A 41,304-nucleotide genomic window follows, 5' to 3' on the forward strand; every position below is an offset into this window, starting at 1 on the left:
GCATCTGACGAACAATCTGAATCACGGGGCTGTGTCGTGGCCACAGCCAGAGCCTCCCATCACCCCATGATCCAGATCTAGCCCTGTAGTACTAGTACTCGTCCTCGTCCGGCCCCTTCTTCCCGCCGCCCCGGCCGGTCTCGTCGCCCCGGTCGATCGTCCGGGTCGGCCGGGTGCGGCCGGGCTCGGGAAGTTCACCCAGGTGGCTGCGGAGGTAGAGGACGTCGCCGACGAACAGGTCGTAGAGGAAGATGCCGACCAGGCCCCCGATCAGCGGGCCGACGATGGGAATCCACCAGTAGCCGCTGAACTGGCCCGGCACGCTGCCCGGGAAGGCGAGGCTCCCCCAGCCCGCCACCCAGGTGAACAGCCGGGGGCCGAAGTCACGGGCGGGGTTGATGGCGTAGCCCGCGTTCGCGCCGTAGGACATGCCGATCGCGGCGACCGCGAAGCCCACCATCAGCGGGGCCAGGTTCGCCTTCACCGCCTGGTTGCGCAGGTCCAGGATGGCGACCACGAACATCACCAGGAAGCCCGCGCCCACGATCTGGTCGATCAGCGGACCCCAGATGCCCCCGTGGAAGTACGGCGCGGGGAAGGTGGCGAAGATGGAGAACGAGGCCACGGTGTGGCCGTTGGTCTTGGGCCCCGACACCGCGGTGTCGTAGGCGTCGATCGCGTTGTGGTAGACGAGGTACACCAGCGCCGCCCCCGCGAACGCGCCCGCGACCTGGGCGAACCAGTACGGCAGCACCTTCAGCCAGGAGAAGCCCCGGCGGACGGCCATCGCGAGGGTGACCGCGGGGTTGAGGTGGGCGCCGCTGACCCCGCCGGCCACGTACACACCGAAGGTCACGGCCAGTGCCCAGCCCCAGGCGACCAGCAGCCAGTCACCGGCGGCGAGGAAGATCGTCGTGGTGGTGGCGGCGCGGCCCGAGCCCGGCAGCGCGGCGACCGCCATGGCGACCACACCGCAGCCGAACGAGATGAGGACGAAGGTCCCGATGAACTCCGCCATCAGCTCGCCCGCCAGACCGCCCCGGTGCCGGAGCCGGGCCGGCTTGATGAGCGGGGGAATATCGACAGCAGCCATTGAGGCCCCCTAGCGGAGAGGCAGTTAGGGCAAACATCCTCATGTTCACCCAGTCCGCTCCGTCCCGCAGGGCGGGAAACCCGTATGGCCTAAGGGCGGCCTAAGGGGCGTCAGGGCCGGGCGAGGCGTGCCGTCTGTGCCGCCGTCACCGTACGCACCATCAGGGCCCCCGCCACGGCCGCACCCGCCAGGGCCACGTCGGCGGCCGGCAGCGGCCGGATCCCGGAGTGGGCACGGGCGCTCGTGAACTCGCCGCTGCGCCGCGCACGTGCCGCGTCCACCGCAAGCCCCGCCGACAGGCCCGAGCACTGGGAAGGCGACTGATCATCGGCAAGGACGGCGAGTCCGCCGTCGGCCCGCTGGTCGAACGGTCCACCCGCCACGTGCTGCTCCCGCACCTGCCCGGCGACCATGGAGCCGAGGCCGCCCTTGGTGCCCTGACAGCCGCCGTCCAGACCCTGCCCGAAATACCTCAAGCGTCCGCGCCGGCGAAGGCGCTTGCCGCGGGGTGCCCCCGGCACGGGGGGGGGCGCCCCGCACTCCGTGTGGCGCGGCATCGCGGTCGTTCTCGGCGGGGGTGCGGGCCCGGAGGTTGCTGTTCCGGGCTGTCAGTACAGCGCCTTGTAGACGCCCCAGCCGGTGCCGATCTTCACGCGGGCGCCGAAACCGCCCTTGCCGCTGCCCGCCCAGCGGTACAGGTTGCCCGCGGTGTCGCGCGCGAGGAGGTCGTTGTGGCCGTCCTCGGTCAGGTCGCCGACACCGACGAGGGCGTTGTAGGCGTCGAAGCCCGAGGCGATCTTCACGGGTGCCCCGAAGCCGCCCTTTCCGTTGCCGAACCAGCGATGGAGTTTCCCGGCCCTGTCGCGGCCGAGAAGGTCTCCCGTTCTGTCGCCGTTGAGGTCGCCCACGCCGACCAGCGCCGCATAGCCGGACAGCCCGGTGGCGACGCGCACCCGGGCCTTGAACGTGCCCCTGCCGGTGCCGGCGTAGAACCACAGGGCTCCGGACCGGTCACGGGCGAGCAGGTCGGACCGGCCGTCACGGTCGAGGTCCCCGGACGACGTGAGCACGTCGTACGTGTTCCAGCCCTTGCCGATGACGGTGGACTTGTTGGACCCCGGGGCGAAGTACACCTGCCCGAAGCCCCAGTACGCGCGCAGTTCGCCGGTGGACGTGCGGACCAGCATGTCCGCGAACCCGTCGCCGTTGAGGTCGCCGGCCGGCACGAGGGTGGAGGAGGCCGGCCAGTACGCGGTTCGGCCGCGGTTGTAGAAGTACCCCTTGGGATGCCCCTCCCACGAGTTGGGATGCCCCTCCCACGAGTCGGTCCCGCCGTCCTTCCGGACCGCCACCATGTCCGGGAACCCGTCACAGTCGTAGACGTGGGTCGGCAGGGCGCCGCACAGCACGTCCAGGCCGCCGCTTCCCGTCGGCACCGCCACGGTCGAGCCGTTGAACCTCGCGGTCAGATGCCAGGTGTAGCGGCCGCTCCGGGCAAGAGCACCGTTGGACTCCCGTCCGTTCCACGAGGCCGGGATGTCGTCGAAACCGCGTTCGGCGCCACCGCGCACCACAGCCACCCGGCGCCCGGTCGCCCTCTGGACGATGCCGAGTTCCCAGGAGTCCACGGGACGGCTCACCCGGCCCCTTGTGCCGTAGACGCTAGCCGATCAAGGAAGTCCCGGTCCGGCCCGCCCGGATCACGATCGGGCAACCCGACGCGGCCCCACCGGGGCGGACAGGGAGCGACCGTGCGAAGACGCGGCCGGAGCCCGACCGCGTACTCCAGGAAGGGCCTCACCGTACGGGTGGATCTCGGCCCCGATGCGGCCGGCCACCTGCTCGACGGAGATCCTGGTCGGCCGCCCGGTCCGCGTCCCGGTTCCGCCTCTCCTGAACTTCGGTACGGCTCAGGCCTCCCTCGTCATCAATGGCTGGGGAAGCCGCCACCCCCCTCCAGCAGCACCCGCACCCCCGCCACGATCCCCTCCACCACCTCCGTCGGCGGGATCTCCGGGTTCGTCGGTCTCGGGTGGGTCGTGCGGGCCAGGATCGGGAGTTCGAGTTGGGCGCCGCCGTCGCGGGTCTGGTTGACCGGGTTGTCCGGGTGGAGGCCGCGTAGGGGTCGAGGGATGTCGGCCAGGGTGGTGATCGGTTCGAAGGCCGGGGCCCGGTGGGAGAGCGCGGTGGCGAGGATTCGGGCCGCGGGGCGGTTGCTGCCGCCCGCGTAGATCGTGCGGGGGGCCGTCCGGCGGCTGTGGCCGTGGAGGGAGATCGTGAGGGTGGCGTGGGAGAGGAAGGTGGTCAGGGGGGTGCAGGGGGGCATGCGGGTGGACGGGATGTGGGTCGGGGGGCCCTCCGGCTGGGTGAAGGTGAGGAGGGTGGCTCCGGTGCGGGTCGCCACCTCGCTCGCCAGTTCCGCAGTGCCGCCCTCCACGCCGCCGTGCAGGGCCAGCAGGCCGACGGGGCCTGCCAGGCGCAGGGTGGTCAGGAAGGTCGCGTCCTCGATCGTCACTCGTTCCGTGTGCATCAGCCCTCAGCGTGCCACCCGTAGCGTGCGGGTGACCGTCACCTGGTCCAGGTCGGAGATCCGTATCGTCACCTTCATGGTCCAGGTGCCGGGGATCGGGAGGTTGAAGGAGTTCGTGGCCCAGTAGCCGCCCCGGTCGGCGACCCCGGTGTCCAGGGGGCCCAGACGCTGGGCCGGGAGGGTCATGGTGACGCGGAGTTCGGGGACGGCCGCCAGGGCTCCGTTCGCGCCGTAGACCACCGCCTGGACGGAGTTGGAGCCCACCCGGCCGGGGTCGAAGGTGATCTGGACCTTGCCGCGGCCGGCCTTGCCCACCGTGAACGGGACCGTCGTGACCGAGGCCGCCGGGATGCCCGTCTCCGCCGTGGCCGCCTCCTCGGCAGCCCGGCCCGGCAGCGTGCTGGTCAGCAGGGTCGTCAGGACCAGGACCAGCACCCCCACGGCCGCCTCCGCCAGTACCGTGCGGCGCAGCCGGCGGACGGGGAGCGCGGGGTCGTCCGAGGGGGCGACGGGAGGCTCCGGGGGGCCTCCGGCCGGCTGCGGGACCTTCACCGGCGCGGCCGACAACCGGGCCGTCCAGCGGCGCGACAACGCCGCCGCCGCCAGCAGCACCACCACCGCCGCCAGCTTCGCCAGCAGCACGCGGCCGTACGTGCTGTCCGTGAGGGCCTGCCAGGTGCCGAGCCCGCGCCAGGACTGGTACACGCCCGTCACGACCAGGACGATCACCGAGGTCAGGGCGAGGCGGGAGAAACGGGTCACCACCCGCGGCGGGACGGCCGGCGCCCGCAGGGTGAGGAGCAGGGCCGCCAGGCCGCCCAGCCAGGCCGCCGTCGCCAGGAGGTGGAGCGTGGTGGAGGCGATGGCGAGGGGGACCTGGATGCCGGCCGAGGCGTGTTCGGCCGCCGACCAGGTGAGGGCCAGGGCCACGGCCAGGGTCGCGCCCGCCGTCAGGGCGGCGGGACGCGGTACGGGCCGGCGGCGCAGCCACAGCGCGCCGGCCACCGCCAGCAGCAGCAACGCCAGCCGGCCGAGGAGGAGTTCACCGGGACGCGTGGTCAGGGTGCGGCTCAGCGAGGTGAACGCCGGTGCGGTGCCCTCCTCGTACGGTCCCCGCAGCACGAGCAGGGCCAGCGTGGAACCGAGCAGGGTGGCGGTGCCGGCGACGAACAGCGGGCGCAGGAGGTCACGTCGAGGCGGACGGCAGTACGCGACGAACGTGGCCGCCCCCAGCAGCAGCGCCACCGCCAGATACGCCAGGTACCGGGCGATGTTGTAGAGGCTGGTGGTGGTGCCGTTCTCCGCCGTGCCGGGAGCCGTCGCCGTCGTCACCGAGCGCTCGCCCACCGAGAAGGTGAGCGCGCCGGACACCGGGTGGCTGTCGGCGGACACCACGCGCCACGCCACCACGTACGTGCCCTTGGCCATCCGCGCCGGCAGGGGCACGCGGATCGTGTCCGCCCGGCCGGGGGCGTGGTCGGCCTGGCCCGTGCGGAGGCGGTGGTTGTCGGGGTCGTAGATCCGGAACGAGTCGGTGAGCAGGCCCACCGACTCGGTGTACGTCAGGGTCAGCGCGCGCGGGGCGCGCTGGAGGATCGTTCCGTCCGCCGGGTCGGTGGCGCGCAGGGCCGCGTGCGCGGAGGCGGGGGAGGCGGTGCCGAGCAGGAGCAGGAGCAGGCCCGCGACCGCCGGCAGCACGCGCCTCAGCATTCGTTCACGGTCGCGCACTCGCCCCTGCCTCCGTCGTCCGTCCCCGCCCTGTCCCCCGCCTGTACGGATGTTCGCGGCGGAGCGCTCAAACGGTACCGGTGGCCTCCGGGAACACGGTCTCGCGGGTGAGGAAGGCGAGACGGGCGCGCTTCTGTGGCAGGTACACGTCCGGCAGGTCGATCTCGGGGAGGACGACCTCGGGGCCGGCGCTGAAGCCCTGGCGTTCGAAGCGGGTGATCGCCCTGGTGTTGCGTACGTCCGGGTCGACCACGACGCGGTGGCGGTCCAGCACGCGCAGGACGAAGTCCGCGACCACGGTCAGCAGGGCCGAGGTCCACCCGGGGCGGTGGGCGCCGGGGCCGGCGGGAGCGAGGAGCAGGTGGACGCCTATGTCTCCCGGGCGGACCTCGTAGCACTCGCCCACCCGGTCGGCGGCGGGGTCGTAGGTCTGGAGGAGGGCCGCCGGTTCGCCGTCCTTGGTGACGAGGTGGGCGTGGTGGGTGTCGAGGGTGGCCATGTGGGCGTAGATCCGCGCCACTTGGGCCTCGGTGAGGTCCGTCATGCCCCAGAAGGCGGCTCTTTCCTGGGTGACCCAGGTGTGGATCACCCGGGCGTCCGTCCCGGGGTCCAGGGGGCGGATGGCGACGTTGCCGTAGCCGGGGACGCGCTGTTCGTGGCGGGCGGTGTCAGGCATGTGGTTCCTCGGGGGTGTCGGTCTCGGTGTGTTCGAGGGTGAGCCGGGTCCAGTCGGTGACCACCCGGGCCAGATCTCCCGTGAGCCACAGGGGGAGTTGGTCACGGTGGTGGGGGCTGCCGGGTACGCCGTCGGCGCCGGAGGGGACGATCCAGCGGCTGTTCTCACGGTCGGCCAGGTCCCAGACGTAGCGGGCGGCGGGACCTCGGGCGGCGAGGTCGGTGATGCCGGGGACGGCAGTGGTGCAGTTGACGCAGTCGTGGTCGCCGGCCAAGCCCGGTTCCGGGATGGGGCCTTCGGGGAGAGCACGCCAGGGGGCCAGCCGGTGCGTGTCGGACCAGGGACCGGCGGGTGGTGCGGCCGCGGTCTCCTCCAGGGCCGCGCGTACGGTCCCGTGGCGGTCGATCCCGTACAACTCCTCCGCCTTCAGCAGGTGTTCGAGGGCGAAGCCGATGCGGGCCGGGAGGGACATCCAGGGCAGGAGGACCTCGGGGTAGGCGGGGGGTTCGGTGAGGGGGGCGAAGGCGGGGTGGGCGGCGAGGCGGCGGACGACAGCGGTGCGGAGGGCCGCGTACGCCGCCGCCTCGGTGCTGTCGGCGTCCATGTGGCGGTTCCAGGACAGCAGGCGCTCGCGGAGGCGGGTCGCTTCCGGGGTGAGGGTGCCGAGGCCGGCGAGGTGGTCCAGGAGGGGGGCGGCCGAGGCCAGGTGGGTGTCGGTGTGGAGGGCGGGGAGTTCGGTGGCGGACCAGGCGGGGCGCCGCTGGAGGAGGGCGCGGATGCGGGTGGCGCGGTGGGGTGGGGCGAACTCGACGCCGAGGGGGGAAGCGGGGCCGCGCTGGTTCGCCATCACGGCCATGCCGTCGTCCACGGTGGCGTACGGGGGTGTGTGCCAGCCCCGCCACTCGTGGCCCTTCTCCCAGGCGGGGACGAGGCGGAGGCTGTTGGTACGGGCGCGGACGGGGACGCGGCCGGCGACCCTGTGGAGTACCGCGCCCGTGGTGTCGGCGGCCTGGACGACGTTGACGGGCTCGGTCCAGGCGTCCAGGGCGGTGTCGATGTCGGCGACGGTGCGGGCCCTGAGGAGGGGGAGGAGGGCGCTGAAGCCGAGGTCTTCGGTCACGCGGGGCGGGTAGCGCAGGGCGAGGGCCGTGGCGGGGGTCTCCCCGGCTTCCCGCGTCCGGGCCGGGGCGGCCCCCGCTCCTTCCAGACCTCCCAGCCCCTCCGGGCCCCCCGCGATCACCGGCCCCCGCTCCGTCTCGATGACCTCGGCCTCCACCGCCGCCTCCCCCGCGACCTCGACCACCTCCACATGCCGGGCGGCCCGCGCCCAGACCCCCTCCGGGGACAGTGCCTCCACCCCCGCGCCCGTGCGGCGGAGGTGTTCTCGGTAGAGGTCCTGGTAGTCGGCCATGGCGTTGGTGACGGCCCAGGCGGCGGTGCCGGTGTGGGCGAAGTGGGCGATGCCGGGGACGCCGGGGACGGCGAGGCCGACGACGTCGAACTCGGGGCAGGAGAGGCGGACCTGCTGGTAGACCCCGGGCTCCTCCAGGAAGCGGTGCGGGTCGCCGGCGATCAGCGGCAGCCCGCTGGTGGTGCGGGCGCCGGCGAGGAGCCAGCCGTTGCTTCCGGCGGTGCCGGGCCCGTCCGTGGCGAACAGCCCGACCGCGTCCGGGCCCAGGTGCCGTACCGCCTCCTCGCGCCACAGCTTGGCCGGGAACCCGGCGAACAGGATGTGGGTGCCGAGCCAGACGCCGAGCGGGGTCCACGGCTCCCAGCGGCCGGCGGCGAGTCCCACCCGCGCGAACTCGGGGGTGCGCGCGGCCCCTTCGGGCAGCCCCGCGTTGACGCCGTCGACGTAGGCGCGGACCCAGTCCGCCGTCTCCGGGTCCCGTCTCTCCAGTGCGGCAAAGCAGCGTCTGGCGGTGTCGTCGAGGCGGGCGCGGCGGGCGAAGACGTCCCAGGGCAGGGCGGAGGCGCCGAGGAAGGACGCCGAGGTGCCCTGGGCGCGGTGGCGCTCGACCTCCAGTTGCCAGGCGCGGTCGAGGGCGGTCACCCTGCCCTGGGCGCGGGCGAGTTCACGGGCACTGGCGGCGCGCACGTGGGGGATGCCCCAGGCGTCGCGGTAGGTCTCGGTGGTCACCCTGGAGGACCCTTCCCTTTTAGGTTAGCCTTGCCTAACTTCACAGCCAAGTGGAGGAATCGTACGCGAGGGGCGGAGAGACGATGGGTCAGGGTCGGGGCTGGGAGGGCGCGGTACTCAGGCTGATGCGCGCGAAGGACTTCACGTTCACGGTGACCGGCGCCGAGGACGTCACGCCGCACTACCGGCGGCTGCGGATGACCGACGGCGGGCTGCTCGCCGCGACCGGGGTGCACCCCACCATGTGGGTCCGGCTGTGGTTCTCCGACGGCGGCCGCCCCCACCAGCGCGCCTACACCCTGGTCGACCCCGACCCGGAGACCGGCACCCTCACCCTGGAGTTCGCCCTGCACGAGGGCCGCGCCTCCGACTGGGCCCGCGCGGCCGAGGAGGGCGACACCGTCGAGGCGACCGTGCGGGGCACCGGCTTCCAGCGCCCCGAGCCCGACCCCTCGCACGTCCTGGTGGTCGGTGACACCGCCTCGCTGCCCGCGATCAACTCCCTGCTGGGGGAGTTGGGTTCGGCACCGGCGACCGTCTGGTTCGAGGGCGCCCTGGACGGACTTCCGTCCGGCGCCGACCCGGAGCGGCACGAGATCCGCGAGGTACCGCGCCAGGAGGCCGGCCGGCATCTGGTCGAGCGGGTCCGCGCCGAGCTGCCGGAGATCCTGTCCGGCACCGAGCACCCGTACGTGTGGATCGCCTGCGACACCGCGACGACCCGCGCGCTCGGCTCGTACGTCCGCAAGGAGCTGAACGTGCCCAGGCAGCGTGTGCACGCGCTGGGGTACTGGCGGGCGGAGTGACTCCGCACGCGGGATCATGGACGTATGGACGTCACCCTGCACCTCGCCCAGGACGCCGACGCCGACGCGCTGCTCGGCCGCAGCCCGCTCGCCGCGCTCACCGGGATGCTGCTGGACCAGCAGATCCCGATGGAGTGGGCGTTCAAGGGCCCGGAGACGATCGCACGCCGGATGGGCGCCGACGACCTGGACGCACACGACATCGCGGCCCGCGACCCGGAGGAGTTCGCGGCCCTGCTCTCCGAGAAGCCGGCCGTGCACCGCTACCCGGGGTCGATGGCGAAGCGGGTGCAGGCGCTGTGCCAGTACCTGGTCGAGACCTACGACGGTGACGCCTAGGCGGTGTGGCGGGACGCGGGCAGCGGGCCCGAGCTGCTGAAGCGGCTGGAGGCGCTGCCCGGGTTCGGCAGGCAGAAGGCGCAGATCTTCCTCGCCCTGCTCGGCAAGCAGCTCGGGGTGACGCCCGAGGGGTGGCGGGAGGCGGCCGGGGCGTACGGCGAGGCGGAGTCGTACCGCTCCGTCGCCGACATCACCGGGCCGGAGTCGCTGAGCAGGGTACGGGCGCACAAGCAGGAGACGAAGGCGGCGGCCAAGGCCGCCAAGGCCCGGCCGAAGCAGGGATAGCACCGGCCGGGTGCCTCCGAGTGGCGGAATGTCCCCGTCCGGTCCAAGCATGGAACATGACCGACCATCCCATCAGCGGCCCCGCACAGGGCAGCCCGTACGACCCGAATCCCGGCGCGGGCCAGGTCCCGCCCGGTACCCCTCCCGGCCCCGGCCCCGGCGCGGTCCGGACGGACAAGGACCGTGACCGCGCGGAACACCACGACCCCGAGGAGCAGTTCGAAGGTCCGCTGCACATGCTGTCCCAGGCGGCCTGGCAGGTGGTCCTGCTCACCGGCGTCGCCTCGCTCATCCTGGGCATCCTGGTGCTCGTCTGGCCGGACGCCACGCTGGTCGCGGTAGGCGTGCTGTTCGGCCTCTACCTCCTGGTCAGCGGCGTCTTCCAACTGGTCTCCGCGTTCGGCACGCACAAGAGGACCTCGCTGCGGGTGCTGGCCTTCGTCAGCGGCGGGCTGTCCATCCTGCTGGGCCTGCTCTGCTTCCGGGGACCGATGCAGTCGATCCTGCTGCTGGCCCTGTGGATCGGCATCGGCTGGCTGATCCGGGGCGTCACCCAGACCATGGCCGCCATCTCCGACAAGGGCATGCCCGCCCGCGGCTGGCACGTCTTCCTCGGCATCGTCACCTTCGTCGCCGGCATCGTCCTGATCGACTCCCCCTTCGAGTCGGTGGCCGTGCTGACCCTGGTCGGCGGCTGGTGGCTGATCGTCGTCGGCATCGTCGAGATCATCACCGGCATCCGGATCAAGGGCCGGGCCAAGGACATCCCGCGGACGGTCTGACCCCTCCTCACCCCCTCCTCACTCCCGGCTCCCCGCCGTCCGTCAACCTCCCGCCGCCGTCGTACGCCGAGCGAGCGGATCTGGGCGGCCGGAGGCGGAGCGGGGGGCGGCGGTGGGGAGATGACCTGGGTGAGCACCGCACGTCCTCGCGCCTCGCGCGTCCGGCTCTGGTTCCGGGCGCTCGTGCTGCTGCTCGCGCTGTCCGTGCCCGGCGGCCAGGTGGCGGTGGCCGGGGCGGACCCGGGGCCGGGGGCGGTCCAGGAGTGCGAGCACGACGTGCCCGCCACCGCGGCCCCGCCAGGCACCCGTGCCCGGCACCGCGCCGACACCCTCGACCGCACCGCTCCCCCGCCCGGCCCCGCGCCCGGCCGGCCCGGTGCGGCAGCGGACCCCGACCGGACGCGGCCCCCGCACACCGCACCCCTGCTGCGCACGGTCGTCCTGCGCTGCTGACGGAGCCGAGCAGTCGGCACCGCTCTGTCAGCACGACACAGGAGGACCACACCCATGCCCACCGACCCTTACGCGGTCCTGCGCGCCCTGCTGCGCGCCGAGGCCAGGCGCAACGCACCGCACCGGCCGGACAGTGAAGCGGCCCGGCAGCGGCCGCCGAAGGAGAAGCGCCGCTGAGCGCACCGGCGGGGGCGGGCTGCCCCGGGCTACCTCCCCCGCCGGGCCGTGCCGAACAGGGAACGGGTGATCTCCCGGCCCAGCTGGGTGCCGACCGAGCGGGCCAGCGACCTGAACACACCGCTGCCGACGACCTGTTCCACGAGCGAGGGGTCTTCGGCCGGAGCCTTCTCCCGCTCGGCCCTCGGTGCCTCCCGGGGAGTCTTCGGGGCCCCGGCGGGGGGCTGCGCCGCCGCCAGCCTCTCGTACGCCGACTCGCGGTCCACAGCCTGTGCATAACGTTCGTGGAGCGGGGACTCCCGTACCGCGCGGTCCAGCTCCGCCGCGTCCACCGGGCCCATCAGGGACTGCGGGGCGCGCAGCCGGGTGGCGGCGACCGGGGTCGGGGCGCCGTTCTCGCTCAGCACGGTGATCACCGCCTCGCCGGTGCCGAGCCCGGTGAGGAGTCCGTCCAGTTCGTACGGGGAGTCGGGGAAGGTCTTCACGGTCGCCCGCAGCGCCTTCCGGTCGTCCGGGGTGAAGGCGCGCAGGGCGTGCTGGACGCGGTTGCCGAGCTGCCCGAGGACGTCGGAGGGGACGTCCTTCGGGGTCTGGGTGACGAAGAAGACGCCGACGCCCTTGGACCGGATCAGCCGCACGGTCCGGGTGATGGCGTCCAGGAACGCGTCCGAGGCGTCGTGGAAGAGCAGATGCGCCTCGTCGAAGAAGAACACCAGCTTCGGCTTCTCCAGGTCCCCGGCCTCGGGCAGGTCGTGGAAGAGGTCGGCCAGCAGCCACATCAGGAAGGTGGAGAAGAGGGCCGGTCTGTCCTGCACGGCGGCCAGTTCCAGGACGGAGACGAGACCGCGCCCGTCCGGCGCCGTCCGCAGCAGCTCGGCGGTGTCGAACTCGGGCTCGCCGAAGAAGTCCGCCATGCCCTGCGCCTCGAACGCGGTCAGCGAACGCAGGATCACCCCGGCCGTGGCGGTGGACAGGCCACCGATGCCCTTGAGTTCGGGCCTGCCCTCGTCGGAGGTGAGGAAGGCGACCACCGCACGGAGGTCCTTGAGGTCGATCAGCTCCAGGCCCTTGGTGTCGGCGTAGTGGAAGATCAGGCCGAGGGACTGCTCCTGAGTGCGGTTCAGGCCCAGCACCTTGGACAGCAGCACCGGCCCGAAGCTGGTCACCGTGGCCCGCACCGGGATGCCGTGGCCGATCCCGCCGAGCGCCAGGAACTCCGCCGGGAAGCCCTCGGCCGACCAGCTCTGCCCGGTCTCCGCCGCCCGGGTACCCACCCGCTCGCCGCCCTCGCCCGGCCGGGCGATGCCGGAGAGGTCGCCCTTGACGTCCGCGAGGAACACCGGGACGCCCCGCGCGGAGAGTTGCTCGGCGATCAGCTGGAGCGTCTTGGTCTTGCCGGTGCCGGTGGCGCCCGCGACCAGCCCGTGCCGGTTCAGCATCGGCAGCGGCACCCGCACCTGGGCGTCCGGCCGGCACACCCCGTCCCACAGCAGGGCGCCGAGGTCCAGCGCGGGGCCGGTGAAGGCGTAGCCGGCCGCGATCTCACGGGCCGGGGCGGGCAGTTGTGCCGGGCCGGAGCCGTCCGGGGCGGGCGTGGTCGCGCTGTCGCTCATCTCAAGGCCCCTCGTCCCGGTGACCACCACTGCCGGTAGTCGCCGTAATGCCCGTTTTGCCGTGTCTTTTCAGCGTCGCACTCCGCCGCCATGGCTGCGCCCGGAACGTCTGGGCCGGTAGGCTTTCCGTGTGATCTTCAAGCGCATCGGAAACGGCCGGCCGTACCCCGACCACGGCCGGGAGAGCACCCGGCAGTGGGCGGACGTCGCGCCGCGCCCGGTCCGCCTCGATCAGCTCGTGACCACCAAGCAGCAGCTCGACCTGGAGACGCTGCTCGCGGAGGACTCCACGTTCTACGGCGACCTCTTCGCCCATGTCGTGAAGTGGCAGGGCGACCTCTATCTGGAGGACGGGCTGCACCGCGCGGTCCGCGCCGCGCTCCAGCAGCGCCAGGTGCTGCACGCCCGCGTCCTGGAACTGGGCTGACAGGCCCCTCCCGGCGGTCACGGCAAGCCCGACTGCCCCGTACGGCCCACCGGTTACCCCTTTCGGGTCCGGCTACGCCGGATGGACTGATCATCTGATAGGCATCACGGCCTCGGCGCACTACGCTGCGCTCATGAGCATGCTGACTCCCCCCGGCATGGGCGGCAAATACCGGATCACAGGGGACACCCACCCTCGGATGCGCCCGCCCAGGCGACGCGGCAGGCTCGCCGCCGCCGTCGTGGCCTCCGTGGCCGCGCTGGGCGTCGCCGGCTGGGGCACGCTGCAGCTCATCGACGTCTTCACCGGCGGCGACGGCTCGGTGTCCGGCCACGCGGCGGACTGCCGTACCAAGGTCGCCAAGGCGGCACCGGTCAGGGCCCTGCCCAAGCCCGGCACCATCACCGTGAACGTCTACAACGCCACCACGCGCTCCGGGCTCGCCAAGCAGACGGCGGACGAGCTGAAGAAGCGCGGCTTCAAGATCGGTGACGTGGGCAACGCGGACAAGCAGTTCGACAAGAAGGTCAAGGGGACCGGGATGCTCGTCGGTCCCGCCACCGCCCTCGACACCACGCTGCCGGTGCTGAGCACCCAGCTCACCGACGCCGAGCGCCGCACCGACGCCGCCCGCAAGGGCGCCGCCCTTGACCTGGTCATCGGGGACGCGTTCAAGAGCCTCACCCAGCGGCCCGCGGCCGACAGCGCGGTGACCAGGCTGACCGCGCCGGAGCAGGTGGCCGCGGTCACGACCACCAGGAAGAAGACCTGCTGAGGCAGCGGAGCAGGAGGGGGGCCGCCCAGCCGGGCGGCCCCCCTCTCTCCCCCGTTTTCTTCCGTGCCTACTCGGCCGCGCCGTACAGGCGGTCGCCCGCGTCGCCGAGGCCCGGCACGATGTAGCCCTGCTCGTTCAGCCGCTCGTCCACCGCGGCCGTGACCACGGTGACCGGGGCGCCGGCCAGCTCGCGCTCCAGAACCTCCACGCCCTCGGGAGAGGCCAGCAGGACCACTGCGGTCACGTCGTCGGCGCCCCGCGCGATCAGCTCGCGGATGGCCGCGACCAGCGTGCCGCCCGTGGCCAGCATCGGGTCGAGGACGTACACCTGGCGGCCGGAGAGGTCGTCCGGCATGCGGGAGGCGTAGGTCTCCGCCTGGAGCGTCTCCTCGTTGCGGACCATGCCCAGGAAGCCCACCTCGGCGGTCGGCAGCAGCCGGACCATGCCGTCCAGCATGCCGAGGCCGGCGCGCAGGATCGGCACCACCAGCGGGCGCGGGCGGGCGAGCTTGACGCCGGTGGTCCGGGCGACCGGTGTCTGGATGTCGACGGCCTCGGTGCGCACGTCCCGCGTGGCCTCGTAGGCGAGCAGGGTGACCAGCTCGTCGGCGAGACGGCGGAAGGTCGCGGAGTCGGTGCGCTGGTCGCGCAGCGTGGTGAGCTTGTGAGCGACCAGGGGGTGGTCGACGACGTGGAGACGCATGTCCTCAACAGTAACCGTGCCCGTCTCGCGCCTCGTATCGGCATCAAACCGCCCGTCCGGGGGAATGCGAAAGGGACCGACCGGGGTGGTGAAACCGTGCCTGACCAGTCAGACCTGCCGAACAACGGCCCGGCGACGACCGGACCGCTCGGGCCCTTCCGGCCCCCGGGACCCGAGACGGACGCCGAACGCAGGCGCAGGCGGGCCCAGTTCCTGCGCGACCTGGCCGAGGCCCGGCAACTGCGCGACCGGGTCCAGCCGCGCCGCGCCAAGGCGGCCCGGCTGCGCCACGCCATGCGCATGCGAACGTTCCGCTGGTAGCCCCCGCCGTCGTACGGTCCTGTCAGCAGGCGCCGGGGAATTCTCCCGGCGAGGATGATCGGGACTGACCGGCGCCCGTTCCGCGGCCGCGGTGACGGGCGTGCGCGGGCGCCCGCGAAGCCGCGTACGATCCGCAGGTGGCGGCAACGGGTGTGCTGGTGAGCCCTGTACGGACCCGCGGTCGGCCGTCTGGTGACGGACGGTCGAAACAGCCGGACACAGGGAGCGGAAGACGCCCCTTGAGCGACTTGTTTCTGCCACGATTCCCAGTGGGCGGACCCCGGAGCGCATCTGCTCCCCGCCCGGACCTCCGCCGGGGGGACCCCCCGACCGGCACACCTATGACCAGTGGGAGAGTCACGGTGTACTTCGCCGCACTGCTCGCGCGCACCGAAGACGGGTGGAAAGCGAGCGACACGGAACTCGACGATGTGGAGACCCTGTCCGATCTTGCCGACCTCGCCCGCGAGGCGTCGCCGGAGGAGGACACGGTGCTCGTCCTGATCGAGCAGGAGGACTCCTGGTTCGGGGTCGTCCGGGTGGACGGGGAGGAGGACCCCCGTATCTATGTCTCCGACGCGGCCGCCGCCGCCCGCAGCGCCTACGGGGAGCTGCTCCTCACCGATGAGCTGCTGGGCCGCGAGCCCGGCGGCGACGGGCCCGACCTGGACTCCCTGGACCTCGACGGCACCGAGGACGGCGAGTCCGACGAGGACGACGGCGAGGAGTCCCCGGACGCCGACGCCGTGCCGCACAGCCCGGTCGGCGACCGCGAGATCCTCGGCGATCTCGGGATCGGCGAGAAGGAGCTGCGCGCCCTGGACGCCGACGACGCCCTAGGCACGATCGCCGAGGTGCTGGGCGCCTCGGAGGTACTGGAGACCGTCCGCTGACCGCCCCGCACGAGACCCGAGGGACCGTGGACCCGGTACGCGACCCCTGGCGTCCCGCCATGCGGCTCGCCCTGGCCGAGGCCGGGCGGGCCGCGCTCGGCGGTGACGTCCCGGTGGGCGCCGTCGTGCTCGGCCCGGACGGCACCGCCGTGCTGGGCACCGGGCACAACGAACGCGAGGCCACCGGCGATCCGACCGCCCACGCCGAGGTGCTGGCGCTGCGCCGGGCCGCAGCACGGCTCGGCGAGTGGCGGCTGACCGGCTGCACGCTCGTGGTGACGCTGGAACCGTGCACGATGTGCGCGGGCGCCCTGGTGCAGTCCCGCGTCGAGCGGGTCGTCTACGGCGCCCGTGACGACAAGGCGGGCGCGGCCGGCTCGCTCTGGGACGTCGTGCGCGACCGGCGGCTGAACCACCGGCCCGAGGTGGTGGAGGGCGTGCTCGCCGAGGAGTGCGCCCGGCCGCTGACGGAGTTCTTCAGAGGGCGCTGAACGCCCTGCTGAGAGGGGTTTCGGACAGCGATTTCTACCGATGGGGCACCTTGCTGTAGGGTCTCCCTCGGTAGCGTGTCCGAGCGGCCGAAGGAGCTCGCCTCGAAAGCGAGTGTGGCGCAAGTCACCGAGGGTTCAAATCCCTCCGCTACCGCTTGAGAAGGGCCCCGTCCGAGGACGGGGCCCTTCGTGCGTCCCCGGGCCGGCCCAATTGGCGATCGTGCGCGTCCCGTTGGGTGCGCTCCGGCCCGTGACGGCTACACTCACCGCCGTCAGCAGGCCCGTGGGGACAGAGTCGCAGGGGAGGCCGCGGTGGCGGTGAACGCCAAGAAGATCGTCGTGTTCGCGCTCGTGGTCTTCGCCATGTACGTGATCATCACCGACCCGGCCAGGGCGGCCGACTACGTCCAGATAGCCTTCGAGGGCATATCGGACGCCGCCGGGGCCATCGGGGACTTCATGACCTGGGCCGTGGACGGCGGGAAGAGCTGACCCGGCCCGCGGAGCGAGCCCGAAGAGCGCGAGGTACACCGCATGATCCGGCATCTGGTCCTGTTCAGGCTGAATGAGGGTGTCGGGCGCGACGACCCGCGCGTCCGGCAGGGCGTGGCCGCCTTCCGCGCCCTCGGCGGGCAGGTCGACGAGCTGCGCTCCTGGGAGTGCGGCTGGAACGTCACCGACCGCCCCGTCGCCTACGACTTCGCCATCAACTCCTCCGTCGAGGACGCCGGCGCCCTCCAGCGCTATCTGGACCACCCCGCCCATCAGGCGGGCGTCGCCTTGTGGCGGGAGTTCGCCACGTGGGTGATCGCCGACTACGAGTTCTGAGCCGGACCGCACCCGGGACAGCGAGCCCTCCGCCACCACGGCGGGGGGCTTTTCCGCGTGTACCGATCCATCCATTGGCGTCGTTTGAGGTCCAACACGGCGTGATGCGGTGCTTGCACACAGTGCACATGTCTTGTGATGCTATGACCGCTTTTGACGGATGATTGACCGATGAAGAGGTGGCGTTGACCGTGTCGGCCAGTACTGCGCCGCCCCAGGCGGAGGTGCCCGCGACCCTCCCCGAGCCCTCCGCCGCACCCCCTCCCGAGAAGCGCCGGGGCGCCGACACCCGGGCCCTGACCCAGGTGCTCTTCGGCGAGCTGAAGAACCTGACGCCGGGCACCCCGGAGCACAACCGGGTCCGCGGGGCGCTCATCGAGGCCAACCTCCCGCTGGTGCGCTACGCCGCGGCCCGCTTCCGCTCCCGCAACGAGCCGATGGAGGACGTGGTCCAGGTCGGCACCATCGGGCTGATCAACGCCATCGACCGCTTCGACCCCGACCGGGGCGTGCAGTTCCCGACCTTCGCCATGCCGACCGTGGTCGGCGAGATCAAGCGGTACTTCCGGGACAACGTCCGCACCGTGCACGTACCGCGCCGGCTGCACGAGCTGTGGGTGCAGGTGAACGGGGCCACCGAGGACCTCACCACCGCGCTCGGGCGCTCCCCCTCCACCGCCGAGATCGCCGAGCGGCTCCGGATCAGCGAGGAGGAGGTGCTGTCCTGCATCGAGGCCGGACGCTCGTACCACGCCACCTCCCTGGAGGCCGCGCAGGAGGGCGACGGGCTGCCCGGACTGCTGGACCGGATCGGGTACGAGGACCCGGCGCTGGACGGCGTGGAACACCGCGACCTGGTCCGGCACCTGCTGGTCCAGCTCCCCGAGCGCGAGCAGCGCATCCTGCTGCTCCGCTACTACAGCAACCTGACCCAGTCGCAGATCAGCGCCGAACTCGGTGTCTCCCAGATGCACGTGTCCCGGCTGCTCGCCCGGAGCTTCCAACGGCTCAGATCGGCCAACCGGATCGAGGCATGACCGGCGCACGGGAGCACGGAACGGAAAAGAGCAGGTAGACGCCGTTCGCATGCGGGATCGAGTGATCACCGCCAGGAGCGAATCACGGCACGTCGCCAGTGTCGGCAATTGTGCGTCGAAACACCGTCAGACCCCGTTCTGCCAGGGGTTCTTGGCATCTCACGTGTCGACATGTCTCTACAGCGCGTTGCCGACATGTGACATTCTGCGGGAAGCGCGTTTGCCGAAGCTTCGGCTCCGGTATTCAGGTGAAGGCCGCGCTGTCCGATCAGGGCGGCGTGCCGCGACCGTCCCGCGACCCAAAGGGGGTGGCATGTCCGCAGAACAGGGCAGCTCGAAGGTGCTCACGAAGACCGTGGCAGCGCCGCAGAAGCTCGACGCTCTCGACGCTCTCGATGTCCTCGACGGCTTCGAGGGCGCTCCCGCCCTCGACGCCACGCCCGCCCCCGCCGCCCCGGCGCCGGTGCCCGACGCGGCACCGCCCGTGGCGGAGGCCGCGCAAGTGCCGGTGCGCTCGGGGGACATCGACACCCGCACACTGTCCCGTTCCCTGTTCCTGCGGCTCGCCGCGCTCAGCGAGGACAGTCCCGAGCGGGGCTACGTCCGGGACACCCTGATCGAGCTGAACCTCCCGCTGGTGCGGTACGCGGCGGCTCGGTTCCGCTCGCGCAACGAGCCGATGGAGGACATCGTCCAGGTCGGCACCATCGGGCTGATCAAGGCGATCGACCGCTTCGACTGCGAGCGGGGCGTGGAGTTCCCGACGTTCGCCATGCCGACGGTCGTGGGCGAGATCAAGCGCTTCTTCCGCGACACCTCGTGGTCGGTGCGCGTGCCGCGCCGGCTCCAGGAGCTGCGCCTGGCCCTGACCAAGGCGAGCGACGAGCTGTCCCAGCGGCTGGACCGCTCCCCGACCGTGCCGGAGCTGGCGGCAGCGCTCGGGGTCTCCGAGGAGGACGTGGTCGACGGTCTGGCGGTGGGCAACGCCTACACCGCCTCCTCGCTGGACTCCCCGGCCCCCGAGGACGACGGCGGCGAGGGCTCGCTGGCCGACCGCCTCGGCTACGAGGACACGGCGCTTGAGGGCGTGGAGTACCGGGAGTCCCTGAAGCCGCTGCTGGCCAAGCTGCCGCCGCGCGAGCGCCGGATCATCATGCTGCGCTTCTTCGCCAACATGACCCAGTCGCAGATCGGCGAGGAGGTCGGCATCTCGCAGATGCACGTCTCGCGACTGCTGACCCGCACGCTGTCCCAGCTGCGGGAGGGTCTCGTCTCGGACTGACGAGGACGAGGACTGACGGGGGACTGACGAGGACTGACGAGCGGCAGCCCTGCCCGGCCCGTGTCACGCGCTTCGGCGCGGACGCGGGCCGCGGCCGTTCGAGGGGGCTCCGCGAGGGAGCCGGGGGTCACTTCAGCGCGAGCCAGGCGACAGCGGCGACGACGGCCACGGCCACGATGACGCCGATGATCAGGCCGACGCGGGGACCCCGGGAAGGGGCCTCCTGCTGGCGAGCCGGGGGAGTCTCGTCGACGAACGCGCGGAACATCTGGGTGCTGCCTGCGGGGTCGTAATTGCCCTGGGGGCCCTGGGTGTTAGCCATGGGCCGAGACACTAGCGAATCCGGGTGCCCACCCCAAGTGCGGGGCCATGGGGACGGCTACGGGCAGACCACCCACCTTCACCTGCACATTTACGATCGCAATACTTGCCTTTGCCAAGTTTTTGCGCCACCGGACCCTGATTTATTTGCCTACAGCAACCAAGCAATCTTACGGTTGCCCAAAGCAACGAATACGGGAGGTGTGATGGCCGAGCAGGCGCAGTTCGAGGAGCTGGCACGTCAGCTCAGTGCCGTCGGCGCCGTGAAGCGTGACATCGGGCGGATCCTCCCGCCCGACTGCCCGGCCGGTACGGCCGCCGTGCTGACCCTGCTCGGCCGCGACGAGGAGATGCGCATGAGCAAGCTCGCCGAGCTGCTCGCCGTCGACATGTCGGTCACCAGCAGGCATGTCGCCCACGCGGCCGCGCGCGGCTGGATCGAGCGGTCGCCGGACCCGGCGGACAAGCGCTCACGCATCCTGCGCCTGACGCCGGTGGGCCACGACCAGCTCATGGAGCTGTCGCTGCGCACCAGCCGGCTGCTGGCCGAGCGGCTGAGCGACTGGACCGACGACGAGGTCGGACAGCTCATCGGGCTGATGACCCGGCTGCGCGCGTCGTTCGGCGACTGCCGCTCCGGTGTGCCGAGACCGGCCGCCCCCGTATCCGCAGAAACCCGTACACCCGCGATCACGTAAGTAAAGGAAGCTCATGGCAACGACCACACCATCCGGTGTGCGGGCTCACGCCAGGCACGGACACGGGGGTGGGACCGACGAGGCCCCGATGACCCACCGCCAGATCATGGAGGCCCTGTCCGGGCTGCTGCTCGGCATGTTCGTGGCGATCCTGTCGTCCACGATCGTCTCCAACGCCCTCCCGCACATCATCGGCGACCTCGGCGGCGGGCAGTCCGCCTACACCTGGGTCGTCACCGCCGCCCTGCTGTCGATGACGGCGGCCACCCCGCTGTGGGGCAAGCTCGCCGACCTGTACAGCAAGAAGGCGCTCGTCCAGATAGCCCTGGTCATCTACGTCGTCGGCTCGATGGCGGCCGGGCTGTCGCAGAACCCCGGCATGCTGATCGCCTGCCGTGTCGTGCAGGGCATCGGCGTCGGCGGTCTGTCCGCCCTGGCGCAGATCGTCATGGCGGCGATGATCTCCCCGCGTGAGCGCGGCCGTTACTCCGGCTATCTCGGCGCGACCTTCGCCGTCGCCACCGTCGGCGGCCCGCTGCTCGGCGGTGTCATCACCGACACCTCGTGGCTGGGCTGGCGCTGGTGCTTCTACGTCGGTGTCCCCTTCGCGGTCATCGCGCTGATCGTCCTCCAGAAGACGCTGCACCTGCCCGTGGTCAAGCGTGATGTCAAGGTCGACTGGGGCGGCGCGACCCTCATCGCCGCCGCCGTTTCCCTGCTGCTCGTCTGGGTCACCTTCGCCGGTGACAAGTACGACTGGGTCTCCTGGCAGACCTACGCGATGGTCGGTGGCTCGATCGTGCTCGGCGCCCTGTTCGTGCTCGTCGAGGCCAAGGCGAGCGAGCCGATCATCCCGCTGCGCCTGTTCAGGAACCGCACGATCACCCTGGCGTCGCTCGCCTCGCTGTTCGTCGGCGTGGCCATGTTCAGCGGCACCGTGTTCTTCAGCCAGTACTTCCAGCTCGCCCGCGACAAGTCGCCGACGATGTCCGGCCTCCTGACCATCCCGATGATCGGTGGTCTGTTCATCTCCTCGACCGTCTCGGGCCAGTTCATCACCCGGACCGGCCGCTGGAAGGCGTGGCTGGTCAGCGGTGGCGTCCTGGTCACCGCCGGACTGCTGCTGCTGGGCGGCATCCGGTACGACACGGACTACTGGAAGATGGCCATCTTCATGGCCCTGCTGGGTCTCGGCATCGGCATGATGATGCAGAACCTGGTGCTCGCCACGCAGAACCAGGTGGCGCCCTCCGATCTCGGCTCGGCCAGCTCCACGGTCACCTTCTTCCGCTCCCTCGGCGGCGCGGTGGGCGTCTCGGCGCTCGGCGCGGTGATGGCCCACCGGATCACGCACTACGTCACGGACGGCATCGGCTCGCTGAGCCCGAAGTACCAGGCCGCGATAGCCAAGTCCGGCTCGACCGACACCATCCCGGACATGAACAGCCTCCCGGGTCCCATCCGGAACCTGCTGGAGAGCGCCTACGGCCACGGGATCGCCGACGTCTTCATGATCGCGGGCTGCCTCGCCGCCCTCGCCTTCCTGATCACGCTGTTCATCAAGGAGGTCCCGCTGCGGACGAAGGGCGCGCTCGCGCAGTCCGCCGAGGCCGAGGCACCCGTCACCGGCCCGGCCGCCGCCCCCGCGGTCGCCGCGGCCCAGCAGGTCCCGGCCATGGCCTTCGCCACCACCGAGGGCGCCGCCCCGGCCGACGGCACGGCCACCGCGACGGCCACCGTCCCGCAGGTCACGGCGGTCGCCATGGCCGGCGAGAGCGGTCCGCCCGGCGGCACCCCGGTGTACGGCTTCGTGCGCGGCGCCGAGAGCGCCCCGGTCGCGGGCGCGGCGGTCACGCTGATCTCGCTGGCCGGCCGCCAGCTGGGCCGTGCGGTCGCGCGGGCCGACGGCTCCTACACGCTGGGCGCCCCCGGCACCGGCTCGTACGTGCTGATCGCCTCCGCCGACGGCTTCCAGCCGCAGGCGTCCACCGTCGTGGTGAGCGAGGAGCCGCTGTCGTACGACATCCTGCTCAGCGGCACCAGCGGGCTGACCGGTGTGGTCCGGGCGGCCGGGAACGCGCTGCCGGTGAAGGACGCGATGGTCGTCGTCACCGATGTGCGCGGTGATCTGCTGGCCGCCGCGCAGACCGGCGAGCAGGGCGAGTTCGGGTTCACCGAGCTGGTGCCCGGCACCGTGACGATCGCGGTCAACGCCGCCGGCTACCGGCCGCGCGCGCTGCTCGTGGAGGTCGCCACCACCGGGGTCACCCGCGTGGAGGTCGACCTGGACACCGGCGCGCTGCTCGGCGGTGTCGTCCGGGCCCCGCACGGTCCGCTGGCCGACGCCCGCGTCACCCTGGTCGACCAGGCGGGCAACGTGGTCGGCACCGCCACCACCGGTGCGGACGGCGCGTACGCCTTCACCGACCTGAACGGCGGCGAGTACACCGTGATAGCCACGGGTTACCCGCCGGTGGCCACCGCGCTGACCGTCGCCGGTACCGGCACGGACGGCCACGACATCGAACTCGCCCACCCCGGCGAGTAGTACCCCCGACCGGCCCGTGGCCCGCCCCCACCAGCGGGCCGCGGGCCGGTCCCCTGAGCTACGCGCGCTCAGCCGCGCAGGGAGAAGAACGCCATGGCACTGACCGCGAGAATCCGCACCCGTGACGGCTGGGCCGTCTCGCACGCGGTGGTCACGGTGGCCGACATGACCGGTACGCAGGTGCTGCGCGCCGGGGCCGACGCCGAGGGCGTGGTGCGCGACGACACCGTGCTGGCTCCGGGGGCGTACACGGTGATCGTGACCGCCGTCGGGTACGCGCCGGTCGCGTCCAGCGCGCTGGTCACCATGAGCGGCCGGGCCGAGGTCGGTTCGGTCACCCTGGCCCGCCAGGGCGGCAGCGAGCTGCCGCCGCCCGGCCCGTGGGCCATCGACCCCGTGCACTCCTCGGTCGGCGCGGTCGCGCAGCACCTGGGCATCTCCAGCGTGCGGGGCCGGTTCACCGAGTTCGGCGGGCGCATCGAGATCGCGCCCGCCGACATCACGAGGTCCCGCGTGGAGGCGGTCATCCGGGCCGCCTCCATCGACACGGGCAACGGGATGCGGGACACCCACCTGCGCTCGGCCGACTTCCTCGACGTGGAGAGGTACCCCGAGCTGACCTACCGCTCGGCCGGGCTGACCCAGGCCGGCCCGGACCGCTGGACCGTGCACGGCGAGCTGTCGATGCGCGGGATCGTGCGCGCCGTCGACCTGGAACTCGCCTACCTCGGCACCGGCGCCGACCCGTGGGGCGGCACCCGGGCCGCGTTCCGCGCGACGGCCGAGCTGCACCGGGACGACTTCGCCATGAACTACAACCAGGTCCTCCAGGCCGGCATCGCCGCCATCGGCACCACCCTGCGGATCGAGCTGGACATCCAGGCGGTCCAGGGCGACGCGCTGCCCGCCCTCTGACACGGGTACGGCCCAGGCTCGGCGCACGGCACCCCGTATCGCTACGAACACCGAAGTGACCCGGTGGCGACGGGCGGGTTCCCGGCGCGGCTCGCGTCCGGCTCGTGGGGCAGGACCCCGGTGGCCCGTGGCCGACCCCGTGACGGGTCAGCCACGGGCCACCATCGCTTCGATGCCCGCGATGAGCAGGTCCAGGGCGAAGACGAAGTCCCGGTCCAGCATCTCCTCGACCGTGTCCCCGCCACGCGCGGCCATCAGCGCGTACGACTCCTTCAGCGCCTCGGAGGTGCCGGCCACCCCGGAGGCGAGCGTCAGGGACTGCTGGAAGTACTCGTCTGCGCTCAGCCCGGTGTCCGCGATCCGGGCGTGGAAGTGGCCCTCGATGGTGCCGTAGCCGTACACGAACTGGAAGACGGCCGAGATCGCGCCGGACACGCCGTGCGCGGGCAGCCCGGCCCGGCCCACCACCTGCTGCACCACCCGGGAGAAGGCCAGGGAATGGGGGCCGATGTTGAGGAAGCGGCCCGCGATCGGGGACAGCCAGGGGTGGCGGACCATCATCGCCCGGTACTCGGTCGCCAGGGTGCGCAGTTGCCCGCGCCAGTCGGCCTCCGGGGCCTCCTGGTCGGGCAGCGAAAGCTCGCCGAAGGCCGCGTCCAGGGCCAGTTCGAGCAGGCCGTCCTTGGTGTCGACGTACCAGTACAGGGACATCGCGGTCACGTTCAGCTCGCCTGCCAGGCGGCGCATGGAGAAGCGGTCCAGGCCCCCGGCGTCCAGCAGGGCGACGGAGGCGGCGGTGATCCGGGCCCGGTCCAGGCCCGAGGGCTGGCCGCCCCGGCCGCGACGTTCCTTGCCGGTCAGCCAGACGCTGCCCCGGGCCGGGCGGTCTTCCTTCGGGCCGTCTTCCTTCACCACCGGGCCTCCCTCCGCGAGCCGTCACTCATCGCACACCTTGCCAGGTCCGGACCGCTCGACCACCCCCGGCTCAGGCGGCAACGCGCTGGGCCCGCCTGAGCAGCCCCGCCGCGACCAGGCCACCGGCCAGCACGGAGACGGCACCGACCAGCTGCCCGGCGCTGAGCCCGGCCGACAGGGTGCGCCCGGAGGCGAGGAAGGAGCTGAGCACCGCGCCGAGCACGGCCACCCCGAGCCCGTTGCCGAACTCGGCCAGCGTGCCGTTGACGCCGGCGCCCACCCCGGCCTTCTCCGGCGGGATCGCGCTCATGATGGCGTGCGCCATCGCCGGGTTGGCCAGCGCGCACCCGGCGCCGATCAGCACCAGACCGAGCAGCGTCCCGGTGTACCCGGAGGAGGCCAGCTCGGCGATGGAGACCAGGCCGCCCGCCATCAGCGCCATGCCCAGCGCGATGGCCACCGGGGTGCCCAGCCTGGCCGCCCACTTCGCGGAGAGCCCGCTGAAGTTGAGCAGGACCACGGTGAGCGCCAGCGGTGCGGTGCGCGCACCCGCCTCCAGCGGGCCGTAGCCGAGGACCAGTTGGAGGTGCTGGGTGAGCAGGAACAGCGCGCCGCCCATGCCGAAGGTGATGAGCACCGCGCCCGCGACCGCGCCGGTGAACCTGCGGTCCCGGAAGAACGCGAGGTCGAGCATCGGCTCCTCGACCCGGCTCTCCCAGTACGCGAACACCGCCAGCACAGCCACCGCGACGGCCGCCGGGCCGAGCACCCGGGCCGAGGTCCAGCCGTGGTGCGGGCCGGAGATGACCGCGAACACCAGGGCCGTCATGCCGATCGTGGAGAGCAGCGCGCCCAGCAGGTCGGGACGGGCGGGGAGGCCCGAGGCGCCGACGGCGCGCGTGGCCTTGGACTCGGGGACGAGGGCCACCACGGCGACCAGTCCGAGGGCCGCCACGGGCAGGTTGATCAGGAAGATCGCGCCCCACCAGAAGTGGTCGAGCACGAAACCGCCGATCAGCGGGCCGGCCGCGAAGCCGAGCGAGTTGACCGCGGCCCAGATGCCGATCGCCTTCGGCTGCTCCTCGGGCGCGAAGATCTGCATGGCGACCGCGAGGGTCGTGGTCAGCAGCAGGGCGCCGCCGATGCCCATGCCCGCGCGGGCGGCGATCAACTGGCCTGTGGTGGTGGAGAGTCCGGCCGCCAGCGAGCCGAGTCCGAACACGGCGAGGCCCGCGATCAGCATCTTCTTGCGGCCGTACCGGTCGGCGGCGCTGCCCGCGCTGAGCAGCAGGCCGGACTGGACCAGGGAGTACGCGTTGATCATCCACTGGATGTCGGAGGTGGCCGCGTGCAGCCGCTGGGTGAGCGAGGGGATCGCCACGTTCAGCACGGTGTTGTCGAGCAGCACGGTGAGCTGGGCGAGGCAGATGACGCCGAGGATCAGCCAGCGGCGCGGGTGGCCCTGGGGGGCCTTCGGAAGCGGTGGTGCCGAGATGTCGGGAGCGGACATGCTGTACACCGTATAGCGAGTCCACTGTACGGTGTACAGCACTTTCGGCCGAGGGTGCTTCCGGTCAGCCGGACTTGTGCCGGGTGAGGTCGTAGAAGGTGGCCGAACCGACCGTCACCTTCTTGAAGTTGGCCTCGACCCAGGTGCTGATGGCGGAGGCCGTGGCGCTGCCGCCGCCCGTGCCGCCGAAGCCGCCGCGGCCCTCGCCGGTGCGGCCCATGCCGCCGCCCATGCCGCCTCCGGAGATGTAGTAGTGGAGCCGGCCCTCGGCGACGTACCGCTTGAACTGGGCGAGGGTCGGGGACGGGTCGGTGCCGTTGAAGCCGCCGATCGCCATCACCGCCTTGTTGGTGGCGAGTTGGTAGCTGGCCGCGTTCTGCGAGCCGGTGGAGGCGGCGACCCAGGTGTAGGAGCCGGCGTCCGCCAGGAGGAGCTTCTTGGCCTGGGCGGAGACGTTCGCGCCGTTGAGCAGGCCGCCGGCGCCGCCCATGCGGCCGGACTCACCGGTGCCGGCGCCGCCGGGGAAGCCCTGCCCGCCGGGGAAGCCACCGCCGGGGAAGCCCTGGCCGCCGCCCGTACCGCCGGGCGGGGTCTGGCCCTGGCCGTTGCCCGGCCGGCTCTGTCCGCCCGGCATCCCGCCGGGGAAGCCGCCGCGCATGCCCTCGCCCCGGCCGCCCGGACGGCCGAAGCCCATCATGCTCGCCCCCGCCGGTCCGGCCGTGGGAATCGACCCGGTGTGGGCGGAGTTCACCGTGCTCAGCGTGTACGCCGTCGGGCCGGCCAGCGCGGCGACCAGGCCCAGCGCGGCCGCGCCGAGCGCCGGCCTCCGGGGCGCGCGGCCGAGGAACAGCAGGCCGAGCGCCGCGAGCAGCCCGCCGACCAGCACCAGCCACCTCAGCCAGGGCAGGTGGTCGGAGGTGCGGCCCAGCAGCACGTACCCCCAGGCGGCCGAGGCCACCGAGGCGGCGGCGAGCGCCCAGCCGGCCCATGTCTCCGTGCGGCGCTCCCACAGCAGCCCGGCGCCCATGCCGGTGACGGCGGCGAGGTACGGGGCGAGAGCGATCGTGTAGTACTGGTGGAAGATGCCCGCCATGTAGCTGAAGACCACCATGCTGATCAGCAGCGAGCCGCCCCAGACCAGGAACGACGCGCGGGTGACCGAGGTGCGGGACGTCTTCCGGGTGGCCCACAGTCCCGCGATCAGCAGGATGAGCGCGGCCGGGAGCAGCCAGGAGACCTGGCCGCCGACCTCGGCGCCGAACATCCGGTCCCAGCCGGTCGAGCCCCAGCGGCCACCGCCGCCGCCCATCCCGCCGCCTCCGCCTCCGCCTCCGACGCTGCCGGTCTCGTCGCCGTTGATCCGGCCGAGCCCGTTGTAGCCGAAGGTCAGCTCCAGGAAGCTGTTGTGCTGCGAGCCCCCGATGTACGGGCGGGAGGAGGCCGGCCACAGCTCGACCAGCGCGACCCACCAGCCGCCGGACACCACCAGCGCGAGCGTGGCCAGGCCCAGCTGGGCCAGCCGTCTGCCCAGCCGCACGGGCGCGCAGACCGCGTACACGAGCGCCAGCGGGGGCAGGATCAGGAACGCCTGGAGGGTCTTGGCGAGGAAGGCGAAGCCGATGGCGACGCCCGCCCAGAGAAGCCAGCGGGTCCGGCCGTCCTCCACCGCGCGGACGGTGAAGTAGCAGGCCAGCGCCATCAGCAGGGCCAGCATCGCGTCCGGGTTGTTGAAGCGGAACATCAGCGCCGCCACCGGGGTCAGCGCCAGCACCGCGCCCGCGACCAGTCCGGCCACCGCGCTGGACCGGCGCCGTACGGCCGCGTACACGACCGCCACCGAGCCGACGCCCATGAGGACCTGCGGGACCAGGACCGCCCAGGAGTTCAGGCCGAAGATCCGGACCGACAGCTCCATGGGCCACAGGAACGCCGAGGGCTTGTCGACGGTGATGGCGTTGCCGCCGTCCAGCGAGCCGAAGAAGAAGGCTTTCCAGGAGGTGCTGCCCGCCTGCACGGCCGCCGAGTAGAAGGAGTTGGCGAAGCCGGAGGCGCTCAGGTCGTACAGGTACAGCACGGAGGTCGCGGCGAGCAGCGCCCAGAACGCGGGGCGGGCCCAGCTCGGGTCCTCGGGGCGGCCGCGCCACGCACGGTGCGCGAAGGAGGCGCGCGGCGCGGGTGGCGCCCCGGCGGACTGCGGGGGCTGGTCGTACTGCGTGGTCATCGGGGGTCCCCCGTGGAGATGGTGGTGGGTTCGGCGCAGGTCTTTGCGGGTATGGGCGCGGGGTCGCGGCGGTCCGGGAAGACCCAGGCGCGGAAGAGGAGGAAGCGCAGCACGGTCGCGGCGAGGTTGGCGACGACGAGGACCGCGATCTCGGTGGTGTGCCCGGGGCTGGTGGTTGCCGCGTCGAGGGCGGCCAGGGAACCGCTGGTCAGGGTGAGGCCGATGGCGAAGACGACCAGGCCCCGCGCCTGGTGCCGTACCGCGCCGCCCCGGCCCCGCACCCCGAAGGTCAGGCGCCGGTTGGCGGCCGTGTTGGCGAGCGCGGAGAGCAGCAGGGCGAGCGCGTTGGCCGCCTGGGAGCCGCCGAACTGCCGGAAACCGCTGTAGAGCAGCAGGTAGAACAGAGTGGAGAGGCCGCCGACCACGCAGAACCCGACGAGCTGGCGGGCCAGCCCCTTGGGCACGTCGGTGATCTCGCGGTCGCGGGGGTCGTCGCCGAACGGCCTGGCCAGCCGGTCCAGGGGCAGTGAACCGGTGGTGAGCGCCCGTCCCACCCGCCACACCCCCTTGAGGTCGTCGGTCGCGGTCCGCACGATGTGCACCGTGGAGTCCGGGTCGTCGACCCAGTCGACCGGCACCTCGTGGATGCGCAGCCCGGCCCGCTCGGCCAGCACCAGCATTTCGGTGTCGAAGAACCAGCCGGTGTCCTCCACCAGCGGCAGCAGCACCTGGGCCACCTCGCGCCTGATCGCCTTGAAGCCGCACTGGGCGTCGGAGAACCGCGCCTGGAGCGAGCCGCGCAGGATCAGGTTGTAGGCCCGGCTGATGAACTCCCGCTTCGGCCCGCGCACCACCCGGGAGGTCCGGCTGAGCCGGGAGCCGATCGCCAGGTCGGAGTGGCCCGAGATCAGCGGGGCGACCAGCGGGAGCAGGGCGTTGAGGTCGGTGGAGAGGTCGACGTCCATGTACGCGAGGACCGGCGCGTCGGAGGCGGACCACACCGTGCGCAGGGCGCGTCCCCGGCCCTTGCGCTCCAGCCGGACACCGGCCACCTCCGGATACCGGGCCGCGAGTTCGGCCGCGATGAGCGGGGTGCCGTCGGTGGAGGCGTTGTCCGCGATGGTGACCCGGAAGGCGTAGGGGAAGGTGCGCGCCAGGTGCTCCCGCAGTCCGAGCACGCACCGGCGCAGGTCCTTCTCCTCGTTGTGGACGGGGATCACCACGTCCAGCACGGGGGTGCCGGCCGCCGTGGCCGGGAGGTGCTCCCGGGCCGGGAGGGTGCCGGGAGAAGAGTCGGTTCGCATGGGACCGACTCTTCTCAACTCCCCTGTCGCGCCCGTGTGGTGACGCTGTGGTCCGGCTGTGAGCGCGGCTCCGGCCCGGCCGCGGGCAGCGTCACGGTGAACACGGTCCGCCCCGGCCGGCTCTCCACCGCCACGGTGCCGCCGTGCGCGCTGACGACGGCCCGCACGATGGCGAGGCCGAGCCCGGTGGAGCCGGTGGCACGGGTACGGGCGGAGTCGCCGCGCGCGAACCGCTCGAAGACGTGGGGCAGCAGCGCGGCCGGGATGCCCGGCCCGTCGTCCTCGACCTGTACGCACATCCGGTCGCCCCGCCCGCGCACCCGCGCGGTCACCGTGGTGCCCGGCGGGGTGTGGCTGCGGGCGTTGCCCAGCAGGTTGACCAGGATCTGCTGGAGCCGGGCCGGGTCGGCGGTCACCGGCGCCGGTTCGTCGGGCAGGTCGAGCCGCCAGGTGTGGTCCAGGCCGGCCGCGCGGGCGTCGCTGACGGTGTCCACGACCAGCGGGACCAGGTCGGTGCGGCCGAACTGGAGCGGGCGGCCCGCGTCCAGCCGGGCCAGCAGCAGCAGGTCCTCCACCAGCAGGGTCATCCGGGCCGCCTCGGACTCGATCCGGCTCAGCGCGTGCCGGGTGTCCGGGCCGACCCGCTCCCCGCCCCGCCGGGTCAGCTCGGCGTAGCCGCGTATCGAGGCGAGCGGGGTGCGCAGCTCGTGGCTGGCGTCGGCGACGAAACGCCGGACCCGGGTCTCGCTCTCCTGGCGGGCGTGCAGGGCGCCGTGGACGTGGTCAAGCATCCGGTTCAGGGCGGCGCCGACCCGGCCGACCTCGGTGTGCGGGTCGCACTCGGAGTCGGGGACGCGCTCACTGAGGTTCACCTCGCCCGAGTGCAGGGGGAGTTCGGAGACCCGGGTGGCGGTGCGGGCGACCCGGCGCAGCGGGCGGGTGGCCACGCCGACGATGACCGTCCCGGCCAGCGAGGCCGCGATCAGCCCGGCCACGGTGACACAGACCTCGACCAGCACCAGGGTGTCGACGACGCCGTCCACGTCGGCGGTGGGCAGGGCGACGTAGTACCGGTCGGCGCTGTCCCGGCCCCCCGCGTACCGGACGAGGTAGTCGCCGAGGCCGGGCAGGTGCGCGGTGTGGGCGCCGTCGTCGCGCGGGACGGCGGTGAGGGCGTCGCTCTGGGCCCGGGTCAGCCGGGTGGCGCGCATCGGGGTGAAGACGCCGCGCCCGTCGTTCTGTTCCTCGGACACTGCGGCGGACACGATCGCGCCTCCCCTCACGTACGCGGCGACGGTCCGCTTCGGCGCGGGCCCCTTGGTGAGCAGCGCGGCGACCTTCTGGGCCGGGGTCGCGGTCTCCAGGGCCCCGGCCGCGCCGGTGTCGAGGCCGGGCGGTCCGGGAAGCAGACGCGGGTGGCCGGCGGCACGCCGGGCGACCTCGGTGACCTTGCCGTCGAGCTGCTCGTACAGGTGCGCGTGCAGGGCCAGCGTGGTGACCGTGCCGATCACCGCGCCCACCACGGCGATCAGTGCCACGGACGCGACGACGAGCCGGGCCCGCAGGGTGCGCGGCCGCCCGAGCAGGCGCGGGCGGCCACCGGGACGCCGTGCGGTCACGACACGGCGGGCTTGATCAGGTACCCCGCTCCCCGCCGGGTGTGGATCATCGGCTCGCGGCCCGCGTCGATCTTCCGGCGCAGATAGGAGATGTACAGCTCCACCACGTTCGCCTGCCCGCCGAAGTCGTACGACCAGACCCGGTCCAGTATCTGCGCCTTGCTCAGCACCCGGCGCGGGTTGCGCATCAGGAAGCGGAGCAGCTCGAACTCGGTGGCGGTCAGATGGATGGACTCCCCGCCCCGCCAGACCTCGTGGCTGTCCTCGTCCAGGCTGAGATCGCCGACGACCAGTACGGAGTCCGGGCGCTTGTCGGTGGCGCCGGAGCGCCGGATCAGCCCGCGCAGCCGGGCCACGACCTCCTCCAGGCTGAACGGCTTGGTCACATAGTCGTCCCCGCCCGCCGTGAGCCCGGCGATCCGGTCCTCCACCGCGTCCTTGGCGGTGAGGAACAGCACGGGCACGTCCGGCAGTTCACGGCGCAGCCGGCTCAGCACGGTCAGCCCGTCCATGTCCGGCAGCATCATGTCCAGGACCACGGCGTCGGGGCGGAACTCACGGGCCGAACGCAGCGCGCCCTGCCCGTCCCCCGCGCTCCTCAACTGCCAGCCCTCGTACCGGAGCGCCATGCTCAGCAGTTCGGTGATCGACAGCTCGTCGTCCACCACCAGCACCCGGACGGGGCTCCCGTCCGGCCTCAGCAGTTCGGTACGCCCCTGGGGCGAGGTCGTGGTCATGGTGAGACCTTGCCGCCACCCTCTGAGAGGAGACTTGCGGCAGTCTGTGATTTGGCTGAGAAACGGGCGGGGGTCAGAAGAGGCCGTCCTGCCGGGCGCCGAAGTCCTTCACGGGGACGGTGATTTCGCGCTCCGCCTGAATCGGGGTCAGCTCCCAGCCGGGGAGCAGACGGGTGTCGAGCACGAGTACCCCGGCGGGTCCGGCCAGGTGCAGATCGGGCCCGGCGGCGGCGACGAGTTCCCCGGCGACCCGCCCTCCGGGCACCAGCTCGGTCACGGCGCCGGTGGCGGGTCCGGCGTGCGGGAGATTGAAGTCGGCCATGTGGTCGGTCACTTGGCAGGTCTCCCGTTCGAGCGACCCAGGCCAGTTCCCCAGGTCGACGGCCCGCGCGTGCAACTCCCGCACCTCCGCCGCCCGCTCCTCGGGACCGGCAGGCAGAGAAGCCCGTACGGCGCGCTTCTCGGCGTACGGAATCCGGTCCGGGACGCCCAGCGCGGCCCGCAGCAGCTCCTCGGTGCGCCGGGCCGCCATCAGCGGTCCGGTGCCGAGCCAGCTGAAACAGACGGCACCCTGTTCCAGCAGCCGCGCCGACCCGCGCTCGACGCCGGTGATGCCGACCTTGACCAGACCGGGTCCGAACCACGCCAGGTAGACGCGGTACGGGCGGGGGTCGTCGGCGATCGTGTCGGCGGCGACCGAGTGCGCACGGTCCAGCCGGGCGCACTCCTCGCAACGGGCGCCGGTGCCGCGGGCGGGCACGGGGGTGCGGGTGGGGCAGGCGTGACCGCGCGCGCCGACGCAGCGCCGTGTTCCGGCGTCGAGGACACCGAAGGCGATCCGCTTCCCCCACGTCAACGCGCTGCGCCGCCCGCCGGACCACACCAGCGCGGGGCCCTCGGGGGACCAGCGCAGCCCCGTACATGTCCACATCTGTGCTGCCATCACTCGTGAGGGTAGGAGATGCCACTGACACCGCCTGTCCGGCTGTGGGGGCCGGTACGGTGCGTGAAGAGCCCGAAGCCGCATCCTCTGAGTGCGACTTCGGGCTCTGGCTGAGTCCGCGCGCCGAGCCGCTCCTCGCTGGAACCGCCGGCTGGAGGCGAGGCGGAGGGCGAGGCGGAAGCCGCCCCTCAGCCGCTCCGAGGCCACACGAGGCAAGCACCCACACCAGTCCGACGCCTCATCCCAGCCCCTCCCCCGAAGTCCAAGCACTGGGCCTGCGGACGTTCCCCCCCTTGGCGCCCCGGAGATCCTCACCCGCGCGAGTAGATGTGATCCAGCACACATCCACATCAGCGGTGACCTTGCTCCTCGCCGTCCGTCATACAGGCGACCACGACGAGGCGAGGAAGGCGGCGCCGCGAGGACCGACACACTCACCGCGCCCCGCCACGCCCCCTCCGCCACGCGGTGGCCCGTGGCCGGCACCTTCGGCGGCCAGCACTCACCTCTCGACCCGACCAAGCTCGTCACGACACGAAACGAGGCCACCATGACCGACTCCGTGAAGGGTCCTGCCAGTTACTTCCCCTCCATCGAGAAGAAGTACGGCCGTCCGATCGCCGACTGGAAGAACCTCATCCGCACCTCCCCGCTCACCAAGCACATGGAGCTGGTCAACTGGCTCAAGGCCGAGCACGCTCTCGGCCACGGCCACGCCAACGCCCTCGTCGCACACACCCTCGCCGAGCAGGCCGGAAGGTGACCAGGAGGGAAGGTGACCAGGAGTGCCGACCGGCCCCGAGCGGGCGAGCATCGTGGACGGCTGGCTGAAGACCGGCGACGTCGGCGCCCTCTCCCCCGACGGCCTCCTATAGCGGCTGCTGCGTTCGCCCTCCTGCCACTCCGGTGAGGAGGTGGTCCGGATGCTGAGCCGTCCCGCGCCGACGAACCGACCGACAACAACGGCAAGGCCCTGAGTCCCGGCGACATCACCGCCGCAGTCGAGCTCGCCACGACAACCGCAGAGGTCGCATCCCCTGGCCATACAGGGCCTGGTAGCCGAACCAAGCCAGGGCCATACAGGACATCAGGCGGTCGCCGGATCTCCTGAAGCGCGAGTCCATGCGCACTCCCGAGTCAGGTACGCCCGTGAGCTGGGCCGCCAGAGGGTGGCATGGACCTGCTCACATACCGCGAGCACCACTCTCCCCAGCTCCCGTCCCGTCCGCCGTCGACTGATGAGGCAGAGCAGCACTTCAGGTCTGCTCGTCATGATCCGGCTCGTCCCCCTCGGGGCCATCATCTGGGGTCAGGTCGCCTGTGTCGGAGGCCGAGGTCGTACTGATGCGCAGGCAGCCGTCCGTGCCGAACATCTCGATCAACTGAGACAAGTGGGCGCGGGCCGCGCTGCGCATAGGGGTCTCGCCGGTATTCACCCGCGCCCCTCCAGCTCCGCCCACACGACCTTCCCCCAGCGTCGTTCGTCCGTGCCCCAGTTCGTTGCGAGCGCAGCGATGAGGGTCAGGCCGCGGCCGTTCTCATCGTTGGCCGTCGGTGTGCGTGGCTCGGGCAGAGTGCCGGAGAAGTCCGTGACGGATACGCGGACCGTGTCGGAGGCGGCGCGCTCCACAGTCACACGGATGGAGTCCCGTTGGGCGTGCTGTACGGCGTTGGCAACCAACTCGGAGATGACCAGGGCCGCGTCGTCGGTCAGATGGGACAGGTCCCATGTGGTGAGGGCGGTGCGGGCTAAGCGTCGGGCGAGTGCGGCGCTCTCGGGTTGGCGGGGGAGCGTCTCGGTATAGCCGGGGTGGCCGGTTCGGCGAGGGCGAGTGTTCGGTTGGGGCATCAGGGGCCGCCTTCTCTGATCGGGCGCATGGTCTGCGATCAGGTAAGCGGGGTCCTCGTTCGAGGGGAGTGGCCGCGAAGGGGGCCAAGGGAGGGGCCTGCGGACGTAGCTTGGGAGGGAGGAGGGGTGACCATGGACGAGCGGGCACGACGTGCGCAGTTCGGCGGCTACTTGGTGGAACTGAGGAAGCGTGCCCGCCTCTCCCAGCGTGATATGGCCACGCGTTTATGCGCCGCGTCCGGCATCACCACCCTTACCCGCCATGAGGTCTCCCGGTGGGAGCGCGGGGGTCGCATCCCGGATGCGTGGCTGACTTCGCTCGCGCAGGTGCTCGACGTGCCCTTGGACGAACTGGCTGGCCAGGCCGAGCGGGCGCGGAGTGGCTTCGTACCGGATGCCCGTCGGGAGCCGGATGCCTATGTGAGGGATGCCGTCGGCTGGCTGCTTGCCCATGACGACCGCCATGGTGGGGATCATGTGGCCGACGCGGCCGTGCAGGTCTGGGAGAGCGAGAGGGGGCGGATCGAGGGGGAGGACAAGCAACACCTCGCCCAGGTGGCCGAGATCGGGGAAGTGGCCGGCTGGCTGCTGCACGACGCCGGCCGATTCTGCGAGGCCCGTGCCACCCTCGCCGAGGCGCACACCCTGGCCCGGCTCGCTGGGGACGCTCCGCTGGAGTGGTTCATCCTGGATCTCATCGCCATGGTCGACGTGCATACAGGCCGCGTCGGAGAAGCTCTCGCGATCACGGACGAGTTGCTGACCGGGCGCCAAGTGCCTGGACGCGTGGCGCTCATGGCCCGAGTTCGCCGTGCCCGCAGTCTCGCCCAGGTCGGGGACCGGACCCGCGCCCTCAGCGAGTTGGAGCGGGCCGCCGGGGGCCTCCAGGACTCCGTGCATGCCGACGACCCCGCGTTCACCTGGTGGATCAACGCCACCGAAGTCGAGCTGCACACCGGTGAGGCCCTGCTGAGCCTCGGGGACCCGCGGGCCGCGCTGCCGCACCTCCAGCGGAGTTCCGATGCCTCCCGTGACGGGGGACGGCGGGAGTTCGGAAATGTCCTCGCGGAGCTGACCGCACTGGTCCGGCTCGGGGCATGGCGGGAGGCCGAGGCCCCGATGGTCCGGCTAGGTCCGATCCTGCGGACGGTGACCTCGTCCCGGACTCGCGTCCGGCTCCGGTCCACTCTGGGGGCCGTCGACCGGGACGGCCCGACCTGGCTCGCAGATACCGCGCACGAGGTCGTCCGCTAGGCATGTGCACCGCAAACGCAAGAGGCCCCAATTTCTCCGGGGCCCCTTTACTGTGCACGCGGCTACTGTGCACTCGGCACGATTCGAACCTGCAACCTTCTGATCCGTAGCTCTAACCAGATCGCTCAGGGACGGTCATACCAGCCTGTACGATGCTCCGGAGAGTCGGTAGCAGACATGGGCTGTTGCTGTGGTTGCGGTACTGCGCTGCTGTACAGCTGTCCCTATCGGATTGCCGTGATTACCGCAGCAACACCGATAAGGAAAGTTCCCGCGCCCGCCATAATTGAGCTCAACGCGCTAACAACGGGCCTGGGCGTTCCACTAGGCTCACGCCGGGTAGGGGTGCCGGGTTTTTCCATGTCGCTCCTTCCTAACGCTCTCTATGAGTTGCGTTCGAAGCCCCGTCCGGGTCTGGCCAGACAATGCGGGCGGGGCTCTTTATGGCCACGGAACGTACCAGCTATCCCTTAGCGCAGAGAGCCGCACAAGCATGTTTTGGCTGGCGTAAGCGCTACACGACGAGGCTGACGGACCGCCTGGACAGCAAAACTGCGCAGGGCTCCCAACTGCACGTTTGGCGCTCGGGCATATGACAAAAGGCGGACTGGGTGCTCCGTGAGCCGGACTGGGTGCTCCGTGAGCCGGACTGGGTGCTCCTTGAGCCGGACTGGGTGCTCCGTGAGCCGGACTGGGTGCTCCTTGAGCCGGACTGGACCGCCAAAAAGAGCACTCCATATCGGTACATATAGAACGTTCACAAATCGGCGAATGGCTCGAACTGTGTGGTGCTTGAGGAGTCCCACCACTCCGCACCTACCACTCACCTCAGCTTCCGTCCCGTCCGCCGTCGACCCACACACCGTGGAGCGGGCGTGGTTCAGGGCGTCAAGGTGGAGCGCGCCACTGTACGAACGACCTTGACGGCCTGGGCCGCGGCTGCTCGACTCTGCCTGGGTCGGCGGTGGACGGGATGGAAGCTCACGCGCACGCCACAACGTGCCCGCGGTCGGCGATGGCGCCCCCTCTCCCCCGGTGCCGGCCGATCCCCCACCGGAGGCATGCCCTGACCGTGGCTGTGCTGCATGGTGATCAGCCCGTCGCCCGGCCCATCCACGCGTGGACGCGCGTCGGCGTCGGCAGCATCGAGCGGGCCGAAGGCGGGAGCGCGGGCGCAGCCAGAGCCGGGAAGCGCGCCGGGCGGAGCGGAGCGCAGCCGGACTTGATGAGGTAGAGAAACCCGTAACTCGGGGGCTGCTGGGCAGCTCAGGCGCCGAGCGGCTTACTGGAGGTCGTACTCTGCGGCGAGCACGCGACCGGGCCCCATGTAGTCCCGCGCGTACTCGGTGATCTGGCCGTTCTGGTCCCAGTAGTGATTGGCCATGCTCAGCACGGGAGTGCCGGGAGCCAGCTCCAGCAACGGCGCCACGTCCTCCGGAAGCTCCTCGATCGACACAGAGTCGCGGCGCTGACCGCACGTCGGCCCGTCCCGTCGCAGACCGGGGACCGCAAGGCGGCTGGGGAACTCTGGTAGGGAACGCATGATCTGGTCTTCACCACGAAGTACGGCACCCCGATCGAACCGGGCAACCTGACGCGCATGTTCGCCCTGCGGGCCCGCCGAGCCGGCCTCCGCGTGATCCCGCTGCGGAACACCCGGCACACGTGCAGCTCGCTCCTCGTCGCGCTCAAGGTGCACCCGAAGGTGGCCCAGCGCGTCCTGCGGCACTCGCAGATCGCCATGACGATGGAGGTCTACGCTGAAGCGGACGAGGAAGAGGTGGGGGCCGCGATCGGCAAGCTGTCCGACGCGATGGGAAGCGCCGGATAGAGCGATTGCTGTACTTCGCTGCTGTACGCCAGTGAAACGCAAGAGGCCCCGGAATGATCCAGGGCCTCTTACCTGTGTGCACTCGGCAGGATTCGAACCTGCAACCTTCTGATCCGTAGGATCGGGCAGCCCAACATGATGAACGTCGGCGGCCTGGAAGTGTGCCGGTCAAAGTTGTCGTTCGTGAGTGTCTGTGTGACGTCGTTGCCGTCAAGGCTGCCGTCACACCGCGCGGCGGTCCCGCGGTCGAAGTCACGTGACTGGCGCAAAAGGGTGACGCAACTGAACGTCTCGCCGCTACGCTGTCAACAAAATTGTGCACCAATGCGACTACGGTCCCGTCTCGCCTGGAACCGTTAATCCCTTCGGTTCATCTGACGCGCTCGACGCACTACGCGTTATCTCCGAGACCGTTCAAGCAATTGATCCCTACTGCGAATGACAGCCTAGTTGTCTTCTAGTTGGACTGAACTAGCGTCACTTGGCCGAACAGGCGCTCTTGACGGTCCACTTCGGCCAGGCGATGGTCACGCAATCAGCTGCAATCGGATCGACGCGGGGAGAGGTCATGCGCTTGCGTTTCCTGGGGATCATTCCGAACACCCCGGACACGGACTCACCAACGATCTGGCTCGACGAGGAGTCCGGCGACCTGCTGATCCAGTCGTACACGGCCACCGAGAACGAGGTGAAGGCGTGCCAGGAGATCGGATCGATCTCCGGGCACTCCACGGCCGTGCCGGACCACGAGACGATCATCCGGCTTCCGAAGGTCATGCGGCAGTTCCTGCCGCCTCACGACAGCGAGTAGAGCGATGACGAACCCCGTGCTGGAGGGGCTGGCCAAGGCCCGGCACTCGGCCGTGCACCTGGAGATGCGGGACGCCTACCAGCCGAGCGACCCGGAGTTCATCGCGTGGCAGGGCGGCAAGCGCCTGGACCCGTCCGATCGCTCCTCCTGGTGGCGGCCGTTCCTCGACGTGGTGAGGGAGACGACGGAGCGCGGGGTCGAGATGCGCCGTGCGCGGATCGTCTCGGAACCCGTCACGGACTACATCCGGTACGAGCACGACGTGACGTTCCCCAACGTCGCGGCCGGCGAGCTGGTCCGCTGGCTGCCGAGGAGGGAGGCGGCCGACATCCCGCTCCCGGGAACCGACCTGTGGATGTTCGACGGGTCGGCGGTGCTGTTCACGTACTTCTCCGGAATCGGGGAGGTGGTCGACCGTGAGTGGCGGAGCGAGAAAGCGGTCGTAGAGCTGGTGATGCGGGCGTTCGAGACGGTGTGGGAACGCGCCACCCCGCACGAGGAGTACAAGCCGGTCTGACGCGTCATGGCTGCTTCTGGATCATCGAGTGTTCAGCAGGCCCGGCAGGTTCTTGCCGACCGTCTCCGTGAGTTGTGCAAGGACGCCGGCCTGGACGGCAAGGATCTCGCCGCGGCCTGCGGATGGCACCCCTCGAAGGTGTCGCGGATCTCGACGGCGAAGACCGCCCCGTCGGCGGAGGACATCCGCGCCTGGTGTCAAGCGTGTGGAGCCGAAGACCAGACGGAAGACCTGATCGCCTCTCTCCGGGCGGTCGAAGGCATGTGGGTGTCGTGGCGCCGCATGGAGCGGGCAGGACTGCGTCGCGCGCAAGAGGCCCGGCTGCCGCTGTACGAACGCACCCGCTGGTTCCGCACGTACTCCCCAGGGCTCGTACCTGGCCTGCTCCAGACGTACGGGTACACCGAGAACGTGCTGCGCGCCGTCCAGAAGCGACGCGTGCAGGTCGATGACGTCGCCGATGCCGTAGCCGCCCGCATGGAGCGGCAGCGCGTCCTCCACGAAGGACAACGGCGCTTCGCCTTCCTGATGGAGGAATCCGTACTCCGCAATGGTCTTGGCGATGCGGACACGCAAGCCGAGCAGCTCGATCACCTGCTGACCGTCGCTGCCTTGCCGAACATCAGTATCGGCGTGGTCCCTACAGCGCTGAGCCGTCTCCGGATGCCGGTCGAGGGCTTCTGGATCTTCGACAGAGCGCAGGTCAATGTGGAACTGGCGTCGGGGTATCTCACGATCACGCAACCCAGCGAAGTCGCCATGTACGCCGATACGTTCGCCGCGTTGGCAGGCATGGCGGCGTACGGGTCGGCCGCTCGTGGACTGATCGGTAAGGCCCGAGACGTCCTTGGGTAGTTGACGCGCAATCGCCCGCAATCGCCTACAGGTTTCGGAGCCGTGGTTTCTAGCGTGGTTGTCATCGACTCACGCGAGGGGACAGCGGACATGGCCACCAACGCACAGACCGGTGAGATCAGGGACGAGTACACTACCTATCCGCCGTCGGGAAGTCGCTGTTCCGACTGCGGCTGGGAGTTCGCCTTCCTCGTTCCCGCGCGCAGGGCCGAGCAGGAACGCGGGACCGGCTCGCCCCTCGTGCAGTACCGGCACTTCAAGTGCCCCGAGGTGGAGGCACGGTGATCCCTCTCGACCGGTACAAGGGTGCACGTGCGGAAGCCGATCACCTCGCCGGCTTGCTGCGTGCCGCTCTCATCCGCGCTGGTGTGTCCGACGCCGAAGCGTCCCAGGTCCGTCCTCGAGTTCTCGGCTCGGGGCGGGCCTGCATCGAGGTAGGAGCGCTTCGGCTGGGTTCGGTCGTCAAGCTGCTGGACTCGCTACCCCTTGCCGTCGCCGACACGGGACCGCCGCCGGCCCTTCGCCCCGACTGCACTGGCTGAGGCTCAGGAGGCGCGCGGCAACAGCCCCGTCCTGGACGTGCCTCGTCGGGCAGGGCTTCTGCGTGCCCTCGCGTTACCCGGGGTGGAGACCGGCACGAGCGGCTTTGGCCGGTGTACTGCCCGGCTGGGGATCGGGCATGATCAGGGGGCCGTACGCTGGCCCGGCAACTCGGGCAGGCTGTGGACCTGCCCGTAATCAGCAAGAGTGGCCCCGTGGCCTTGCCTGACGAGGGGCCCGGCCGGGGAGGTGGCTCAAGCCGCGGAACCCCCTCCTCGACCACCGGCGGGCCTTCGCGCTCAGCAACGGGCATGCCGTCGGGGCTGAGCGCAGCGCTTGATGCCCGGCCGACAGGTAGCGGCTGCGCGGCTCGGACGATCGGCAAACGCCCGGTGGGGACGCCAGGTCGGCTCGCCTCTCCGGCCAAGTCCGTTGGTCCGGTGCGAGTTGCGCCAGTTGCCCCCTGGCCTCCGCGTTCCCGCCTCATCCCTTCGGCGCGCTGAGCGGGTGGGAGCCGCCGGAGCGGTGGTGGAGACA

Annotated in this window: 43 protein-coding genes, 1 tRNA gene and 2 pseudogenes; 26 read left to right on the top strand and 20 right to left on the bottom strand. The window is 71.6% G+C overall.

Features of this window, described 5'->3' with window-relative positions; genetic code table 11:
* Positions 1 to 91: 91 nt before the first annotated feature.
* The 7 genes from ACFWN1_RS09810 to ACFWN1_RS09840 all read right to left on the bottom strand — a co-directional run bounded on the left by ACFWN1_RS09810 (position 92) and on the right by ACFWN1_RS09840 (position 8,167).
* A complete protein-coding gene (locus ACFWN1_RS09810; protein ID WP_384359595.1) occupies positions 92 to 1,093 on the bottom strand; it encodes an MIP/aquaporin family protein in 1,002 nt (333 codons plus the stop codon).
* Between the two features lie 110 nt (positions 1,094 to 1,203).
* Complete coding sequence (locus ACFWN1_RS09815; protein WP_384359596.1) at positions 1,204 to 1,569, bottom strand: hypothetical protein; 366 nt, start codon at positions 1,567 to 1,569, stop codon at positions 1,204 to 1,206.
* Between the two features lie 132 nt (positions 1,570 to 1,701).
* Positions 1,702 to 2,733, bottom strand: coding sequence for an FG-GAP repeat domain-containing protein (locus ACFWN1_RS09820; RefSeq protein ID WP_384359597.1), 1,032 nt, complete (start codon positions 2,731 to 2,733; stop codon positions 1,702 to 1,704).
* A 287-nt stretch (positions 2,734 to 3,020) separates the two neighbouring features.
* Positions 3,021 to 3,623 carry a poly-gamma-glutamate hydrolase family protein gene (locus ACFWN1_RS09825; protein WP_384359598.1) on the bottom strand — a complete coding sequence of 201 codons (603 nt, stop codon included), beginning with the start codon at positions 3,621 to 3,623 and terminating at the stop codon, positions 3,021 to 3,023.
* 6 nt (positions 3,624 to 3,629) lie between these two features.
* On the bottom strand, positions 3,630 to 5,333 hold the full coding sequence (locus ACFWN1_RS09830; protein ID WP_384359599.1) for a copper resistance protein CopC: 1,704 nt from the start codon (positions 5,331 to 5,333) through the stop codon (positions 3,630 to 3,632).
* Between the two features lie 85 nt (positions 5,334 to 5,418).
* The gene (locus tag ACFWN1_RS09835) at positions 5,419 to 6,027 is read right to left on the bottom strand and encodes a GNAT family N-acetyltransferase (protein WP_384359600.1); all 609 of its coding nucleotides are present in this window, start codon (positions 6,025 to 6,027) and stop codon (positions 5,419 to 5,421) included.
* Positions 6,020 to 8,167, bottom strand: coding sequence for a penicillin acylase family protein (locus tag ACFWN1_RS09840; RefSeq protein WP_384359601.1), 2,148 nt, complete (start codon positions 8,165 to 8,167; stop codon positions 6,020 to 6,022). Before ACFWN1_RS09840 ends, ACFWN1_RS09835 begins: the two co-directional genes overlap by 8 nt.
* A gap of 83 nt (positions 8,168 to 8,250) precedes the next feature.
* Between ACFWN1_RS09840 and ACFWN1_RS09845 the strand changes: the two genes are divergently transcribed.
* The 5 genes and pseudogenes from ACFWN1_RS09845 (at position 8,251) to ACFWN1_RS09865 (ending at position 11,009) form a co-directional block, all read left to right on the top strand.
* Positions 8,251 to 8,973 carry a siderophore-interacting protein gene (locus ACFWN1_RS09845; RefSeq protein WP_384359602.1) on the top strand — a complete coding sequence of 241 codons (723 nt, stop codon included), beginning with the start codon at positions 8,251 to 8,253 and terminating at the stop codon, positions 8,971 to 8,973.
* Between the two features lie 24 nt (positions 8,974 to 8,997).
* A pseudogene (locus ACFWN1_RS09850) lies at positions 8,998 to 9,597 on the top strand (HhH-GPD-type base excision DNA repair protein).
* Positions 9,598 to 9,653: 56 nt separating this feature from the next.
* Positions 9,654 to 10,379, top strand: a complete 726-nt coding sequence (locus ACFWN1_RS09855) for an HdeD family acid-resistance protein (protein WP_384359603.1) — start codon at positions 9,654 to 9,656, stop codon at positions 10,377 to 10,379.
* A 129-nt stretch (positions 10,380 to 10,508) separates the two neighbouring features.
* Positions 10,509 to 10,832: a hypothetical protein gene (locus tag ACFWN1_RS09860; protein ID WP_384359604.1), complete on the top strand. Its 324-nt coding sequence runs from the start codon at positions 10,509 to 10,511 to the stop codon at positions 10,830 to 10,832.
* A gap of 54 nt (positions 10,833 to 10,886) precedes the next feature.
* Positions 10,887 to 11,009 carry a hypothetical protein gene (locus ACFWN1_RS09865; protein WP_384359605.1) on the top strand — a complete coding sequence of 41 codons (123 nt, stop codon included), beginning with the start codon at positions 10,887 to 10,889 and terminating at the stop codon, positions 11,007 to 11,009.
* A gap of 29 nt (positions 11,010 to 11,038) precedes the next feature.
* On the opposite strand, the gene ACFWN1_RS09870 is transcribed toward ACFWN1_RS09865, so the two are convergent.
* Positions 11,039 to 12,622 carry a helicase HerA-like domain-containing protein gene (locus ACFWN1_RS09870; protein WP_384359606.1) on the bottom strand — a complete coding sequence of 528 codons (1,584 nt, stop codon included), beginning with the start codon at positions 12,620 to 12,622 and terminating at the stop codon, positions 11,039 to 11,041.
* Positions 12,623 to 12,752: 130 nt separating this feature from the next.
* Here ACFWN1_RS09870 and ACFWN1_RS09875 point away from each other — a divergent pair, with 130 nt between their 5' ends.
* Together ACFWN1_RS09875 and ACFWN1_RS09880 are read left to right on the top strand one after the other, a co-directional pair.
* Entirely contained in the window at positions 12,753 to 13,049 is a 297-nt protein-coding gene (locus ACFWN1_RS09875) for a type II toxin-antitoxin system VapB family antitoxin (protein WP_003986294.1), read from the top strand.
* A gap of 133 nt (positions 13,050 to 13,182) precedes the next feature.
* Positions 13,183 to 13,824, top strand: a complete 642-nt coding sequence (locus tag ACFWN1_RS09880) for a LytR C-terminal domain-containing protein (RefSeq protein ID WP_384359607.1) — start codon at positions 13,183 to 13,185, stop codon at positions 13,822 to 13,824.
* 67 nt (positions 13,825 to 13,891) lie between these two features.
* Here the strand turns inward: ACFWN1_RS09880 and upp are convergent, their stop codons facing one another.
* On the bottom strand, positions 13,892 to 14,527 hold the full coding sequence (upp, locus tag ACFWN1_RS09885; protein WP_384359608.1) for a uracil phosphoribosyltransferase: 636 nt from the start codon (positions 14,525 to 14,527) through the stop codon (positions 13,892 to 13,894).
* A gap of 114 nt (positions 14,528 to 14,641) precedes the next feature.
* On the opposite strand from upp, the gene ACFWN1_RS09890 reads away from it, so the two are divergent.
* The 8 genes from ACFWN1_RS09890 to ACFWN1_RS09925 all read left to right on the top strand — a co-directional run bounded on the left by ACFWN1_RS09890 (position 14,642) and on the right by ACFWN1_RS09925 (position 19,379).
* Entirely contained in the window at positions 14,642 to 14,848 is a 207-nt protein-coding gene (locus tag ACFWN1_RS09890) for a hypothetical protein (protein ID WP_384359631.1), read from the top strand.
* Between the two features lie 362 nt (positions 14,849 to 15,210).
* Positions 15,211 to 15,741 (top strand): hypothetical protein, encoded by a 531-nt coding sequence (locus ACFWN1_RS09895; protein ID WP_384359632.1) that lies wholly within the window; start codon positions 15,211 to 15,213, stop codon positions 15,739 to 15,741.
* Positions 15,742 to 15,800: 59 nt separating this feature from the next.
* Positions 15,801 to 16,232: a tRNA adenosine(34) deaminase TadA gene (gene tadA, locus ACFWN1_RS09900; protein ID WP_384359633.1), complete on the top strand. Its 432-nt coding sequence runs from the start codon at positions 15,801 to 15,803 to the stop codon at positions 16,230 to 16,232.
* A gap of 69 nt (positions 16,233 to 16,301) precedes the next feature.
* Positions 16,302 to 16,386, top strand: a tRNA-Ser gene (locus tag ACFWN1_RS09905).
* A 158-nt stretch (positions 16,387 to 16,544) separates the two neighbouring features.
* Positions 16,545 to 16,724, top strand: a complete 180-nt coding sequence (locus ACFWN1_RS09910; RefSeq protein WP_384359609.1) for a hypothetical protein — start codon at positions 16,545 to 16,547, stop codon at positions 16,722 to 16,724.
* 42 nt (positions 16,725 to 16,766) lie between these two features.
* Positions 16,767 to 17,060, top strand: coding sequence for a Dabb family protein (locus tag ACFWN1_RS09915; RefSeq protein ID WP_384359610.1), 294 nt, complete (start codon positions 16,767 to 16,769; stop codon positions 17,058 to 17,060).
* A gap of 185 nt (positions 17,061 to 17,245) precedes the next feature.
* Positions 17,246 to 18,097, top strand: coding sequence for an RNA polymerase sigma factor SigF (locus ACFWN1_RS09920; RefSeq protein WP_359701612.1), 852 nt, complete (start codon positions 17,246 to 17,248; stop codon positions 18,095 to 18,097).
* Positions 18,098 to 18,410: 313 nt separating this feature from the next.
* Entirely contained in the window at positions 18,411 to 19,379 is a 969-nt protein-coding gene (locus tag ACFWN1_RS09925) for an RNA polymerase sigma factor SigF (RefSeq protein ID WP_384359611.1), read from the top strand.
* A gap of 127 nt (positions 19,380 to 19,506) precedes the next feature.
* Here ACFWN1_RS09925 and ACFWN1_RS09930 read toward each other — a convergent pair whose 3' ends face one another.
* Positions 19,507 to 19,701 carry a hypothetical protein gene (locus ACFWN1_RS09930; protein ID WP_384359612.1) on the bottom strand — a complete coding sequence of 65 codons (195 nt, stop codon included), beginning with the start codon at positions 19,699 to 19,701 and terminating at the stop codon, positions 19,507 to 19,509.
* Positions 19,702 to 19,906: 205 nt separating this feature from the next.
* Here ACFWN1_RS09930 and ACFWN1_RS09935 point away from each other — a divergent pair, with 205 nt between their 5' ends.
* The 3 genes from ACFWN1_RS09935 to ACFWN1_RS09945 all read left to right on the top strand — a co-directional run bounded on the left by ACFWN1_RS09935 (position 19,907) and on the right by ACFWN1_RS09945 (position 23,861).
* Positions 19,907 to 20,398 (top strand): MarR family winged helix-turn-helix transcriptional regulator, encoded by a 492-nt coding sequence (locus ACFWN1_RS09935; protein WP_384359613.1) that lies wholly within the window; start codon positions 19,907 to 19,909, stop codon positions 20,396 to 20,398.
* Positions 20,399 to 20,411: 13 nt separating this feature from the next.
* Positions 20,412 to 22,946 carry an MFS transporter gene (locus ACFWN1_RS09940; RefSeq protein ID WP_384359614.1) on the top strand — a complete coding sequence of 845 codons (2,535 nt, stop codon included), beginning with the start codon at positions 20,412 to 20,414 and terminating at the stop codon, positions 22,944 to 22,946.
* A gap of 93 nt (positions 22,947 to 23,039) precedes the next feature.
* On the top strand, positions 23,040 to 23,861 hold the full coding sequence (locus tag ACFWN1_RS09945; protein WP_384359615.1) for a YceI family protein: 822 nt from the start codon (positions 23,040 to 23,042) through the stop codon (positions 23,859 to 23,861).
* 147 nt (positions 23,862 to 24,008) lie between these two features.
* Here the strand turns inward: ACFWN1_RS09945 and ACFWN1_RS09950 are convergent, their stop codons facing one another.
* The 7 genes from ACFWN1_RS09950 to ACFWN1_RS09980 form a co-directional block, all read right to left on the bottom strand.
* Entirely contained in the window at positions 24,009 to 24,773 is a 765-nt protein-coding gene (locus ACFWN1_RS09950; protein WP_384359634.1) for a TetR/AcrR family transcriptional regulator, read from the bottom strand.
* Positions 24,774 to 24,846: 73 nt separating this feature from the next.
* Positions 24,847 to 26,295 (bottom strand): MFS transporter, encoded by a 1,449-nt coding sequence (locus ACFWN1_RS09955; protein WP_384359635.1) that lies wholly within the window; start codon positions 26,293 to 26,295, stop codon positions 24,847 to 24,849.
* Between the two features lie 55 nt (positions 26,296 to 26,350).
* Positions 26,351 to 28,507, bottom strand: a complete 2,157-nt coding sequence (locus ACFWN1_RS09960; RefSeq protein ID WP_384359616.1) for an ArnT family glycosyltransferase — start codon at positions 28,505 to 28,507, stop codon at positions 26,351 to 26,353.
* On the bottom strand, positions 28,504 to 29,811 hold the full coding sequence (locus ACFWN1_RS09965; RefSeq protein WP_384359617.1) for a glycosyltransferase: 1,308 nt from the start codon (positions 29,809 to 29,811) through the stop codon (positions 28,504 to 28,506). Before ACFWN1_RS09965 ends, ACFWN1_RS09960 begins: the two co-directional genes overlap by 4 nt.
* A gap of 14 nt (positions 29,812 to 29,825) precedes the next feature.
* The gene (locus ACFWN1_RS09970) at positions 29,826 to 31,430 is read right to left on the bottom strand and encodes an ATP-binding protein (protein ID WP_384359618.1); all 1,605 of its coding nucleotides are present in this window, start codon (positions 31,428 to 31,430) and stop codon (positions 29,826 to 29,828) included.
* The gene (locus tag ACFWN1_RS09975) at positions 31,427 to 32,167 is read right to left on the bottom strand and encodes a response regulator transcription factor (protein WP_384359619.1); all 741 of its coding nucleotides are present in this window, start codon (positions 32,165 to 32,167) and stop codon (positions 31,427 to 31,429) included. The genes ACFWN1_RS09970 and ACFWN1_RS09975 overlap by 4 nt, the downstream gene beginning before the upstream one ends.
* A gap of 73 nt (positions 32,168 to 32,240) precedes the next feature.
* Positions 32,241 to 33,110, bottom strand: coding sequence for a DUF2797 domain-containing protein (locus ACFWN1_RS09980; protein ID WP_384359620.1), 870 nt, complete (start codon positions 33,108 to 33,110; stop codon positions 32,241 to 32,243).
* Positions 33,111 to 33,660: 550 nt separating this feature from the next.
* Here ACFWN1_RS09980 and ACFWN1_RS09985 point away from each other — a divergent pair.
* Entirely contained in the window at positions 33,661 to 33,873 is a 213-nt protein-coding gene (locus tag ACFWN1_RS09985; RefSeq protein ID WP_384359621.1) for a DUF4287 domain-containing protein, read from the top strand.
* 493 nt (positions 33,874 to 34,366) lie between these two features.
* Here the strand turns inward: ACFWN1_RS09985 and ACFWN1_RS09990 are convergent, their stop codons facing one another.
* Together ACFWN1_RS09990 and ACFWN1_RS09995 are read right to left on the bottom strand one after the other, a co-directional pair.
* On the bottom strand, positions 34,367 to 34,546 hold the full coding sequence (locus ACFWN1_RS09990) for a hypothetical protein (protein ID WP_384359622.1): 180 nt from the start codon (positions 34,544 to 34,546) through the stop codon (positions 34,367 to 34,369).
* On the bottom strand, positions 34,543 to 34,959 hold the full coding sequence (locus ACFWN1_RS09995) for an ATP-binding protein (RefSeq protein WP_384359623.1): 417 nt from the start codon (positions 34,957 to 34,959) through the stop codon (positions 34,543 to 34,545). The genes ACFWN1_RS09990 and ACFWN1_RS09995 overlap by 4 nt, the downstream gene beginning before the upstream one ends.
* 132 nt (positions 34,960 to 35,091) lie before the next feature.
* On the opposite strand from ACFWN1_RS09995, the gene ACFWN1_RS10000 reads away from it, so the two are divergent.
* Both ACFWN1_RS10000 and ACFWN1_RS10005 read left to right on the top strand, forming a co-directional pair.
* Entirely contained in the window at positions 35,092 to 36,213 is a 1,122-nt protein-coding gene (locus tag ACFWN1_RS10000) for a helix-turn-helix domain-containing protein (protein ID WP_384359624.1), read from the top strand.
* 611 nt (positions 36,214 to 36,824) lie between these two features.
* Positions 36,825 to 36,965, top strand: coding sequence for a hypothetical protein (locus ACFWN1_RS10005; RefSeq protein ID WP_384359625.1), 141 nt, complete (start codon positions 36,825 to 36,827; stop codon positions 36,963 to 36,965).
* A 530-nt stretch (positions 36,966 to 37,495) separates the two neighbouring features.
* Here ACFWN1_RS10005 and ACFWN1_RS10010 read toward each other — a convergent pair.
* Positions 37,496 to 37,669, bottom strand: coding sequence for a UTRA domain-containing protein (locus ACFWN1_RS10010; protein WP_384359626.1), 174 nt, complete (start codon positions 37,667 to 37,669; stop codon positions 37,496 to 37,498).
* A 39-nt stretch (positions 37,670 to 37,708) separates the two neighbouring features.
* On the opposite strand from ACFWN1_RS10010, the pseudogene ACFWN1_RS10015 reads away from it, so the two are divergent.
* From ACFWN1_RS10015 to ACFWN1_RS10035, 5 genes and pseudogenes are all read left to right on the top strand, one after another.
* Positions 37,709 to 38,044: pseudogene (locus ACFWN1_RS10015) on the top strand (tyrosine-type recombinase/integrase); the annotation flags it as partial.
* A 568-nt stretch (positions 38,045 to 38,612) separates the two neighbouring features.
* Complete coding sequence (locus ACFWN1_RS10020; RefSeq protein ID WP_384359627.1) at positions 38,613 to 38,855, top strand: hypothetical protein; 243 nt, start codon at positions 38,613 to 38,615, stop codon at positions 38,853 to 38,855.
* Positions 38,856 to 38,859: 4 nt separating this feature from the next.
* Positions 38,860 to 39,372 carry a DUF6879 family protein gene (locus tag ACFWN1_RS10025; protein ID WP_384359628.1) on the top strand — a complete coding sequence of 171 codons (513 nt, stop codon included), beginning with the start codon at positions 38,860 to 38,862 and terminating at the stop codon, positions 39,370 to 39,372.
* Positions 39,373 to 39,378: 6 nt separating this feature from the next.
* On the top strand, positions 39,379 to 40,227 hold the full coding sequence (locus ACFWN1_RS10030) for a helix-turn-helix domain-containing protein (RefSeq protein WP_384359629.1): 849 nt from the start codon (positions 39,379 to 39,381) through the stop codon (positions 40,225 to 40,227).
* A gap of 90 nt (positions 40,228 to 40,317) precedes the next feature.
* Positions 40,318 to 40,512 carry a hypothetical protein gene (locus tag ACFWN1_RS10035; RefSeq protein WP_384359630.1) on the top strand — a complete coding sequence of 65 codons (195 nt, stop codon included), beginning with the start codon at positions 40,318 to 40,320 and terminating at the stop codon, positions 40,510 to 40,512.
* Positions 40,513 to 41,304 lie beyond the last annotated feature (792 nt).

It is taken from the genome of Streptomyces sp. NPDC058459 (assembly GCF_042721685.1).
GTDB lineage: Bacteria > Actinomycetota > Actinomycetes > Streptomycetales > Streptomycetaceae > Streptomyces.

What these genes read in the sequence shown, in the direction of transcription:
- ACFWN1_RS09810 (WP_384359595.1), bottom strand. Translation starts at nt 1,093, where the DNA reads ATGGCTGCTGTCGATATTCCCCCGCTCATCAAGCCGGCCCGGCTCCGG.
- ACFWN1_RS09825 (WP_384359598.1), bottom strand. Translation starts at nt 3,623, where the DNA reads ATGCACACGGAACGAGTGACGATCGAGGACGCGACCTTCCTGACCACC.
- ACFWN1_RS09830 (WP_384359599.1), bottom strand. Translation starts at nt 5,333, where the DNA reads ATGCTGAGGCGCGTGCTGCCGGCGGTCGCGGGCCTGCTCCTGCTCCTG.
- ACFWN1_RS09835 (WP_384359600.1), bottom strand. Translation starts at nt 6,027, where the DNA reads ATGCCTGACACCGCCCGCCACGAACAGCGCGTCCCCGGCTACGGCAAC.
- ACFWN1_RS09845 (WP_384359602.1), top strand. Translation starts at nt 8,251, where the DNA reads ATGGGTCAGGGTCGGGGCTGGGAGGGCGCGGTACTCAGGCTGATGCGC.
- ACFWN1_RS09855 (WP_384359603.1), top strand. Translation starts at nt 9,654, where the DNA reads ATGACCGACCATCCCATCAGCGGCCCCGCACAGGGCAGCCCGTACGAC.
- ACFWN1_RS09865 (WP_384359605.1), top strand. Translation starts at nt 10,887, where the DNA reads ATGCCCACCGACCCTTACGCGGTCCTGCGCGCCCTGCTGCGCGCCGAG.
- ACFWN1_RS09870 (WP_384359606.1), bottom strand. Translation starts at nt 12,622, where the DNA reads ATGAGCGACAGCGCGACCACGCCCGCCCCGGACGGCTCCGGCCCGGCA.
- ACFWN1_RS09880 (WP_384359607.1), top strand. Translation starts at nt 13,183, where the DNA reads ATGAGCATGCTGACTCCCCCCGGCATGGGCGGCAAATACCGGATCACA.
- upp (WP_384359608.1), bottom strand. Translation starts at nt 14,527, where the DNA reads ATGCGTCTCCACGTCGTCGACCACCCCCTGGTCGCTCACAAGCTCACC.
- tadA (WP_384359633.1), top strand. Translation starts at nt 15,801, where the DNA reads ATGCGGCTCGCCCTGGCCGAGGCCGGGCGGGCCGCGCTCGGCGGTGAC.
- ACFWN1_RS09915 (WP_384359610.1), top strand. Translation starts at nt 16,767, where the DNA reads ATGATCCGGCATCTGGTCCTGTTCAGGCTGAATGAGGGTGTCGGGCGC.
- ACFWN1_RS09925 (WP_384359611.1), top strand. Translation starts at nt 18,411, where the DNA reads ATGTCCGCAGAACAGGGCAGCTCGAAGGTGCTCACGAAGACCGTGGCA.
- ACFWN1_RS09930 (WP_384359612.1), bottom strand. Translation starts at nt 19,701, where the DNA reads ATGGCTAACACCCAGGGCCCCCAGGGCAATTACGACCCCGCAGGCAGC.
- ACFWN1_RS09935 (WP_384359613.1), top strand. Translation starts at nt 19,907, where the DNA reads ATGGCCGAGCAGGCGCAGTTCGAGGAGCTGGCACGTCAGCTCAGTGCC.
- ACFWN1_RS09940 (WP_384359614.1), top strand. Translation starts at nt 20,412, where the DNA reads ATGGCAACGACCACACCATCCGGTGTGCGGGCTCACGCCAGGCACGGA.
- ACFWN1_RS09945 (WP_384359615.1), top strand. Translation starts at nt 23,040, where the DNA reads ATGGCACTGACCGCGAGAATCCGCACCCGTGACGGCTGGGCCGTCTCG.
- ACFWN1_RS09960 (WP_384359616.1), bottom strand. Translation starts at nt 28,507, where the DNA reads ATGACCACGCAGTACGACCAGCCCCCGCAGTCCGCCGGGGCGCCACCC.
- ACFWN1_RS09965 (WP_384359617.1), bottom strand. Translation starts at nt 29,811, where the DNA reads ATGCGAACCGACTCTTCTCCCGGCACCCTCCCGGCCCGGGAGCACCTC.
- ACFWN1_RS09975 (WP_384359619.1), bottom strand. Translation starts at nt 32,167, where the DNA reads ATGACCACGACCTCGCCCCAGGGGCGTACCGAACTGCTGAGGCCGGAC.
- ACFWN1_RS09980 (WP_384359620.1), bottom strand. Translation starts at nt 33,110, where the DNA reads ATGGCAGCACAGATGTGGACATGTACGGGGCTGCGCTGGTCCCCCGAG.
- ACFWN1_RS09985 (WP_384359621.1), top strand. Translation starts at nt 33,661, where the DNA reads ATGACCGACTCCGTGAAGGGTCCTGCCAGTTACTTCCCCTCCATCGAG.
- ACFWN1_RS09995 (WP_384359623.1), bottom strand. Translation starts at nt 34,959, where the DNA reads ATGCCCCAACCGAACACTCGCCCTCGCCGAACCGGCCACCCCGGCTAT.
- ACFWN1_RS10000 (WP_384359624.1), top strand. Translation starts at nt 35,092, where the DNA reads ATGGACGAGCGGGCACGACGTGCGCAGTTCGGCGGCTACTTGGTGGAA.
- ACFWN1_RS10020 (WP_384359627.1), top strand. Translation starts at nt 38,613, where the DNA reads ATGCGCTTGCGTTTCCTGGGGATCATTCCGAACACCCCGGACACGGAC.
- ACFWN1_RS10025 (WP_384359628.1), top strand. Translation starts at nt 38,860, where the DNA reads ATGACGAACCCCGTGCTGGAGGGGCTGGCCAAGGCCCGGCACTCGGCC.
- ACFWN1_RS10030 (WP_384359629.1), top strand. Translation starts at nt 39,379, where the DNA reads ATGGCTGCTTCTGGATCATCGAGTGTTCAGCAGGCCCGGCAGGTTCTT.
- ACFWN1_RS10035 (WP_384359630.1), top strand. Translation starts at nt 40,318, where the DNA reads ATGGCCACCAACGCACAGACCGGTGAGATCAGGGACGAGTACACTACC.